The sequence below is a fragment of the Pseudooctadecabacter sp. genome (assembly GCF_020627745.1).
Taxonomy (GTDB): Bacteria; Pseudomonadota; Alphaproteobacteria; order Rhodobacterales; family Rhodobacteraceae; genus Octadecabacter.
This window is the reverse complement of the sequence record NZ_JAHDGE010000005.1, coordinates 76,658-132,046: the sequence shown is the minus strand read 5'-3', so window position 1 is coordinate 132,046 and position 55,389 is coordinate 76,658. Positions and strand designations below refer to the sequence as shown.

The 55,389-nt window shown below is 59.3% G+C and carries 59 protein-coding genes and 1 pseudogene (2 of these 60 only partly in view); 39 read left to right on the top strand and 21 right to left on the bottom strand.

The window, feature by feature from the left end:
* Both QZ653_RS04095 and QZ653_RS04090 read right to left on the bottom strand, forming a co-directional pair.
* A protein-coding gene (locus tag QZ653_RS04095) for an argininosuccinate synthase (RefSeq protein WP_296417837.1) crosses the window boundary here: on the bottom strand, window positions 1-20 show its 5' end (the start). It extends 1,204 nt beyond the left edge of the window; 20 of the gene's 1,224 nt are visible here — the first part of the coding sequence; it begins with the start codon at window positions 18-20; the stop codon falls past the left edge of the window.
* A gap of 48 nt (window positions 21-68) precedes the next feature.
* A complete protein-coding gene (locus QZ653_RS04090) occupies window positions 69-503 on the bottom strand; it encodes an NUDIX hydrolase (RefSeq protein ID WP_296417835.1) in 435 nt (144 codons plus the stop codon).
* A 72-nt stretch (window positions 504-575) separates the two neighbouring features.
* Here QZ653_RS04090 and QZ653_RS04085 point away from each other — a divergent pair, with 72 nt between their 5' ends.
* The 8 genes from QZ653_RS04085 (at window position 576) to QZ653_RS04050 (ending at window position 9,403) form a co-directional block, all read left to right on the top strand.
* On the top strand, window positions 576-1,574 hold the full coding sequence (locus QZ653_RS04085) for an Hsp33 family molecular chaperone HslO (RefSeq protein WP_296417833.1): 999 nt from the start codon (window positions 576-578) through the stop codon (window positions 1,572-1,574).
* A complete protein-coding gene (locus QZ653_RS04080; RefSeq protein WP_296417830.1) occupies window positions 1,561-2,154 on the top strand; it encodes a CoA pyrophosphatase in 594 nt (197 codons plus the stop codon). The genes QZ653_RS04085 and QZ653_RS04080 overlap by 14 nt, the downstream gene beginning before the upstream one ends.
* Window positions 2,151-3,335, top strand: coding sequence for a CCA tRNA nucleotidyltransferase (locus QZ653_RS04075; RefSeq protein ID WP_296417828.1), 1,185 nt, complete (start codon window positions 2,151-2,153; stop codon window positions 3,333-3,335). The genes QZ653_RS04080 and QZ653_RS04075 overlap by 4 nt, the downstream gene beginning before the upstream one ends.
* The gene (locus tag QZ653_RS04070) at window positions 3,332-3,904 is read left to right on the top strand and encodes a LysE family translocator (protein ID WP_296417826.1); all 573 of its coding nucleotides are present in this window, start codon (window positions 3,332-3,334) and stop codon (window positions 3,902-3,904) included. The genes QZ653_RS04075 and QZ653_RS04070 overlap by 4 nt, the downstream gene beginning before the upstream one ends.
* A gap of 39 nt (window positions 3,905-3,943) precedes the next feature.
* The gene (locus QZ653_RS04065) at window positions 3,944-5,791 is read left to right on the top strand and encodes an ABC transporter ATP-binding protein (protein ID WP_296417824.1); all 1,848 of its coding nucleotides are present in this window, start codon (window positions 3,944-3,946) and stop codon (window positions 5,789-5,791) included.
* On the top strand, window positions 5,788-7,629 hold the full coding sequence (locus QZ653_RS04060) for an ABC transporter ATP-binding protein (protein ID WP_296417822.1): 1,842 nt from the start codon (window positions 5,788-5,790) through the stop codon (window positions 7,627-7,629). Before QZ653_RS04065 ends, QZ653_RS04060 begins: the two co-directional genes overlap by 4 nt.
* Window positions 7,630-8,832, top strand: a complete 1,203-nt coding sequence (locus tag QZ653_RS04055) for a class I SAM-dependent RNA methyltransferase (protein WP_296417820.1) — start codon at window positions 7,630-7,632, stop codon at window positions 8,830-8,832.
* Between the two features lie 82 nt (window positions 8,833-8,914).
* Complete coding sequence (locus QZ653_RS04050; protein WP_296417877.1) at window positions 8,915-9,403, top strand: L,D-transpeptidase family protein; 489 nt, start codon at window positions 8,915-8,917, stop codon at window positions 9,401-9,403.
* Window position 9,404: 1 nt separating this feature from the next.
* On the opposite strand, the gene QZ653_RS04045 is transcribed toward QZ653_RS04050, so the two are convergent.
* Window positions 9,405-9,962: a CAP domain-containing protein gene (locus QZ653_RS04045; RefSeq protein WP_296417819.1), complete on the bottom strand. Its 558-nt coding sequence runs from the start codon at window positions 9,960-9,962 to the stop codon at window positions 9,405-9,407.
* A 658-nt stretch (window positions 9,963-10,620) separates the two neighbouring features.
* On the opposite strand from QZ653_RS04045, the gene QZ653_RS04040 reads away from it, so the two are divergent.
* A complete protein-coding gene (locus tag QZ653_RS04040; protein ID WP_296417817.1) occupies window positions 10,621-10,812 on the top strand; it encodes a hypothetical protein in 192 nt (63 codons plus the stop codon).
* A 76-nt stretch (window positions 10,813-10,888) separates the two neighbouring features.
* Here the strand turns inward: QZ653_RS04040 and hemH are convergent, their stop codons facing one another.
* Window positions 10,889-11,968 (bottom strand): ferrochelatase, encoded by a 1,080-nt coding sequence (hemH, locus tag QZ653_RS04035; RefSeq protein WP_296417876.1) that lies wholly within the window; start codon window positions 11,966-11,968, stop codon window positions 10,889-10,891.
* 60 nt (window positions 11,969-12,028) lie between these two features.
* A complete protein-coding gene (locus tag QZ653_RS04030) occupies window positions 12,029-12,850 on the bottom strand; it encodes a methyltransferase domain-containing protein (RefSeq protein ID WP_296417816.1) in 822 nt (273 codons plus the stop codon).
* A 25-nt stretch (window positions 12,851-12,875) separates the two neighbouring features.
* Here QZ653_RS04030 and QZ653_RS14950 point away from each other — a divergent pair.
* The 6 genes and pseudogenes from QZ653_RS14950 to QZ653_RS04005 form a co-directional block, all read left to right on the top strand.
* A pseudogene (locus QZ653_RS14950) lies at window positions 12,876-13,061 on the top strand (double zinc ribbon domain-containing protein); the annotation flags it as partial.
* Between the two features lie 48 nt (window positions 13,062-13,109).
* Window positions 13,110-13,598 carry a ComF family protein gene (locus QZ653_RS04025; protein ID WP_366933046.1) on the top strand — a complete coding sequence of 163 codons (489 nt, stop codon included), beginning with the start codon at window positions 13,110-13,112 and terminating at the stop codon, window positions 13,596-13,598.
* Window positions 13,599-13,630: 32 nt separating this feature from the next.
* Window positions 13,631-13,888 (top strand): glutaredoxin 3, encoded by a 258-nt coding sequence (gene grxC / locus QZ653_RS04020; RefSeq protein WP_296417813.1) that lies wholly within the window; start codon window positions 13,631-13,633, stop codon window positions 13,886-13,888.
* A complete protein-coding gene (locus QZ653_RS04015) occupies window positions 13,885-14,733 on the top strand; it encodes a carbon-nitrogen hydrolase family protein (protein WP_296417810.1) in 849 nt (282 codons plus the stop codon). Before grxC ends, QZ653_RS04015 begins: the two co-directional genes overlap by 4 nt.
* Window positions 14,714-15,157, top strand: a complete 444-nt coding sequence (locus QZ653_RS04010; protein ID WP_296417809.1) for a MarR family winged helix-turn-helix transcriptional regulator — start codon at window positions 14,714-14,716, stop codon at window positions 15,155-15,157. The genes QZ653_RS04015 and QZ653_RS04010 overlap by 20 nt, the downstream gene beginning before the upstream one ends.
* Before the next feature lie 56 nt (window positions 15,158-15,213).
* The gene (locus QZ653_RS04005) at window positions 15,214-15,939 is read left to right on the top strand and encodes a GNAT family N-acetyltransferase (protein WP_296417807.1); all 726 of its coding nucleotides are present in this window, start codon (window positions 15,214-15,216) and stop codon (window positions 15,937-15,939) included.
* Here QZ653_RS04005 and ubiG read toward each other — a convergent pair.
* Window positions 15,933-16,685 (bottom strand): bifunctional 2-polyprenyl-6-hydroxyphenol methylase/3-demethylubiquinol 3-O-methyltransferase UbiG, encoded by a 753-nt coding sequence (gene ubiG / locus QZ653_RS04000; protein WP_296417804.1) that lies wholly within the window; start codon window positions 16,683-16,685, stop codon window positions 15,933-15,935. The genes QZ653_RS04005 and ubiG overlap by 7 nt on opposite strands.
* 73 nt (window positions 16,686-16,758) lie before the next feature.
* Here ubiG and pip point away from each other — a divergent pair, with 73 nt between their 5' ends.
* Genes pip through QZ653_RS03975 form a run of 5 tightly spaced genes read left to right on the top strand, consistent with a single transcriptional unit; the run spans window position 16,759 to window position 23,228 of the window.
* On the top strand, window positions 16,759-17,745 hold the full coding sequence (gene pip / locus QZ653_RS03995) for a prolyl aminopeptidase (RefSeq protein WP_296417802.1): 987 nt from the start codon (window positions 16,759-16,761) through the stop codon (window positions 17,743-17,745).
* A gap of 60 nt (window positions 17,746-17,805) precedes the next feature.
* Entirely contained in the window at window positions 17,806-18,792 is a 987-nt protein-coding gene (locus QZ653_RS03990; protein ID WP_296417801.1) for an ABC transporter permease, read from the top strand.
* The gene (locus QZ653_RS03985; protein ID WP_296417800.1) at window positions 18,789-19,991 is read left to right on the top strand and encodes an ABC transporter permease; all 1,203 of its coding nucleotides are present in this window, start codon (window positions 18,789-18,791) and stop codon (window positions 19,989-19,991) included. Before QZ653_RS03990 ends, QZ653_RS03985 begins: the two co-directional genes overlap by 4 nt.
* A complete protein-coding gene (locus tag QZ653_RS03980; protein WP_296417798.1) occupies window positions 19,988-21,631 on the top strand; it encodes an ABC transporter ATP-binding protein in 1,644 nt (547 codons plus the stop codon). The genes QZ653_RS03985 and QZ653_RS03980 overlap by 4 nt, the downstream gene beginning before the upstream one ends.
* 46 nt (window positions 21,632-21,677) lie before the next feature.
* A complete protein-coding gene (locus tag QZ653_RS03975; protein ID WP_296417797.1) occupies window positions 21,678-23,228 on the top strand; it encodes an ABC transporter substrate-binding protein in 1,551 nt (516 codons plus the stop codon).
* A 171-nt stretch (window positions 23,229-23,399) separates the two neighbouring features.
* On the opposite strand, the gene QZ653_RS03970 is transcribed toward QZ653_RS03975, so the two are convergent.
* Complete coding sequence (locus tag QZ653_RS03970; protein WP_296417795.1) at window positions 23,400-24,959, bottom strand: alpha-amylase family glycosyl hydrolase; 1,560 nt, start codon at window positions 24,957-24,959, stop codon at window positions 23,400-23,402.
* Window positions 24,949-25,989, bottom strand: coding sequence for an SDR family oxidoreductase (locus tag QZ653_RS03965; protein WP_296417793.1), 1,041 nt, complete (start codon window positions 25,987-25,989; stop codon window positions 24,949-24,951). The genes QZ653_RS03970 and QZ653_RS03965 overlap by 11 nt, the downstream gene beginning before the upstream one ends.
* On the opposite strand from QZ653_RS03965, the gene otsB reads away from it, so the two are divergent.
* Window positions 25,981-26,757: a trehalose-phosphatase gene (gene otsB / locus QZ653_RS03960; protein WP_296417790.1), complete on the top strand. Its 777-nt coding sequence runs from the start codon at window positions 25,981-25,983 to the stop codon at window positions 26,755-26,757. The two genes, QZ653_RS03965 and otsB, sit on opposite strands and share 9 nt — an antisense overlap.
* On the top strand, window positions 26,754-28,133 hold the full coding sequence (locus tag QZ653_RS03955) for an alpha,alpha-trehalose-phosphate synthase (UDP-forming) (RefSeq protein ID WP_296417788.1): 1,380 nt from the start codon (window positions 26,754-26,756) through the stop codon (window positions 28,131-28,133). Before otsB ends, QZ653_RS03955 begins: the two co-directional genes overlap by 4 nt.
* A 41-nt stretch (window positions 28,134-28,174) precedes the next feature.
* On the opposite strand, the gene QZ653_RS03950 is transcribed toward QZ653_RS03955, so the two are convergent.
* Complete coding sequence (locus QZ653_RS03950) at window positions 28,175-28,576, bottom strand: STAS/SEC14 domain-containing protein (RefSeq protein ID WP_296417786.1); 402 nt, start codon at window positions 28,574-28,576, stop codon at window positions 28,175-28,177.
* Between the two features lie 159 nt (window positions 28,577-28,735).
* Here QZ653_RS03950 and QZ653_RS03945 point away from each other — a divergent pair, with 159 nt between their 5' ends.
* Window positions 28,736-29,491, top strand: a complete 756-nt coding sequence (locus QZ653_RS03945) for a DUF533 domain-containing protein (protein WP_296417784.1) — start codon at window positions 28,736-28,738, stop codon at window positions 29,489-29,491.
* Window positions 29,492-29,525: 34 nt separating this feature from the next.
* Here the strand turns inward: QZ653_RS03945 and QZ653_RS03940 are convergent, their stop codons facing one another.
* The 3 genes from QZ653_RS03940 to QZ653_RS03930 are packed head-to-tail and all read right to left on the bottom strand — an operon-like array spanning window position 29,526 to window position 32,470.
* Window positions 29,526-30,347: an alpha/beta hydrolase gene (locus QZ653_RS03940; RefSeq protein ID WP_296417781.1), complete on the bottom strand. Its 822-nt coding sequence runs from the start codon at window positions 30,345-30,347 to the stop codon at window positions 29,526-29,528.
* Entirely contained in the window at window positions 30,347-31,129 is a 783-nt protein-coding gene (locus QZ653_RS03935) for an SDR family NAD(P)-dependent oxidoreductase (RefSeq protein WP_296417779.1), read from the bottom strand. Before QZ653_RS03935 ends, QZ653_RS03940 begins: the two co-directional genes overlap by 1 nt.
* Before the next feature lie 27 nt (window positions 31,130-31,156).
* Window positions 31,157-32,470 (bottom strand): dihydrolipoyl dehydrogenase family protein, encoded by a 1,314-nt coding sequence (locus QZ653_RS03930; RefSeq protein ID WP_296417776.1) that lies wholly within the window; start codon window positions 32,468-32,470, stop codon window positions 31,157-31,159.
* A gap of 139 nt (window positions 32,471-32,609) precedes the next feature.
* Here QZ653_RS03930 and QZ653_RS03925 point away from each other — a divergent pair, with 139 nt between their 5' ends.
* Complete coding sequence (locus QZ653_RS03925; RefSeq protein WP_296417774.1) at window positions 32,610-33,845, top strand: putative DNA modification/repair radical SAM protein; 1,236 nt, start codon at window positions 32,610-32,612, stop codon at window positions 33,843-33,845.
* Window positions 33,842-35,281 (top strand): UdgX family uracil-DNA binding protein, encoded by a 1,440-nt coding sequence (locus QZ653_RS03920; RefSeq protein WP_296417773.1) that lies wholly within the window; start codon window positions 33,842-33,844, stop codon window positions 35,279-35,281. The genes QZ653_RS03925 and QZ653_RS03920 overlap by 4 nt, the downstream gene beginning before the upstream one ends.
* Before the next feature lie 79 nt (window positions 35,282-35,360).
* Here the strand turns inward: QZ653_RS03920 and QZ653_RS03915 are convergent, their stop codons facing one another.
* From QZ653_RS03915 to QZ653_RS03905, 3 genes are all read right to left on the bottom strand, one after another.
* Window positions 35,361-35,855 (bottom strand): ferritin-like domain-containing protein, encoded by a 495-nt coding sequence (locus QZ653_RS03915; RefSeq protein ID WP_296417771.1) that lies wholly within the window; start codon window positions 35,853-35,855, stop codon window positions 35,361-35,363.
* Between the two features lie 24 nt (window positions 35,856-35,879).
* On the bottom strand, window positions 35,880-36,068 hold the full coding sequence (locus QZ653_RS03910; RefSeq protein WP_296417769.1) for a PLDc N-terminal domain-containing protein: 189 nt from the start codon (window positions 36,066-36,068) through the stop codon (window positions 35,880-35,882).
* A gap of 125 nt (window positions 36,069-36,193) precedes the next feature.
* Window positions 36,194-38,758: an HWE histidine kinase domain-containing protein gene (locus tag QZ653_RS03905; protein WP_296417767.1), complete on the bottom strand. Its 2,565-nt coding sequence runs from the start codon at window positions 38,756-38,758 to the stop codon at window positions 36,194-36,196.
* Between the two features lie 249 nt (window positions 38,759-39,007).
* Between QZ653_RS03905 and QZ653_RS03900 the strand changes: the two genes are divergently transcribed.
* The 7 genes from QZ653_RS03900 to QZ653_RS03870 all read left to right on the top strand — a co-directional run bounded on the left by QZ653_RS03900 (window position 39,008) and on the right by QZ653_RS03870 (window position 44,204).
* Window positions 39,008-40,078 (top strand): sensor histidine kinase, encoded by a 1,071-nt coding sequence (locus tag QZ653_RS03900; RefSeq protein WP_296417766.1) that lies wholly within the window; start codon window positions 39,008-39,010, stop codon window positions 40,076-40,078.
* Window positions 40,079-40,131: 53 nt separating this feature from the next.
* The gene (locus tag QZ653_RS03895; protein ID WP_296417764.1) at window positions 40,132-40,494 is read left to right on the top strand and encodes a response regulator; all 363 of its coding nucleotides are present in this window, start codon (window positions 40,132-40,134) and stop codon (window positions 40,492-40,494) included.
* Window positions 40,495-40,646: 152 nt separating this feature from the next.
* Entirely contained in the window at window positions 40,647-41,063 is a 417-nt protein-coding gene (locus QZ653_RS03890; protein WP_296417872.1) for a CopG family transcriptional regulator, read from the top strand.
* Window positions 41,064-41,084: 21 nt separating this feature from the next.
* On the top strand, window positions 41,085-42,167 hold the full coding sequence (locus QZ653_RS03885; protein WP_296417763.1) for an alpha/beta hydrolase family esterase: 1,083 nt from the start codon (window positions 41,085-41,087) through the stop codon (window positions 42,165-42,167).
* Between the two features lie 122 nt (window positions 42,168-42,289).
* Window positions 42,290-42,445: a hypothetical protein gene (locus QZ653_RS03880; RefSeq protein ID WP_296417761.1), complete on the top strand. Its 156-nt coding sequence runs from the start codon at window positions 42,290-42,292 to the stop codon at window positions 42,443-42,445.
* A 238-nt stretch (window positions 42,446-42,683) separates the two neighbouring features.
* A complete protein-coding gene (locus QZ653_RS03875; RefSeq protein ID WP_296417759.1) occupies window positions 42,684-43,661 on the top strand; it encodes a sensor histidine kinase in 978 nt (325 codons plus the stop codon).
* Between the two features lie 18 nt (window positions 43,662-43,679).
* Complete coding sequence (locus QZ653_RS03870) at window positions 43,680-44,204, top strand: DUF421 domain-containing protein (protein ID WP_366933044.1); 525 nt, start codon at window positions 43,680-43,682, stop codon at window positions 44,202-44,204.
* A gap of 62 nt (window positions 44,205-44,266) precedes the next feature.
* On the opposite strand, the gene QZ653_RS03865 is transcribed toward QZ653_RS03870, so the two are convergent.
* Window positions 44,267-44,704: a ferritin-like domain-containing protein gene (locus QZ653_RS03865; protein WP_296417758.1), complete on the bottom strand. Its 438-nt coding sequence runs from the start codon at window positions 44,702-44,704 to the stop codon at window positions 44,267-44,269.
* 273 nt (window positions 44,705-44,977) lie between these two features.
* Between QZ653_RS03865 and QZ653_RS03860 the strand changes: the two genes are divergently transcribed.
* Complete coding sequence (locus tag QZ653_RS03860; protein WP_296417756.1) at window positions 44,978-45,724, top strand: Crp/Fnr family transcriptional regulator; 747 nt, start codon at window positions 44,978-44,980, stop codon at window positions 45,722-45,724.
* A gap of 4 nt (window positions 45,725-45,728) precedes the next feature.
* Here QZ653_RS03860 and QZ653_RS03855 read toward each other — a convergent pair whose 3' ends face one another.
* From QZ653_RS03855 to QZ653_RS03835, 5 genes are read right to left on the bottom strand one after another with little or no spacing between them, the layout of a single operon-like run.
* Window positions 45,729-46,634, bottom strand: coding sequence for a UTP--glucose-1-phosphate uridylyltransferase (locus QZ653_RS03855; RefSeq protein ID WP_296417754.1), 906 nt, complete (start codon window positions 46,632-46,634; stop codon window positions 45,729-45,731).
* Complete coding sequence (locus tag QZ653_RS03850; RefSeq protein ID WP_296417751.1) at window positions 46,634-47,872, bottom strand: glycosyltransferase; 1,239 nt, start codon at window positions 47,870-47,872, stop codon at window positions 46,634-46,636. The genes QZ653_RS03855 and QZ653_RS03850 overlap by 1 nt, the downstream gene beginning before the upstream one ends.
* Entirely contained in the window at window positions 47,869-48,858 is a 990-nt protein-coding gene (locus tag QZ653_RS03845; RefSeq protein WP_296417749.1) for a glycosyltransferase family 2 protein, read from the bottom strand. The genes QZ653_RS03850 and QZ653_RS03845 overlap by 4 nt, the downstream gene beginning before the upstream one ends.
* Complete coding sequence (locus tag QZ653_RS03840) at window positions 48,743-50,008, bottom strand: glycosyltransferase (RefSeq protein WP_296417747.1); 1,266 nt, start codon at window positions 50,006-50,008, stop codon at window positions 48,743-48,745. The genes QZ653_RS03845 and QZ653_RS03840 overlap by 116 nt, the downstream gene beginning before the upstream one ends.
* Window positions 50,005-52,071: an HAD-IIB family hydrolase gene (locus QZ653_RS03835; protein WP_296417745.1), complete on the bottom strand. Its 2,067-nt coding sequence runs from the start codon at window positions 52,069-52,071 to the stop codon at window positions 50,005-50,007. The genes QZ653_RS03840 and QZ653_RS03835 overlap by 4 nt, the downstream gene beginning before the upstream one ends.
* 186 nt (window positions 52,072-52,257) lie before the next feature.
* On the opposite strand from QZ653_RS03835, the gene QZ653_RS03830 reads away from it, so the two are divergent.
* The 6 genes from QZ653_RS03830 to QZ653_RS03805 all read left to right on the top strand — a co-directional run.
* Window positions 52,258-53,037 (top strand): sulfotransferase family protein, encoded by a 780-nt coding sequence (locus tag QZ653_RS03830; RefSeq protein ID WP_296417743.1) that lies wholly within the window; start codon window positions 52,258-52,260, stop codon window positions 53,035-53,037.
* Between the two features lie 64 nt (window positions 53,038-53,101).
* Window positions 53,102-54,046, top strand: a complete 945-nt coding sequence (locus QZ653_RS03825) for a YihY/virulence factor BrkB family protein (protein WP_296417740.1) — start codon at window positions 53,102-53,104, stop codon at window positions 54,044-54,046.
* 69 nt (window positions 54,047-54,115) lie between these two features.
* Window positions 54,116-54,484 carry a hypothetical protein gene (locus QZ653_RS03820; RefSeq protein WP_296417738.1) on the top strand — a complete coding sequence of 123 codons (369 nt, stop codon included), beginning with the start codon at window positions 54,116-54,118 and terminating at the stop codon, window positions 54,482-54,484.
* A 21-nt stretch (window positions 54,485-54,505) separates the two neighbouring features.
* Complete coding sequence (locus tag QZ653_RS03815; RefSeq protein ID WP_296417736.1) at window positions 54,506-54,973, top strand: hypothetical protein; 468 nt, start codon at window positions 54,506-54,508, stop codon at window positions 54,971-54,973.
* Window positions 54,960-55,355 carry a phage holin family protein gene (locus tag QZ653_RS03810; RefSeq protein WP_296417735.1) on the top strand — a complete coding sequence of 132 codons (396 nt, stop codon included), beginning with the start codon at window positions 54,960-54,962 and terminating at the stop codon, window positions 55,353-55,355. Before QZ653_RS03815 ends, QZ653_RS03810 begins: the two co-directional genes overlap by 14 nt.
* Window positions 55,348-55,389, top strand: partial view of a hypothetical protein gene (locus QZ653_RS03805; RefSeq protein WP_296417733.1) — the beginning only. Its footprint extends 744 nt past the window's final position; 42 of the gene's 786 nt are visible here — the first part of the coding sequence; the start codon lies at window positions 55,348-55,350; the stop codon falls past the right edge of the window. The genes QZ653_RS03810 and QZ653_RS03805 overlap by 8 nt, the downstream gene beginning before the upstream one ends.

Sequence of the window (55,389 nt, the reverse complement as noted above, 5' to 3'; positions counted from 1 at the left end):
ACTTTTTTGGGCGCGGACATGGGGAGACTCCTCAGGGCTGTTTGCCGCGAATTACGCCTATTTGCGGGTTAGAGCAAGCTGGCGACAAACGCGGCGTCGCCTTCGTTGGACAACAGGGCGGGGGCCTCAACCATGGGGACCCAGATGGCATGGTGTCCGTCCTCCAGCGGGGGGCCCATACGAAGGGTCGGTCGGGACCAATAGACCGTGCAGATCTTTTCGGCCCACAGGTCGTATTCCGGCATAAAAACAAAGCGTTTGAACGCACCGAGGCGGCGGGGCCTGTCCATCCGCCAGCCGGTTTCCTCCATCACCTCACGGTGGAGCGCGGGCAGCGTGTGTTCGCCGGCATCAATCCCGCCACCTGGCAGTTGCAGTTCGGGTGCCACGCCATCCTGTATCGTCAGCAGCAAGTCATGACCACGTTGCAGGATCACATAGGCCCCCGGACGCGGCGTATATTGCATAGCTGGGTCAACCCGTTCGCCGTACCGCCGTATCATGCCCCTTTTACCCCACCTTGTGACACCTATATGGACGCGGTATGCCAATCCCTGACGTGTTAGGAAAGCCAAATGACCACTGCTTCGACGATTGCGTGGGACGATACCGTTCTGCCGTTTCAACTGGACAACTCCGATATCCGGGGGCGCGTGGCGCGACTGGATGGTGTGTTGGATCAGGTTCTGTCGCAGCATGACTATCCCCCCGCGGTTGAGGCTTTGGTGGCCGAGATGGCGTTGCTGACGGCGTTGATTGGCCAAACCATCAAACTGCGGTGGAAGTTGTCGTTGCAAGTGCGCGGCGACGGCCCGGCCCGTTTGATCGCCACCGATTACTATGGCCCCACCAAAGAGGGGGAGCCTGCCCGCATCCGCGCCTATGCCAGCTATGACAAGGACCGCATTGATCCGACCGGCCATCCCTTCAGTCAAATCGGCAAGGGCTATTTTGCGATCCTGATTGATCAAGGCAAAGGCACGACGCCCTATCAAGGCATCACGCCCATCGCCGGTGGGTCCCTGTCCGCCTGTGCCGAGGCGTATTTCGCCCAGTCTGAACAGCTTCCCACATCATTCCAGCTGACCTTTGGTAAATCCTCCGTGCCGGGCGGTCAGGAAGGCTGGCGCGCGGGTGGGATCATGCTGCAGGCGATGCCCAAAGCATCCCCACTGGCCAATCCCGGTGAGGCACCGGAGGATGGTTTGACCACCGCCGATGATCTGCTGAACGATGATGAAAGCGAAAACTGGAACCGCGCGAACCATCTTTTGCGCACCGTCGAGGAGTTGGAGCTGATCGGCCCCAGTGTTGCCCCGACCGATCTGCTGGTTCGTCTGTTTCACGAAGAGGCGCCGCGCGTGTTTGACGCCCAGCCGGTGCATTTCGGCTGTTCATGTTCTGATGAAAAGGTCCGGCAGTCCCTGTCGATCTATTCGGCCAAGGACATCAAGACGATGACCACCGATGCAGGTATCGTCACGGCCGATTGTCAGTTCTGCGGGGCGCATTACGAATTCCAGCCTGAAACGCTGGGGTTTGAGGCCACGGACGGGCCGGATGCAAAGCCCTGAAGATTTGAAAGCAACGCTCTGCCGCGCCATTGACCGGACGCGGCAGGCGTCTTCGGATTTCGATCTGAATCCAGGCGTGGCCCTTCGAGAAAAACGTATTTTGAAACCGGCGGCGGTTCTTGTCGCAGTCACGCAAGATGCGCAGCTAATCCTGACCAAACGGGCGGCCCACCTAAAGAACCACCCTGGCCAGATCGCCTTTCCGGGGGGTCGTCAGGATGACACGGACCGTGATCTAACCCATACCGCCCTGCGCGAGGCGCAAGAAGAAATCGGGCTTGATCCTTCGTTTGCGGATATCCTCGGCCCGTTGCCAAGTCACGAGACTGTCACAAGCTATAGCGCAACACCGATCGTCGCGATGGTGCCCTCGGGGCTTACATTTACGTCGGAACCGGGGGAAGTGGCAGAGGTGTTTACCGTCCCGCTGTCGCACGTCACCGACCCAAACAATTATTTTATCGAAGGTCGCCGTTGGCGCGGACAGATACGTCACTATTACACCGTTCCATTTGGCCCCTATTACATTTGGGGGGCCACAGCGCGGATGCTACGTGGGTTGGCTGAGGCGTGGACATGACCGGACCGCTGACAACCATAGGACAGCCTGACTGGCTGGTTCATCCGTCGTTACAATCTTTGATGGCGGCATTTGAAAACAATGGGCACCGGATTTATGCCGTGGGCGGCTGCGTGCGCGACACGGCCATGGGGCGTCCGGTCAAAGACGTGGACCTGTCCACCGATGCACGGCCAGAGGTGTCGACCGCGATTATCGCAGACATGGGCTGGAAAGCTGTCCCCACCGGCATTGACCACGGGACCGTCACCGCGGTGCCGCCAGATGGCACGCCCACCTACGAAATCACCACCTTCCGCACGGATGTGGACACCGATGGGCGTCACGCGACGGTGGCCTTTTCCCGAAACATCGAAGACGACGCCATGCGGCGCGACTTTACGATCAATGCCTTTTACGCCGACCGGACGGGTGCCGTGTTGGATGTCGTGGGCGGGTCCGAGGATCTCGCGCGCCGCCATATCCGTTTCATTGGCGATCCTATGGACCGTATCCGTGAGGATTATTTGCGGATTTTGCGGTTCTTCCGGTTCACCGGATCACACGGCGCGTCAGATGAAGGTGTCGATGCGGATGGCCTGTCCGCATGCGCAATGTTAGCCGAGGGGTTGACTGGCGTGTCCCGCGAACGGATCGGCATGGAATTCACGCGGATCATATCAGGGGACACTGCGGCGCCGACGGCGGGAATGATGGACCACTCTGGCGTCTTGGCCCGTATTCTGCCCGGCGCGGGCGTGACCACGCTGGCCCGCCTGATCGACCTTGAGGAGGCCGTTCCCGAAACCGGCATCCGCGATATGCCGACGCGCCTTGCGGCCTTGGGCTGCGACGACGTGGCCGACCGCCTTCGTTTGTCAAAGGCCGAGGCCGCAAAAATCGCCTTGGTCCGGCATGAGGCAGGGACAACGACCCCTGCCCATGAACTTGGGTATCGTCATGGATATTGGCCTGCACTTCACTGTCTGCTTTTGCGCTGGGCGGGTTTGCTTGAACCTTTTGACCCGAAGGCCCAACAGGATGCGGCTATGGGGGCCGAGGCGACGTTCCCGGTGACAGCACAGGACCTGATGCCCGCGTATGAAGGCAAAGCGCTAGGTGATCGCCTGAAAACACTTGAGGCCGACTGGATCGCGTCACGCTTCGCGATGTCCCGATCCGACCTTCTGCAACTGCCATGACCACGCTGATCGGTTTTGTCTTCTTCGGGCTGTTTTCCCCCGGACCAAATGTCATCTTGCTGACAGCATCGGGTGCGCGGTTCGGGTTTCGGCGTACGGTGCCGCATCTTCTGGGCGTGGCGCTGGGCGTTGGGGTAATTGCCTTTGTGACCGGCCTTGGCCTTGGTACTTTGATCACGACCTATCCGGCGTTAAGGCTTGTTCTGATGATCATTGCCGCGCTCTGGATTTTGTGGATGGCGTGGAAGCTGTGGCATGCCGAACCGGCCCAAACCACCGATACGGACCGCCCGTTCACCTTTGTCGAAGCGGTCCTTTTCCAGTGGGTCAACCCGAAAATCTGGGCTGTTGCGACCTCTGCCTCTGCTTTGGTGGCAGACTTGTCCCCGTTGTATCAGGCGGGGACATTGGCTGTTATCTTTTCCCTGACCAATCTGGGCGTCTGCCTGTTCTGGACCTATGCCGGCAGTCTGTTGAAAACCCTGCTGTCGGACCCGGCAAGGTGGCGCGTCTTCATGCGTATAATGGCCGTCGCGCTGGCGGGATTTTCGGCCTTGGTTTTCCTGTAGCGCGAAGCGGTCTATATCTGCACGGGAAAGGACCCTTCCGTGTTCCGCTTTTTCGAAAATCTCGTCGATCCGTATGAACCCTATATGGAGGACGACACCCCCCCGACGCGCCTCTGGCCGTTCCTGATGACCTATGCGCGCCCGTTCAAGCGGGTGTTCTGGGCGGCGGGGATCATGTCCGTCATTGTCGCGGTCATCGAGATCTGGCTGATCGCCTATATGGGTCGTCTTGTGGATCTGATCGCACCGGGATCAGAGGGGACGGTCTGGTCCGACCACGGGTGGGAATTTTTCGCCATGGGGGTGTTCCTGCTGACTTTGCGTCCTTTGCTGCAGGTTATTGATGTAGCGTTGCTGAACCAGTCCATTGTTCCCAATTTTGGCACGATCGTGCGGTGGCGGGCCCATCGCCATGTTTTGCGCCAATCGGTTGGCTGGTTCGAAAATGACTTTGCGGGGCGCATCGCCAACCGCATCATGCAGACCCCGCCCGCCGCCGGTGAAGTCGCGTTTCAGGTCTTCGATGCGGTCACGTTTGCCCTGGCCTATATTATCGGCGCTGCCGTCTTGTTGATGGGGGCGGACCCGCGTTTGTTGCTGCCTTTGCTGGTGTGGCTGGTTCTTTACGCCGCCCTTGTGCGGTGGACCGTCAAACGGGTCGGCCCTGCGGCCAAAGCATCGTCCGATGCCCGGTCTGAGGTCACGGGCCGTGTTGTCGACAGCTACACCAATATTCATTCGGTCAAGATGTTCGCGCACCACGACCGCGAAATCACATACGCTGGTGAAGCCATCGAAGCGACACGCACGGCCCTCCAGCGCGAGATGCGTCTTTATACGATTATGGACGTTTCACTGGTGATCCTGAACGGGTTCCTGATTGTGACGGTGGTGGGTTGGGCGCTTTGGCTGTGGTCCAACAGCTTGGCATCTGCCGGTATCGTGGCGGCTGCGGCGGCGCTGACTTTGCGGCTGAATGCCATGACGGCATGGATCATGTGGGCAGTGACAAACCTGTTCCAGAACCTTGGTGTGGTTGCCGAAGGGATGGAAACGATTGCCCAGCCGATCACGCTGAAAGATGCTCCCGACGTGCCTCGATTGAACGTAACAGGCGGCGCGATTGAGATTGAGGCGCTGACACATCACTACGGACGCGATTCCGGCGGGATTGACAGGCTGTCCCTGACCATTCGACCGGGCGAAAAGATCGGACTTGTGGGGCGGTCCGGTGCAGGCAAATCGACCCTCGTAAAGCTGCTGTTGCGGTTCTATGACGCCGAGGGCGGGCGCATTCTGATCGACGGGCAGGACATTGTAAGCGTCCGTCAGGACAGTTTGCGCGAAGCAATCGGGATGGTGCAGCAGGAAAGCTCCCTTCTTCACCGGTCTGTCCGTGACAACATCCTGTATGGCGATCCGACCGCAACCGAAGACCAGATGATCGCGGCTGCCAAACGCGCCGAGGCCCATGATTTCATTCTTGATCTGGAAGATGGGGAAGGCCGCAAAGGCTATGACGCGCAGGTTGGTGAACGCGGCGTGAAACTGTCGGGCGGACAACGTCAGCGGATTTCTCTTGCGCGTGTGATCCTGAAAGACGCGCCGGTTTTGTTACTGGACGAAGCGACTTCTGCGCTGGATTCCGAAGTGGAGGCAACGATTCAGGCAACCCTGTCGGACCTGATGCAGGGCAAAACTGTCATTGCCATTGCCCACCGTTTGTCGACGATTTCACAGATGGACCGGATCGTGGTTCTGGATGGCGGTCGTATCGTAGAAGATGGCACGCACGACGACCTTCTTGCGCTGGGCGGGCAGTACGCGGGCTTCTGGAAAAGGCAATCTGGCGGGTTTATCGGCACCGCCGCGGAGGCCGCAGAATGATTTTTGGTATATGGCACCGTGCTGTGCGGTGGGGCGTGCGCGCCTTGCGCAGCGAAGACAGGGCTGTCACACCACCGCCCCGTACTTTGCTGAAGTTTGTTCGATGGTCTGTCCGTGGTGCAGGCTGGGCGATCGGGGCGACCATCGGGCTGTCATTGCTGCATGGCGCAACGGAAGTCGCAACCGCTTGGGCGCTGGGGCGCATCGTCGATGCCGTGGCAGAGGGGTCTTTGGCAGATGCGGGTTTGATCCTTGCCCTCGCTCTGGCGTTGTTGTTGGTTGCACGGCCCGCGTTGTTCAGTGCTGTGGCCTATGTGCAGTCCATTATCCTTGGGCCGGGAATATTCACCCAGACATTGCAGCGGCTCTACCGTCATAGTGTCGGACAGGCCGTCAGCTTTTTTGACGACGATTTTGCGGGCCGCATCGCGCAAAAGCACATGCAAACCGCAGGTGCCATGGCGCAGGCGATCACGGAAAGCAGCGGACCCATTCTGTTCGGGCTGGCCAGCGTTCTGGGGGCCGTCGTGCTTGTCGCCACCATTGCGCCGGTTCTGGTGCTGGTCATGCTGGTCTGGTTCCTCGGTTATCTTGCATTCCTGCGCGTCACGATCCCCAAGGTGCGATCCCGCGCCGGCGCGCGTGCCGAAGCGCGCAGTCAGGTGGCGGGGCAGGTTGTTGATACCGTGACCAACATCAAAACCGTCAAACTGTTCGCCCGCGCCGAACATGAGGATGAACAGGCGATCCGTGCCATGCGGGAATTGCATGAACGTCAGGGTGATTTCGGCGAGATCAGCGTCCTGTTCCGTCTTGGGCTGACCTTTATTGCGGGGCTTTTGCCCATCGCGCTGGTGGGTGTCGGCCTGATGCAACCCGAGGCGAGCGCAGGTGACATCGCAGCGATGGGGGCGGTCGCGATCCGGTTGAGCCAGATGACAGGCTTTATCAGCTTTACCCTCATGTCGATCTACGCGGACGTGGGAGAGATTGAGGACGGGATGAAACTGTTGGCGCGGGGTCACACCTTGACCGATATAGAGGGCGCGGCAGATTTGGATGTAACCGGTGGCGCGATCACGTTTACGGATGTGACCTTCGATTACGATGGCACGGGTGGCGGCGTGCGCGGCATCAACCTGACGGTGCAACCGGGCGAAAAGCTGGGTATTGTCGGCGGGTCGGGTGCGGGGAAATCAACCCTCGTGAACCTTTTACTGCGGCTCTATGATGCCAGGGACGGTCGGATCACGATTGACGGGCAGGACATCGCCCGCGTGACGCAAGACAGCCTGCGGCAGGCGATCGGCGTCGTGACGCAAGAGACAGCGATGTTCAACCGATCCGTTCGGGCAAACGTCCTGTATGGCCGTCCTGATGCCTCCGAAGCCCAGATGCGGGATGCCGCGGACCGGGCCGAAGCAACGCAGTTCATCACTGACCTACGGGATACCAAGGGCCGGACAGGGTTTGCAGCCCATCTGGGCGAACGCGGCGTGAAACTGTCAGGTGGACAGCGCCAGCGCATCGCACTGGCCCGCGCCATGCTGAAAGACGCGCCCATTCTTGTGCTGGATGAAGCCACAAGCGCCCTGGACAGCGAGGTTGAGGCCGCCATCCAGATCGCCCTTGATCGCGCGATGGAGGGCAAGACCGTCGTGGCCATCGCGCACCGTTTATCGACCATCGCCCACATGGATCGCATCATTGTGCTTGAACAGGGCCGCATTGTGGAACAAGGCACCCACGATGACCTGCTGGCGCAGGACGGCACCTATGCCCGCTATTGGAACCGCCAATCCGGCGGTTTTGATACGGCAGACAACGCGGCTGAGTGAATGACGAAGATTGTTGAAAAGATGACGCAGGCCGGTCTGGGCCAGCTGGCGGATGGGACTTTGGTCGAACGGGTCCTGCCGGGGGAGGAGATTGAGGTTCTGGCCGATGGATCGGCGCGGGTCATCACCCCGGTGGTGGACCGCGTCAAAGCGCCGTGTCGGCATTTTAAAAGTTGCGGCGGTTGCGCGGTGCAACATGCGTCGGACAGGTTTGTCGAGGGCTGGAAAACCCAGATCGTCGAACGCGCGGTGACGGCACGGGACTTGCCGTTTCCTTTGCGCCATGTTCATACCTCGCCCCCAAAAAGCCGCAGACGCGCACGCCTGTCGGGGCGTCGGACCAAGAAGGGGGCGATGGTCGGCTTTCACGCAAAAGCCTCTGACGCATTGATTGACGTGCCCGACTGCCAACTGTTGTTGCCTGGCATCCGCGCCGGTTTCCCGGCCTTGGAAGCGCTGACCGTCATCGCGGCCTCCCGCAAGTCCGAGGTCAATCTGACCGTTACCGACACGCTGAATGGATTGGACGTGCATGTGGCAACCGAAAAGACGCTGGACGGTCCGCTGCGGATTGAATTGGCAGGTTTGGCAGAGGCGCATGATCTGGCGCGACTTGCATGGAATGACGATGTTGTCGTCACACGCAAATCCCCCGATCAGCAATTCGGTCCTGCCCGTGTGGCCCCGCCTGCGGCATCGTTCCTGCAGGCCACCCGTGAGGGTGAACAGGCTTTGGTCAATGCGGTTCTGGGATCATTGGGCAAAGCCAGAAAGGTTGTCGACCTGTTTTCCGGTGCGGGGACATTCAGCCTGCCGATTGCGGCCAAATGCGAAGTTCACGCCATTGAGGGCGACGCTGAGATGTTGTCAGCGCTCGACCGCGGCTGGCGTCATGCGACGGGCCTCAAGACTGTCACGACCGAAGTCCGTGACCTGTTCCGCCGACCGCTGGAGCCTGACGAACTGAACCGCTTTGATCTTGCTGTTCTTGACCCGCCCCGCGCTGGCGCGCAGGCACAGGTTGCCACGGTGGCCGCGTCTGATCTGAAATCGGTCATCATGGTGTCGTGCAACCCCGTCACTTTCGCCCGTGACGCATCTGCGCTGGTCTCTGCCGGTTTTGCCATGGTCTGGATCGACGTTGTTGACCAATTCCGCTGGTCCCCTCATGTGGAAGTTGTGGCTTCGTTCACACGGACGTGACGCAATTCGCGTCAGGTATTCTAGGCAGATTGGCTGCTTTGCGATAAGCGTAATGAAAACCCAAACGGGCAGTGGTCTTATGATGAATCGGCGCACATTTACAAGCGTTGCTGCGCTCTTTGCGTTGACAGCGTGTTCAAGCAAATTCCGCGTTTATACCGGCCCTCCGGTGACCAGCATCGTGGTCCAGAAGGGGCGTCGCAAGATGTATCTTCTGAACGAGCGGACGGCCTTGAAGGAATATGATTTCGAATTGGGGTTCGCACCAACCGGTCACAAGGAAATCGAAGGCGACGGACGCACCCCGGAAGGCGCCTACTTTATTGACCGCAAGAACCCGAACAGCCAGTTTCACCTGTCCATCGGCATCTCGTACCCCAACGCGCAAGACCGCGCCAAGGCTGCGGCGATGGGCCATTCACCGGGTGGCGACATCTTTATCCACGGAACGCCGAAACGATTCCGCCGCGATACAGATTGGACTTGGGGATGTCTGGCTGTGAAAGACCGTGAGATGGAAGACATCTACGCCATGGTGAACGTCGGCACCCCGATCTACCTTTACCCTTAGGTTATTGTAGGGCGAGGGGATTGATTTGAGCAATCGCTGCGGACCGCGTCCTGTCAGCCAGAACCAGCGTCCACCAGATTTTGCCGTTTCCTTCCTGAAACCATGAAAAGCCCATTTCGTTGGCTGTCCGGTCCAGCAAGACGGAACGCGTGTTGGGTTGTTGCATCCAAGCTGCCAACGTTTCCAGTTCGGTCTCATAGGTTTCGGAAATTGTCTCGCCGGTCAGGCGGCCCTGATACCCGACACGCTGCAACCGGTCGATCGGGGACGATCCGTCCGATCCGAAATGCCAGGGACGATTTTGAACCGACATATCGCGCGAATGGGTTGCAGCGGCTGCATTCAGCTGCGCATTCAGTTGAACGGGTGCAGCACCCGCAGCCTGCCGCAGGGCGTTGAGACCATCCAGCATCCGGAACTGGATGTCGCCGGTATCCTGCGACGAAATCCGGTATATCTGCTGTCCGGGAAGGCCATCCGGCCCGACACCAACCGGTGGACCACCACAGGCAGCCAGACCAAGTGTGAAAAACCCTGCAACAAAAGAACGACGTAGCATGTGTGCACCTTCAAAGATTCTTCCCGCCATACTCCGTTGCGCCGTTTGATTCAAACCCGCAGAGACGACAAACCCTTGGGCGACCCATCACTTTGCCTTGTATGTGAGGCAAATTCGCACCGATAGCCGGCAAGAACCGGCCGATCAGGCATCGTGATGCATTTCACCGGTGATGCGATTCTATGGATGTGGTGGTCGGTTCGGAGGTTTGAGATCTGGGGTTGGCGAACGTCTCAAAACCTTGATGGTGACAGGAAGAATTCGCGACCTTCTTTGTCGTATGCAGATCAGGCAACCTGTCCCTTGTTCCGACCTCAACGATGCCCAGCGCCGGTCGCCTTTATACCGGGATAAGCTAAAACCCTGAAATAGATGGTTATTTATTGAAGATTCCCGTCAAAAGCACGCAGGTTTTGGTACAGTCCACAGTTCTGCGCGCCTATTCTGAAGGCTATTTGTGGACGAACGAAACCCATGCCCTAATTGAGACGTTTGAGTGTTGCGGATATGACGACAACGGGACCGGTCGAATGACCTAAGTATGCATAACCTTTGCATTCTTCTCGCAATCGTGATTTTGCATAATTCGAGGGAAGTCTTGGGTGCCCATGGCGCGACCTCACTTACTTTGCCGTGGGCAAATAACTGGAGAACTAAAATGAAAAAATTCGCACTTGCTGCTGCTTTCGCTGGCGCTGCTTCCACAGCTTTCGCTGGTAACATTGCTGAGCCCGTCATGGAGATGGAACCAGTCATGATCGTTGAAGAAACCGCTGGTTCTTCTTCTTCTGCTGGCCTGATCATCCCACTGATCCTGGTTGCTCTTATCGCAGTTGCGATGAACGACTAATCTGCATCTGCAGTTTTATTGGAAAGGCCGCCTCAATCGGGCGGCCTTTTCTTTTGCGAAATGACCGTGGTGCAGGTCAGTCAAGCCAGCCTTTCAGGTTGCGTTGAACAATTCCCGTCAGGGCGTCCATGTGGGCAGGATCATCGTTCAGGCATGGAATATAGAGGAAATGTTCGCCACCGGCCTCTTCGAAGCTTTCTTTGATTTCTTCGTTGATCTCTTCCAGCGTTTCGATGCAATCGGCTGAAAACGCAGGGGCACAGACAGCGATGTTGGTTTTGCCATTCTCGGCCAGCCGCGCGACCTCTTCGACTGTGTAGGGCTGCAGCCATTCTTCCGGACCAAACCGGCTTTGGAAGGTGGTGATGATTTGTGTGTCATCCCAACCAAGGCGTTCCTTCAACAGCCGCGTGGTTTTCTGGCACTGACAATGATAGGGATCGCCTTCGCGCAAATAGCGTTGCGGGACGCCATGGTAGGAACAGACCAGAACTTCGGGTCGCGTTTCGGCCTTGGCATAGGCGGTTTCGATCGACTGGGCCAGCGCCTCGATATAGGCGGTGTCTTCATAATAGGGTTCGACGATACGTGCGATCGGTTGCCATTTCTCTTCCATCAGTGCGCGGAAGAACTGGTCGTTGGCCGTGGCGGACGTGGCCCCGGCGTAGTGCGGATACAGTGGGAAAAAGAGGATTTTCTGGCACCCGGCCTCAATCATTTCCTGCACTTTTGATTTGGTGGACGGGTTACCGTAGCGCATACAGAAATCCACCACGACATCGTCGCCGTAGATGCCCTTCAAGCGGTCGGTCATCGCTTTCGTCTGTGCCTTCGTGATCGTCAGAAGGGGGCTTTCATCGGCCTCCTCATTCCAGATGCTTTTGTAGGCCGCACCGCTGGAAAACGGGCGTTTCGTCAGGATGATGAGTTGCAACAGAGGCTGCCAGACCCATGCGGAATAATCGACAACGCGCTTGTCGCTGAGAAATTCGTTCAGGTAGCGACGCATGGACCAGTAATCGGTCGCATCCGGTGTCCCTAGATTGGCAAGCAGAACCCCGACCTTGGCAGGTTTGATCTTGGGGTGATCTGCCGGGGCGTGCATCGGGCATACGGCAACATCGCCCAGCGTGTCTTTCGACTTGGCATCAAACATCGGGGCCTCGCGTGGATCATCGTGTTTCATTGGGGTCAGATAACCGTATTACGACCGCCGTCAATCTTTGGACTGATTTAAGGGCGTTTCAGATGTGCCCAGCGCATCCGCCAATCGGTGGGTGGCTGACCCCGGACGCAACGGTTTGGGCTGGCTTTCGGCGGGCGCCCAGCCGGTCAACGTCGCTATCTCAAAAGTGGCGGTGACACGTCCATCCGGCGTGCCGAAAGCGTCGTGATACAGGGCCGATGCTGTGCCGATAACAGTACGTGGCGTCATGGTTCGGCGTCTGGCATCCATCGCGTTGCCCTCCCCCATGGCGCGCAGGTCGCGCATCAGATGCAGCGGGGTTTCGTAGCTGACAGTCAGCGGCATCATGTCCGCCACCGGCAAGGCAAAGCCCGCACGTTGAAGAAGGCCGCCCAAATCACGGACTTCGCCCATGGGCAAGATGCGCGGCGACAGCCCGCCGGTGACGTCAACCTCGGCCTGCGCCAGCGCAGAGCGCAGTTCGTGGAGGGTTTGACCGGCAAAGAGTGTCGCTAGCAAAAGCCCGTCAGGTTTTAGCGCGCGTCGACATTGCACCAGTTGCCCGATCGGGTCGTCCGCCCAATGAAGTGACAGGGCATGGACAATCAGATCATGGGCGTTTTCCTCAAGATCCAGAGTGTCGCCATCCGCCACAAGCCGCGCCGTCGGCATCCGTTCCTGCCAGAATTTTGGAAAACCGGTCACAACTGCTGGCGACGTAAACGTTCTGTTAACCTCCATCAGTCTTTCCTGAACGTCATCGGCAGCGGCCTGCTGTAAAAACATCTCGGTTGCACGCGCACGGTTGCGGGCAAGGGCAGGGCGGTCGGTCAGGCGGGGTGGTGTGTCCATGCCTGTCAGATAGGAGGTTTGCCCTGTGTTGCAAAGTCTGATCCGTACGATCTATCCGCCGCAGTGTGTTATGTGTGAGGCGCGGACCGAAGGCGATTTTGCGCTGTGCGGTCCTTGCTGGGCCGAGACCCCCTTTATCGACGGTTTGTGCTGTGACTGTTGCGGACAACCCTTGCCTGGCAGTGGCACGCCGGACCCGACACTTCTTTGCGACGATTGCATGACAATCGCGCGCCCGTGGTCAAAGGGACGTGCTGCGATGGTCTACAAAGACAAAGCGCGACGGTTTGTTCTGTCGCTGAAACACGGGGACCGAACCGATCTGGCCCGTGCGGCGGGGCCATGGCTGGCGCGTGCCGGACGAGATCTGCTAGCGGATGCACCGCTGATCGTGCCAGTTCCCCTGCATCGGTTTCGATTGATCCGTCGGACCTACAATCAGGCGGCCCTTCTTGCGACGCAACTGGCGGGGGTGACAGGGACGGACATAATGGTGGATGCCCTGCACAGAACGAAGGCGACCGCTCCCCTTGAGGGGCATTCAAAAGACCAGAGGTTTGCGGCCCTTGATGCGGCCATAAGTGTCAATCCTGCGTTGCGGGCGCAGATCAAAGGGCGGCGCATTGTGCTGGTTGATGATGTCATGACGTCAGGTGCAACCTTTGCCGCCGCGACAGAGGCCTGTTTTGCAGCCGGCGCAGATGACGTTTGCGTGCTGGCACTGGCCCGCGTGGTCAAGGACGCCTAGATAAGGGCAAACACGATACAAGGAATGCCCCCATGGCCACCGTCGAACTTTACACAACCCCCATCTGCGGCTTTTGTCACCGCGCCAAACAGCTTCTGACGTCCAAAGGCGTCAGCTTTTCCGAAATCGATGTGATGGCAGACCCGTCCCGCCGCGCTGAAATGATGCAGCGCGCCAATGGGGGCCGCACCGTGCCGCAAATTTTTATTGACGGAAAACATATCGGTGGCAGCGACGATCTGGCAGCGCTGGACCGTGATGGAAAACTGGATGCACTGTTGAACGCGTGAAGGCGGCCCTTCTTCAACTGACGTCCTCGGACGATCCGGCCGAAAACCTTGCAACCGTCGAAGGCATGATCGCCAAAGCCGCCGACCAAGGTGCAGGGTTCATCTGCACGCCCGAGGTCACGAATTGCGTCAGCATGGACCGCGCGCATCAGCAACGCGTTCTACGACACCAGGCGGACGACCAGACCCTTTGCGGTTTGCAGGAGGCTGCGAAACGGCACGGAACATGGCTTTCGATAGGCTCTCTCGCCCTGAAAGGGGGCGCAGATGGCCGGTTTGTCAACCGGTCCTTTCTGATTGCGCCCGATGGGGGCATTGCCGCCTGCTACGACAAAATCCACATGTTTGATGTGTCAGTCAGCGCGGAGGAGGTTTACGCGGAATCGTCCGGTTATGCCCCCGGTGGTCGTGCCATTGTCGCGGATGCCGGGTTCGCCAAGGTCGGCCTGACAGTTTGCTATGACGTACGATTTCCCCACCTTTACCGCACATTGGCGAAATCCGGTGCCGACATTATTCTTGTGCCATCGGCCTTTTCGCCGGTCACCGGAGCCGCCCATTGGGAGCCGCTGTTGCGCGCGCGCGCCATCGAAACCGGCTGTTATGTTCTGGCCGCTGCCCAGACAGGCACGCACATTGCAACGTCCGGCAAGGCGCGGCAAACCTACGGCAACAGTCTTGCGATCTCTCCGTGGGGGGAGGTTCTGGCCAGCGGCGGCACCGCCTGCGGCATCACATTCGTTGATCTTGACGTCAGGGAAGTGTCTAAAGCACGCACGCGTATTCCCGCGCTGACCCATGACAGAGATTTCACCGGCCCAGAAAATGAGCAACCAGACCGATAGCCTTGCCGTCGCGCTATTCAGCGAAATCCTGACAGTTGATCAACTGGCGCGTAACAACGTGGCAAAGGCATTGCCCCGTGGCATGGTGCTGTCGCATTTTTCGGTCCTCAACCATCTGGCCCGCACGCAATCCGAACGGACGCCTGCACAACTGGCCCGTACCTTTCATCTGACCCGCGGTGCCATGACCAACACCCTGCGCAAACTTGAGGCGTCGGGATATGTTCACATTCGCCCCGATTGGGACGATGCCCGCCGGAAGATGGTTACGATCAGTCCATCCGGACGAAGTGCACGCGATGCGGCGCTGGCAGCCATTGCGCCCATTATCGCAGAGGCTGTGGAGAAGGTCGGGGCTGAAAAGGTGCGGGCCATCCTGCCGGTGATGCGCGATTTACGGATCAATCTGAGTGAGGGCGAATGACCCTGAGGTCACTTGAAATGCGCAGTGAGTTGTTGACGCTGACAGGCATTTCGCGAGTGGAATGGTTTGACGATTACGCGGTCCAGACCACACCGACCGAACCTGATTTCTGGCGTGGCAACCAACTGATCCTGCAAACCAACACACGTTCGGCAAATGATGTATTTGCTTTGTTTGAACGTCATTTTCCACATGCGCAGCATCGGACGGTTGTTTGGGACATGCCTGAGGTCGATGCAAAGGACCTGCCGGATTTTGCGGCGCTGGGCGGAGTGGTCGACAGTACCGACACGTTGACGTTGCAACGTCCGCTTGGTGATGCGCCAACGCCCGATGGCATGGTGATACGCCAGATTGCAGACGATGCGGATTGGATGCAGGTTCTTGATGTGATGGATGAAGTCGGGATCGAAGAAGGTTATCCCGCCGGGACACACCGGCCATTTTTGGTGAAACGTAATCGCAACCGGCGGGTCCTCATATCACAAGGTCTTGGGGCTTGGTTTGGTGCTTTTGACGGTAACAGACTGGTCGCGCACATGGGTATGTTTCATGACCAGTCTATCGCGCGATATCAATGTGTCGAAACCCGGATGACACATCGCCGACGCGGACTGTGCGCGGCGATGCTACGCCATGTGGCCTTATGGGTGTTGGGTCGCGCTCCGGAGGCGACGGTGACTATTGTTGCTGAAGCCGACAGCGCGGCGGGACGCCTTTACCGGCGGATGGGCTTTGATCATGCCGAGACCATTCACTGCGTCGCCAAGCCCGGTTACTGACCCTCAGGTTTAAGTGCGGCAGTGACGTAGTTGACGGACAGATCCTTGTCCGAAATCGACCAGCTCCACCCCAGAAAATCGAATTTGAACCCCTTACGATCCACAGGGTTCAGACCCGCCTGTCTCATCAATTCAAACAGTTCATCCGGGGTTATGAACTTGTTCCATTCGTGGGTGCCTTTGGGCAACCAGCGCATCACATATTCCGCACCCACGATGGCCATAGCGAAACTTTTGGGATTGCGATTGATCGTCGAACAAATGTGCAGACCGCCCGGTTTCAACAGCTGGCGGCACGCCGTCAGATAGGACAACGGATCGGCCACATGTTCGACAACCTCCATATTCAGGACGATGTCGAATTGCTCACCCTCTGCGGCCATGTCTTCGGCGGTTGTGTGGCGATAATCAATGTCGAGGCCCGATTGTTCGGCATGAACCATGGCGACCGGAATGTTGCGCGCCGCGGCATCGGCACCGACAACATCGGCGCCTAAACGGGCCATAGGCTCACACAGCAAACCGCCGCCACAGCCGATATCAAGGATGCGCAATCCCGCAAACGGCGTGTCCCCCGTCAGGTCACGGTCAAATTCTGCCGAAATCTGGCGTGTGATGTAATCCAGCCGTGTCGGGTTCAACATGTGTAGCGGTTTGAACTTACCCTCCAGATCCCACCATTCTGCGGCCATAGCCTCGAACTTGGCAATTTCGCCGGGATCAACGGTTGTCTGCGCGCTTTGCATGAGGTTCTCCGAAACTGACTTTGTGGGCCCGGCTTGGCTGGGCAATGTATCTTACGGGCTATATAGGTCGGTTATGGACAAGGTCTCAGGTCAAAAACGCGCAGGCGCACATCTTTTTCCGCCCATTGATCCCTTTGACCAGCGGATGCTGGACGTGGGTGACGGGCACCGTGTCTATGTCGAACAATGCGGCAACCCAGATGGGATGCCGGTTGTGGTCTTGCACGGCGGGCCGGGGGGCGGGTGCAGCCCGATGATGCGCCGCTACTTCGACCCGAACGTCTACCGGATCATTCTGTTCGACCAGCGCGGCTGTGGTCGGTCACGGCCCCATGCCAGCGTTGTCGACAACACGACATGGCATCTGGTGGCGGATATTGAACTTATCCGGGAGACTTTGGACATTGATCGGTGGGTCGTTTTTGGCGGAAGCTGGGGCGCGACGCTGGCGTTGATCTATGCCCAAGCCCATCCGACCCGTGCCACTCATTTGATCCTGCGCGGCGTCTTTTTAAGCACCAAGCGTGAATTGGAATGGTTTTATGGCGGCGGCGCGGGAAATTTCTGGCCCGATCTGTGGCAGCAATTTGAAGGGCTGATCCCGGTTGATGAACGCGGCGATATGATTGCCGCCTATAACCGGCGGCTATTTTCGGGCGACACAATGCTTGAGACCCGATACGCCCGCGCGTGGGCTGCATGGGAGAACGCGCTGGCGTCGATTGAAAGCGAAGGCAGCGGGGGGTCAGGCCCTGCAGAATATGCTCGTGCCTTTGCCCGTCTGGAAAATCATTATTTTACACACGGTTGTTTCCTATCCGACGACCAGCAAATTCTGGCCAATATGGGCAAAATCGCCCACATACCCGGCGTCATTGTTCAGGGCCGATACGACATGATCTGTCCGCCGGTGTCCGCCTACAACCTCTCGCGCCTTTGGCCTGCAAGCCGCCTTGTGATGGTCGGGAAAGCAGGTCACGCGCTGTCCGAACCGGGCATCTCGGCTGAGCTTGTGAAGACGATGAAAGCCATCGGAGTCTCAAAAATCAGCAAAATATAGGGGGTTGATTGCTGGTCCCTAGCCGTTACCCTGATTCTTAGGGAAATCAGGGGACAAGGTTTGTCATCTCTCTTACGAATAATTCTTCAGCGTTTGGGGCTGGGCCTCGTGACGCTTTTCGTGGTCTCAATAGTGATCTTTGTCGCCGTCAATCTGCTTCCTGGCGATTTTGCTGAAGCAATCCTGGGACAGGGCGCTACACCGGAATCTGTCGCCAAAATCAGAGAAGACCTTGGATTGGATCAGCCTTTGATCGTGCGCTATTTTGAATGGCTCATGGGGATGCTGACGTTTGATTTGGGCACCAGTTTCGCGCAGTTGAACTTTGCGAATTTCGGCGGCGCGGGGTCTGTGACCGTGGCTGAACAAATTGCACCACGTTTGTCGAACACGATGTTTCTTGCAACGGTGACGGCCTGTATTGCGGTGCCCTTGGCGGTGACCTTGGGCATTCTGGCGGCGCTCTATCGCAATACAGCGTTCGACAAAGCCGCGAACATGTTCACTCTCAGCTCAATCTCGAGCCCTGAATTTTTCATGGCCTATATCCTGATCCTGTTCCTCGCCGTGCTGAACCCGATCTTCCCGAGCCTGTCGAACATTTTTGACGGAATGCCGTTTTCCGAGCGGCTGGAAAAATCCATGCTGCCCGCCCTGACGCTGACCTTGGTTGTGACCGCGCATATGATGCGGATGACGCGTGCCGCGATCATCAACTTGCTGGCATCGCCCTATATTGAAATGGCGCGCCTGAAGGGGCTGAGCCCGATGCGCGTGATCGTAAAGCACGCGCTGCCCAATGCGCTGGCGCCGATCATCAACGTGATCGCGCTGAACCTCGCCTATCTGATCACTGGTGTGGTCGTGGTCGAGGTGGTCTTTGTCTATCCCGGTATCGGCCAGCTTTTCGTCGACAGCGTAAAAATACGCGACATCCCTGTTGTGCAGGCGTGCTGCCTGATCTTTGCCGCTGCCTATATCCTGTTGAACCTGACCGCTGACATCTTGTCGATCGTGTCCAACCCACGTCTGAGGCACCCGAAATGAGCGGCTTGATGATTTTTGCAGCACTCCTCGTTGCGCTTTTTGTTGGCGCCTACGTGTTCCGCTTTGCAGGTCAGACGGCGACGGGCAATGCGCCACGCTTCCGCGATATGACCTTTGGTGTAGCCTTCGGATATGTCCTTGCCGCCGCGTTGTTCATTTGGGCGATCTATTACTATTTCCAACCCAAGGTGCTGGACACCGGCGTGCCAAACGCAGGCGTGGTGTTCTTCCGTTGGGCTGTTCAGGGGTTCATCATCGCGGCGATTGCTGCGTTCCTGTTCCGTCTGTTGGGCCGCATGGTCGGGACCGAAGGTACGAAAAAGCTGTTCCGGTCGATGCCTTTGACGGCGGCGTTTGGTATCTTGGTTATCATCATCTATGCGGTCGTGGCGGTTTTTGCCGGTGCCATCGCGCCCTATGGTCAGGCCGAAATTCTGGGGGCTGCCAATGTGATGGCCGGCGGTGATCCTGCCATTGGGGGCAACCCCGATTATCCGCTAGGGACCGACCAGATTGGCCGCGATATTTTGAGCCGTCTGATTTACGGCGCGCAGAACACGGTTGGCATCGCATTTATCACCACCTGTCTGGCGTTCTTTATCGGGGGGTCCTTGGGTTTTCTGGCGGCGACGTTGCAGGGCTGGCTGGATCAGTTGTTGTCGCGCGGTGTTGACGTTCTGATGGCGATCCCATCGCTGATCTTTGCGCTATTGTTGATGACCATTGCATCCGTATGGGCCAACGAACTGGGCGTGCCACTGACGATCTTTATGGTTTTGATCATCGCGGTGATCGACAGCACCCGGGTCTACCGACTGGCGCGCGCTGTGGGTCTGAACATCGTTGTCATGGACTATATCGAGGCCGCCAAACTGCGGGGTGAGGGTCTGGGTTATCTGGTGTTCAAGGAAATCCTGCCCAATGCCATGGCGCCGCTGCTGGCCGAATTTGGCCTGCGGTTCTGCTTTGTCTTCCTGACGATTGCCGCCTTGTCGTTCTTGGGTGTGGGTATTCAGCCACCCTTGGCCGACTGGGGCACGATGGTCCGTGACCTTGCGCCCTTCATCAATTTTGCGGCGTTTGCGCCCACCGCCGCTGTCGCGCCGCTGCTGGCTGCAGGTGCCATTGCCTTGCTTACCGTTGCTGTGAACTTCGTGGTTGACTGGATGCTGCACAAATCATCGGGGCTAAAAGAATGAGCCGTTTGCTGACCATCAAGGGCCTCAAGATCGAAGGCCGTTCGGATGAGACATGGAATCCGATCATCAACGGTGTCGACCTTGAATTGAACAAGGGCGAAGTCCTCGGGTTGATCGGGGAATCCGGTGCCGGCAAATCGACCATCGGTTTGGCGGCGATGGGATACACCCGTGACGGTGTCCGCATTTCGGACGGCACTGTGGAGTTCGACGGCATCGATCTGGTCAATGCCTCTGCCGCGACCAAACGCAGCCTTTTCGGCAAGCGCATTGCCTATGTAGCACAGTCGGCTGCGGCATCCTTCAACCCTGCGCACAAGCTGATCGACCAGCACACGGAAGCCCCCGTTCAGCATGGTGTCAGCAATCGCAGTGCCAGTGTTGAAGACGGCATTGAACTATATCGCAAGCTGCGTTTGCCCAACCCGGACGAGATCGGATTTCGCTATCCGCATCAGGTATCCGGCGGTCAGTTGCAGCGCGCCATGACTGCTATGGCCATGTCATGTCGCCCCGACCTGATCATCTTTGACGAGCCAACAACGGCGCTGGATGTGACAACGCAGATCGAAGTCCTCGCCGCGATCCGCGAGATCGTAGAGGAGTTTGATACCGCCGCGATCTATATTACCCATGACCTCGCCGTGGTGGCGCAGATGGCTGACAAGATCAAAGTGCTCTTGCGGGGTGATGAGGTCGAGGAGGCGGACACGCGCACGATGCTATCCGCACCCAAGGAAGACTACACCAAATCTCTGTGGGCGGTTCGCGAATTCCAACGCCCACAGCAACCCCCTCCGCCCGATGATGCGGTGCCCGTTGTATCCGTCCGCAATATTACGGCGGCCTATGGCACCACGGACGTGTTGCACGATGTCAGCTTTGACATTCACGCCGGTCGCACGGTTGCCGTGGTGGGTGAATCCGGGTCGGGCAAGTCAACGACGGCGCGGTGCATCACTGGCCTGCTGCCGCCACGCATGGGCGAAATTGCATTCGACGGAGAGGTCCTGCCCGCCGATTATCGCAAACGCACCAAGGATCAGTTGCGTCAGGCGCAGATGATTTATCAGATGGCCGACACGGCCCTGAACCCGCGCAAAACCATTGGTGAGATCATCGGACGGCCCGTGCAATTCTACGGCGGCCTGCGTGGGGCGAAGAAACGCGAACGTGTGAATGAACTCCTCGACCAGATCGAGTTGGAGCCGTCACAGTACTACAACCGCTTGCCGTCTGAATTGTCGGGTGGGCAGAAACAACGGATCGGGATTGCCCGTGCGCTGGCTGCAGAGCCGAAGTTCATCATCTGTGATGAGGTCACGTCAGCCCTCGATCAGTTGGTTGCCGAAGGCATCCTGCGTCTTTTGGCCGATTTGCAGGACACCCTCGGGCTGTCGTATATGTTTATCACCCACGATCTCGCGACTGTGAAATCCATCGCGGACGAGGTTGTGGTAATGAAGGATGGCAAAGTCGTGGAGCAAGGTCCGAAGACCGAAATGTTTACGCCTCCGCACCATGCCTACACAGATCTGCTTCTCAGTTCGGTTCCTGAAATGGACCCCGATTGGCTGACGGATTTGTTGAAAGAACGGGGCGTTGAAAACATCGGCGATGCCGCTGTTGATAAAATGTGACCGAATCGGCGTAAAATAAGCGTCATAAAACTAGGGAGACTAAAATATGTATGGAATTAGCAGACGTGGATTGTTGCAATCCGGTGTCGCAGCCGGCGTTCTGGCGGCGACAGGCCTGCCCCTGCGCGCGCAAACGCGCGGCGGTAAACTGACAGCGGGTCTGGGTGGAGCAAACACATCCGACAGCTGGGATGCGCGGACACATTCCGACATCTTCATGATCGCATCCTGTCACGGCGCTGTCTTTGACTGCCTGACAGAAGTTGCGGCAGACGGATCGTTGGTTGGCGAACTCGCCGAAAGCTGGGAAGCCTCGGCTGATGCGAAAACATGGACGTTCAACCTGCGCTCCGGCGTGACGTTCCACAACGGCAAGTCCTTTGGCGCGGATGACGTGATCGAATCGCTTCAGATGCACGTGGGTGAGGACTCCAAGTCCGCGGCCAAGCCAATCGTCGAAGCCATCACCGAGATGAACAAGCTGTCCGACACGCAGGTTGAATTCGTGCTTGCCGCTGGCAACGCTGACTTCCCCTATCTGATGTCTGACTATCACATCGTGATGTATCCAGCAGGCCAGATCGAAGAGGCCATCGCACAAGGGATCGGTACGGGCCTGTACAAGGTCGAAACATTCGACCCAGGTGTGCGGATGACCGCAAGCCGTTACGCAGATCACTACAAAGGCGACAGCGCCGGCTTCTTTGATGAGATTGAATACATCGCCATCAACGACAACACAGCCCGTATGAACGCGCTGATGACCGGTCAGGTCGATACGATCAACCGGATCGACTTCAAAACCGAAAGCCTGTTGCGCGCCAACCCTGCGCTGCGCATTCAGGAAGTCACCGGCAACCAGCACTACTCCATGCCAATGCTGACCGACGTTTCCCCTTACAACGATGTTAACGTGCGTAAGGCGCTGAAGTACGGCATCAACCGTCAGGAACTGGTCGATAAGATCCTGCTGGGTCATGGCGCGGTCGGCAACGACACGCCAATCGGCCCCGCAAACCAGTACTACCATGCCGAGATGGAGCAGCTGGAATACGATCCCGATCAGGCGAAGTTCTATCTGCAGCAGGCAGGCCTCGACAGCCTCGACATCGAATTCTCTGCGTCCAACGCAGCATTCGAAGGCGCGGTTGACGCGGGTCAGTTGTTCCAGTCGTCCGCAGCGGCAGCTGGCATCAACATCAACGTAATCCAGGAACCATCCGACGGTTACTGGTCCAACGTTTGGCTGAACAAGCCGTTCTGCGCCTGCTACTGGTCCGGTCGTGCGACCGAAGACTGGATGTTCGCAACCGCCTATGAAGAAGGTGTGCCATGGAACGACAGCCAGTGGGGAAGCGACGACAGCGCGCGGTTCCAGGAACTTTTGCTGAGCGCGCGTGCCGAACTCGACACCGACAAGCGTCAGGAACAGTACTTCGAAATGCAGCAGATCCTGCGTGACGAGGGCGGTGTTCTGATCCCGATGTTCGCGAACTATGTTCAGGCCGTGAACAACCGGATCATGTCCCCTGACACGGTCGGTAACCTCTGGCAGATGGACAACGCCCGCATGGCGGAACGTTGGTCAGTGGCGTAAATCGCCTGACAGAAAACTTGGAAAGCCCCGCCTGAAACGGCGGGGCTTTTTGCTTTCACTGGGTCAATCTTTCCGCCAAGCACCACACTCTGGTTTGGACTGCGACATAACCTCAGCCCTTTCGTGGGTGTACCGGCCTTGTGCGCACCGTTGGCCGCGCGGACCATCCCATTATAGACGCCACAGCGCGGCAGTCCGGGGGGGTAAGGTGCCGTCCCACGTTTCTGTCGCGGGCGGAGCCGATGTCACGCTGGGCGCATCATCCCGCCCGCTGTCCGCATCCGTATCCCCGAAATTGAAAACGGTCATGAAGCGGTCGGCAGTGAGGGTAAGGATTTGCCCCTCACGAGACCAATTTACAGCGGGCAGGGATCCAAGATCCAGATCACGTCTCAGGGCAAAGACCTGCCGCGCGAAGGACAGAACACTGGTGTCGTCTTCCGTTTGGGCCTGCACGTCGTGTCCTTTTGACCAACGCATGGGCAGCCATGGCGCACCGGTCGTAAAGCCCCAGCCGTCGGCCTGCGTCCACGGCAAAGGTACACGCGCCCCTTCGCGACCGGGGCCATCAGGCCAGAAGGCGAGGTCATAGGGATCAGTGGTATCGTCCCGGGTCAGCTTTGGCTGGGGCAGGCCCAGTTCCTGTCCCTGATAAACCAGCGCCGGGCCGGGCATGAGGGCAAGAAACATCAGTTGCAACCGCGCTTCGGGATCATCGGGGCCTTTGGGCTGGCGCGCGCGGTCGTGGCTGCCTGTCCACCACGCGAGCCCTGTTGGGGTGGTACGGCGGGTCATCATGTCGGCGGCGACATCTGCGCTAAAACCGAACTGTGCCAGATCGACCACATAGCCCGCGTTCAGACGTCCGGTGGCGGTGAAATCGTTGCAAACTTCGATGGATTGGTTGCCGGTTCCGACCTCACCCAGCAGATAGGCGTCGTCCCCGGCCCAGGCGCGCAGGTGATCGCAATAGGCGGCCCCGTCGCCGGGCAGAAAGTCGTGAATGTGGTCCTGCCAAACGTAGGGAAGGAATGGCTCCCCATCCATTTTAGCGCGCACGTCGGGGGACGCGGGGGGATTGTCGCGGAAATCTTCGTCGCACAAATAGGTTGTGACGGCATCAAGCCGGAAACCATCCACCCCGTGATCGCGCCAGAAGGCGAAGATGCGCTGCACGTCGTCCTGCACGCGAGGGCACCGCAGGTTCAGGGCGGGCTGGGCGGACATGTAATTGTGAAGGTAGTATTGCTGACGGCGGTGGTCCCACGTCCAGGCCAGATTGCCAAACCGCCCGATCCAGTTGGTGGGCGGTGCGCCGGTGTCTTTGGCATCGCGCCAGACGTAGTGGTCAACATAACCGTCTTCGCGATTGGCTGACTTTTCGAACCACGGGTGCTGGTCCGAGGTGTGGTTCAACACCAGATCAATCATCACCCGAAGGCCGCGATCATGCAGGGCTGCTACCAGCTTGCCCCAATCGTCCATCGTGCCCAGCGTGGGGTGAATGGCGCAATAGTCCGTCACGTCATAGCCGCCATCGACCCAAGGGGAGGGCATGAAGGGGCAGACCCAGACCGCATCGACCCCCAAATCACGCAAATAATCTGCCCGGCGCAAAATGCCGGGCAGATCACCGATGCCGTCCCCGTCGCTGTCCTGAAAGGAACGCGGGTACAGCTCATATATCAGCGGGGCAGGGGGCCATGCCCCGGGCAGGGGATTATGCCCCAACGATCATGCCGCCATTGGGATGCAGACACTGACCGGTGTAGTAATTGCCGTCGGAGCTGGCGAGGAACAGGAAGGCGGTCGCGACTTCCCATGGCTGGCCCGCGCGGCCCATGGGTGTGCCGGACCCGAAATCCTCAACCTGCTCGGCGGGCATCGTGCCGGGAATGAACGGCGTCCAGATCGGGCCGGGGGCTACGGAATTCACGCGGATGCCTTTGTCGGCCAGATTGGCGGCGAGCGAGCGGGTGAAAGCCAGCGACGCCCCGCGCGTCGTGGAATAGGTGATCAGCGACCCCATGCCCGCAAAAGCGTTGACGGAAGAGGTATTGATGATCGCCGCACCTTCGGACAGGTGGGGCAGGGCGGCCTGTGTGCAGAAGAAATACGACATGACATTGCTGTCAAACATCTGCCGCAGCTTCTCTTCGTGCAATTCTGTCAGGTCTTCGTCCAGCCACTGTTGGGCCGCATTGTTGATGACGATGTCGAGTTTGCCAAAGTGTTCGACAGTCTGCTCAATGGCCGCTGTGGCGTTGTCTTTGACGCCAAGGTCGCCTTTGATCAGAAGCGCCTCGGAGCCCTCTTCCTCGACCAGTTTGCGGGTCTTTTCCGCGTCGCCCTCTTCGCTAAGGTAGGCAATCGCGACTTTGGCGCCTTCGCGCGCGAAAAGAACGGCGACGGCGCGGCCGATGCCGCTGTCACCGCCAGAGATGAAGGCGACTTTGTCTTTCAGTTTGCCGCTGCCGGGGTGGCGCGGCGTGTAATCGGGGGCGGGGTCCATCTCGTGTTCGTGGGCGGGCATACTGTCTTGTGACTGGGCGGGGATTTTGACGTGTTCGTTCATCGTGGTCTCCTGTCGTGAATGGGGCGGCGTGTCGCCGCACGGTTGCTGCATCAACACGATGGCAGCGGGCTTGGTTCCGACGATGGCCGTGTGAATTTTGGCCCGACCGGGTGCAACCGATGCGTCAGACGGGGCGTTGATTGCGTGAATGATCTGTGGCGCGGAAGGCCGATGGCGATGTTTCATGACCTGACCGGTGTAACGAAGTTGCAGCCTGAGCCTGCTGGAAACGCGGGTTCAGACAGCGTTGGGCCACTGGCCGTTTTTCTGGATTTTGACGGCACGCTGGTTGATCTCGCCCCTCAGCCCGATGCCATCGACGTCACCGGAGTTGAAGGCTTTGTCGCGGCTTTGTCCAAGGCGTTGGATGGGCGATTGGTGCTGGTGTCCGGCCGGTCCGTGGACGACCTGAGACGTCATATGCCGTCTTGCGATGTGCCGATTTACGGCAGTCATGGCGCGGAAGTCTGGACAGGGAATGCCGTGGTGCCCCGCGTCGAAGTGCCTGATGAGATGACGCAGATGCGCCGGTCCGGTCAGGCGTTTGCAAAGGATCACCCGGATGTGCTGTTCGAGGACAAGCCGCTTGGGTTCGCGCTGCATTACCGTCAAGCGCCCGAATTGGAGGCGCCTGTCCATGATATGTTGCATCAACTGACCGAGGACGAGGCAGGTATCAGCCTTCAGGACGCCAAGATGGCCTTTGAGGTAAAGCCAACCGGTGTTGATAAAGGGGCTGCCGTGCGCGACGCCATGGCCCGTTTTGGCTGGGAGGATGCGGTGCCGGTGATGATCGGTGATGACGTAACCGACGAGGCCGGGATGACAGCAGCCGCGCAGATGGGCGGTTTCGGCATCAAGGTTGGCGAGGGACCGACGGTCGCACGCTGGCGTATCGACAGCCCGTCGGCGCTGCGCCGGACCCTCAGCACATATTTTGGAATAGTCTCATGAGTGAACGTCTGGTCGTCGTATCGAACCGTGTTGCCGGTGATCGTCCTCCGGCAGGTGGGCTTGTCTTTGCGCTGCATGATTGTCTGACGGCCAATGGCGGCGTGTGGATCGGCAGTGCGGCGGAAACGGTCGCATCGCCCGCCGATAAACTACACCACGCACCGGCGCAGGGGTATGACCGCTATTTGTTCGACCTGAGCCAGATCGACCACGACAGGTTCTATCTGGGCTATTCGAACTCCGTCCTTTGGCCCTTGTGCCATGGCCGGACCGATCTCATGGATTTGCGCGAAGATCATTTCAACGGCTATCTCGACGTGAATGCGCGTTTGGCTGATCAGATGAAAGATGTTCTACAACAGGATGATCTGATCTGGATTCATGACTATCATTTCTTCCCGCTGGCCCGCGAATTGCGCAAGCGCGGCATCACCAACCGCATCGGGTTTTTCCTGCATATTCCGTTTCCGGCGGGGCATGATCTTTTGGCGTTGTCGCACGCGTCCGACCTGATCGACTGGATTGGTGCATATGACCTGGTAGGGCTGCAATCGGAACGGGACGTGGCCCAGTTGCTACAGGCGGTGCGCGACCACCCCGAAACCGAGATTTTGCGCACCGGACAACTGCGGGTCGGGGACCGCGTGGTCAATTTGCGGGCCTTTCCGATCGGTATTGATGTAAACAGTTTTCGCGATGATATCGACATGTCGACCGACGCCCCCGTGCACTTGGGGCAGGATGAAAAGCTGGTTTTCGGGGTTGACCGCCTCGACTATTCAAAAGGGCTGCCGCAGCGGTTCGATGGGTTTGAACATTATCTTGAACACCGCGATGCGGATACGCCATCCGCCACCTTTTTGCAGGTCGCCCCGATCAGCCGTGGCGAAGTTGCAGCCTATCAGGACATTCGTGCCACGCTGGAACAAAAAGCAGGTGCCATAAACGGCGCCCATGGCACGCCGGACTGGATGCCGATCCGGTATATTTCGCAACCCATGGTGCGCGCCAGCGTAGCCCGCACGATGCGACTGGCGTCCGTCGGTCTGGTGACACCGCTGATTGACGGGATGAACCTAGTCGCGAAGGAGTTTGTGGCCGCACAGGATCCCGAGGATCCCGGCGTTCTGGTGCTGTCCAAGCTGGCCGGTGCCGCCGAGCAGATGGATGCAGCCCTGCTGGTCAATCCTTATGATCCCAGCCAGATCGGTGGCGCAATTCGTACGGCGCTGACCCTGCCACTGGAAGAGCGTCGGGCCCGCCACGCAACTCTCCTTGCAGGGATCGAATCGCAGGACATCCATTGGTGGACCCGCACCTATCTGGAAAACCTGCGTCGGTCGCAGATGGTGCCCGATGTGCGCATGACCGCTTAAGGTGCGCACTGTCCGGCCGACGCCGTTGCGGCGGTGCTGATCTAGGTCGAAGGGCGCTTTTCCCCCAGCCAAGCCCATGCGGCCTCCATTTCAGTCTTGTCGAAGGCGCGGGCCTTCACGGGGATAATTTTGTCCATCAGTGCGATCATACGGGCGGCGCTATCCGGCGCGCCGACGACCGCGTATTTGTCCACATTGGTCAGCGCGCGCAGGCGCGACGCGATCACGTCAACGTCAAGAATACTATCCCAGTCGCTGCCCGAAAAGCCGGACAGATCAAGCAGCATGTCAACTTTCTCGCTGTGTTCGTCGAAGACACCGTTCATGTATTTTGCCAGCGCTTCGGACGCATCATCGTCAATGTGGCCCGAGACGACAAAGGCATAAAGGCGCGGTGAAGTGGTTTGCAGCTGGCTGATGGGTCCGTGGCTAAAGGATGTCATGGGGTGTCCTTTCATAATGACTGACTGCGAAACCCATCTAGGGGTGGCGAAGTTCCGCGCGCACCGAAGCGGGGCACAGTTTGGCTTCGGACGGTGGAACATCCGTCACAGCGTCCGCGTTTGTCAGCCAGATAGACACAACCCTGAAGGAGACCTGACATGCCGTTGAAACGAATGATTACAAAGCTCGCCCTGGCCTTTGCTGCTAAAAAGGGAATGGAGGCTTTCCATTCTGTTGGGGGACTTGACGGCGTCAAACAGATGCTGTCCGGCAAATCCTCCGCCGGGGCGGGCGCGGCCTTGCGTGGCGTGGGCACAACCAACGGTCACGGGCGCGTTGGTGGCACCATGACGTCGGACACAGGCGGTTTGGGCAACCTTCTGGATTCTCTTGGATACAGTGGTGCGACAAATGCCACCGAGGCCGGCACGACCGGTCAGATGGCCCCGCGCAACCAGTCGTTGGGCGGTCTGTTCGGGGCGCTTGCCGGCGCGATCAATGGCCAGTTGCAACCGTCGCAGGATCGTCATGCGATGGAAGACCATCTTGCCGACGAGAACGTGCGCAACGACGAAGATGCGAAATCCGTTTTGCGGGCCATGGTCCATATGGCGCGTGCAGATGGCGGTATCGAGGACGACGAGTACGACGCCCTGCTGGAAATTCTTGAGGATGCGACCGACGAGGAGCGTGAGGTGCTGCGCCAGTCGATGCGCGAACCTGTCGATGCCCGTCAGGTGGCTGCGGACACACCCGCACATGCGCGGAAGGAAGTCTATTCCGCAGCTCTGCTGGTAGGTGAGCCTGACAAACCCGCAGAGAAAACATTTTTGAGCAAACTGGCCGAACATCTTGGGCTGGATCAGGCGGAGGTTTCGCGCCTGCATGCCGCTATGGGCAAGCCCGCGGTCTGATCCGACCGCCAGTTTCACGTAAAGCGCACCGCCCCTATTTGGGGCGGTGTTTTTTGATGTGCTCAGCGATCCGGGACAGGGTGTGGCGGGCCTCCGGCAGGGCAGCGGGCCACAATGTCCACATATGAAACAGGCCAGTCACCCATGCGAGGGTGATATCGGCCCCTTGTGCGCGGGCCGCGTCGTGCAACAATGTGCTGTCACCGGCAAGCACCTCGGCATCCGACGCGGTCAGATAGGTCGGGGGCAGACGGGACAGATCGCCGAACAGAGGCGACACCTGCGGATCCTTGAGGGGCCGGGTGCCAAAGGCGATTTTCGCCAGAATCCGGTCGGTCTTGTCGTCGTTCATAAGGTCTGTGGCGCTGTTGGGACCTCGTGTTGTGCTGAGCCCGGTGCGGTCCGTGTTTGGCGAAATGAGCGCCACCGAACGCGGTGTTGCCCGTGTCTGGGTCGCCAGAACAAGTGCCAGATGGCCGCCTGCACTGTCGCCCACCAACGGGGTGTCCATCCCGACCTCTTCCAGCACGGCAAGGGCGTCATCACGGGGGGCGGGCCAGACATGTTCGGGTGCGCAGCGGTAGTCCGGCACGATTACGCGGTGGCCGGACATATGGGCCAGATCGGCTGCACAGGCTGCATGACTGGTACTGTCCCCGAACATATACCCACCCCCGTGCAACCACAAAACCGGCGGCCCTGCGCCGAAGGCGCGCGCAGGGACACCGCCCAGTACCAATGCGTCGCCGTGCGGACCGTAGCCTGCCAAAGCCCTGAAGGCCGCACGCCGTTCCGCAGGCGATCCCTTGATCGGGGTGGCCCTGATATGGGCCTCGACGTCGGCACGGGTGCGCATCAGATGTTGATCGACCCGACAGCGCCCCCGTCCACGCGCCAGTTGGCGCCGGTGACAAAGGATGCGCGTTCGGAGCACAACATGGCGATCACCGGTGCGACCTCCTCGACCTTGCCGCGACGGCCGAGGACAAGATAGGGCCGTTCCTCCTTCAGGAAGCTTTCGATCGCTTCATCGAAAGAACAGCCCATTTCCTCGGCGCGTTTTTCCATCATGCCATCGGTCATCGGGCTTTCGATAAAGGCGGGGGCGATGGCATTGACCAACAAGCCCTTGTCGGAATGCTGCATGGCGACAGACTTTGCAAAACTCAGAAGGGCGGATTTGGCAGCATTGTAGACAGTTTCATCCGGGTAGGGCTGGGCCACGTTCTCGGATGCTACAAAAACCACACGCCCCCATCCACGGTCTATCATCGCGGGACACAGATGCCGCGCCATGCGCACACCGGATAGAAAGTCGATGTTGAGGGCATGATCCCAGTCGTCTTCCGACATTTCCAAGGGATCCCCCTTAGCCCCCGTGACACCGGCGGCATGGACCCAGATATCAAAATCCGTCCCAACGGCGTCAATCAGTTTGTCGACGCCGTCCTTGGTGGACAAATCCCCCACGTGCGATGCAACGCCGAGATCTTTGGCCGCCTTGGCCAGATCGTCCTCATCCACGTCCGTCAGGGTGATCTTGACGCCTTCTTCCAGCAGGACCTTGGCGGTTTCAATGCCAAAGCCGCCGGAGCCGCCGGTGATAAGAGCGGATTTGCCGCTGATCTTGAGGTCCATAGGGTGTCCTTTCAGGTCGGGTTTTCGTCAGCTGCCGGTGAATTCTTCGGCAAAGGAAGGATGGACGGGAATGATCCTGTCCAGATCGGTCGCGGTGCCACCAGCGCGGCGCAAGGCCGCCAGAAGCGCGATGAGGTCTTCGGCATGGGCAGCCACAATCTGCGCGCCGGTCAGTGTGCCGTCCTTGTCCAGACCAATACGGAACATCTGCGGATCGCGACCGTCGGCGCGCGTCAGAATATCATCGGACAGGGGCCGGAATGTGCCGGACCGCGCGGCTTCCTCATCCACCTGCCCCACAAAGGCCGCAGGCGGGTAGACAAAGGTTGTCGTTGCCATGTGATCAAGATCAGTCAGCGTGGCCCCGTCGCCGTGCAGCATATGCGCCAAAGCGGTCCCGTCCGCCGTCGCAACGGGTGTCAACGGCATCCGGTCAGCGGCGTCGCCCAAGGCGTAGACGCCCGGCACATTGGTCGCGAGCATGTCATTCACCGCAATCGCGCCGCTGGACGCAAGAACGAGCGCTTCGGAAATTTCGCCAAGGTTATCGACGTTCGGGGTCCGACCGACGGCCGCGACGATCGCTTCGGCCGTGCCTGTCTGACCACCCGCCGTTGTATAGTCCAGGCCCCCCTCAGCCTTGTGAACGGCGGACAGGCTGTCATCAAGGCACAGGTGGATGCCTGCGTTCTGAAGACCGGTTTGAACGTGATCGGCCAAAGCTGCGGGGAACGTCTCCAGTATCGTCTTTTCGTCGTGGATCAACGTGACATGGACCCCCAAAGCGCGAAAAATCGCGGCAAATTCACAGCCGATATAGCCCCCGCCCGAAATCGCGATGGACGCAGGCAGGGTGGTCCATGACAAGACATCGCGACTATCAGATAAAAGGGACGCGCCTTCGATATCCATGATGGCCGGGCGCGCGCCCGTGGCGATGACAATATTGGTCGCAGTATATGTCGATCCGTCGACCGTGACCGATCTGCCGCTGATCTGGGCTGTCCCCCGCACAAGGGTCACACCTGCATCGTCGAGGCTATTCTCGAATCCGGTGCGCAGGCCTGCGATATGGTCATCGCGTCTTTGCGCCAGAACGGCCATGTCAAAGGCGGGGGCGCCAAAAACCCCGACTGTCTCCGCCGCGACCATTGCGCGATGAAGCTGCCCCGCAGACCACAAAATCTTTTTGGGGACGCAGCCACGGTTGACGCAGGTGCCGCCCAGATCCTCGTGTTCGATCAACAAGACATTGGCGCCAAGCTCAGCCGCTTTTTGTGCAAACGCCAACCCGCCGGAGCCGCCGCCGATCACGATGCTGTCGAAGGATGTCGTTTGCATGAAGCCGCCCCGTGCTGGAGGATACGCCGCTCAACCCCACGGGGGGCATCAGGTTCCCACCTGCCGGAACAACAAATATCAAGGGTTGCGGTCCGGAATGTCGATTGCGCCCGAAGGGTGTGGAACATATAGTGAACATATGGTTACACGTACAGTTCAGGAAAAGCTCGCCATCCTCAGCGATGCGGCGAAGTATGATGCGTCTTGTGCGTCGTCAGGCACATCGAAGCGCAATTCGCTGGATGGTAAGGGGCTTGGCTCAACCGAAGGATCGGGCATTTGTCATGCCTATGCACCGGACGGGCGTTGTATCAGCCTTTTGAAAATCCTGATGACGAATTTTTGCATCTACGACTGCAGCTATTGTGTGAACCGCGTGTCGTCCAACGTGGATCGCGCACGCTTTTCGGTGGATGAAGTCGTGTCGCTGACCATCGAATTTTACCGGCGCAACTATATCGAAGGGTTATTTTTGTCCTCCGGCATCATTCGCAGCCCCGATGACACGATGTTGGACATGGTCCGCATCGTGCGCAAATTGCGCCATGAGGAGGGGTTCAAAGGGTATATCCATCTTAAGACAATTCCCGATGCCGCACCCGAACTGATTGAGGAGGCGGGGCGGTTGTCCGACCGGCTGTCCATCAATGTGGAGCTGCCCACAGACCACGCGGTCGCAGCCTATGCGCCCGAAAAGAAACCCGGTCAGATCAGGGAGGTCATGGGCCGTATCCGTGCGCGCAAGCAGGCAGGCAAGGACAAGACGCACACGGGAAAACGTCCACCGAAATTTGCCCCTGCGGGTCAGTCGACGCAGATGATCATCGGCGCGGACGGGTCGAATGATGCAACGGTTCTGGGGCAGTCAACGCGGCTTTATTCCAGCTACAAACTGAAGCGGGTCTACTATTCGGCCTTTTCACCCATTCCGGATGCGTCAGCGAAACTGCCGCTCATCCGTCCCCCGTTGCAACGCGAACACCGGTTGTATCAGGCGGACTGGTTGCTGCGGTTCTACGGGTTTGAACTGGGCGAAATCACAGGTGTTACCGCAGACGGGAACCTTGATCTTGAGATTGATCCCAAACTGGCGTGGGCGCTGGAACATCGCGGGCTGTTCCCGCTGGATGTGAATACCGCCAGCCGCGAAATGCTGTTGCGTGTGCCGGGGTTCGGGGTGAAGACCGTGCAGCGGATCATCGGCACGCGCCGCACCCGAACGCTGCGGTACGAGGATCTGACGCGGATGGGGGCGTCATTGAAAAAGGCGCGGGCGTTCATCACGGCAGTCGGCTGGACGCCGGGCGGGCTGACCGACAGCGCGAATTTGCGCGCGCGGTTTGCGCCTCCACCGGAACAACTGTCGCTGCTATGAGGCGCGCGGCTGAGATGCCGCGCATTGGGACTGCTCAGGCCTGGCGCGATGCGGCACGTGCGCTTTTGTCCGAAGGGGTGCCACCGGGGCAGGTGGAGTGGACCATTGAGGGGGCCGATCAGGCGCCGCTCTTTGGCGGGGCAGGGGTGCCGGTGCGGACCGCACCGGTGACAGTTCCGCGCAGTTTTCTTGGGTTGGCGGAAACCGTGGTCTGGCATGATGACCCTCAACGGTTTGCCCATCTTTATGCGTTTCTCTGGCGGCTGCGGGATGCACCGCGCCTGATGCAGGATCGCGCTGATCTGGGACTGGCGCGATTGCGCCGAATGGAAAAAGCCGTGCACCGCTGCCAGCACAAGATGAAAGCGTTTGTGCGGTTCCGTGAGGTGCCCCCCCACAGGACCGGTCGCCGCGCCTTTATGGCGTGGTTCGAACCGACCCATCACACGGTCGAACCAACATCACGATTTTTCCAGCGGCGCTTCGCGGATATGGACTGGTCTATCGTCACCCCGGATGTGACGGCCCATTGCATCGACGGCGCGGTATCGTTCCAACTGGATGCGCCGCGTCCCGATCTGCCCGAAGATGCCCATGAGGACCTCTGGACGACCTATTACAGCAACATCTTCAATCCGGCGCGGTTGAAGGTATCGGCGATGACATCCGAGATGCCGAAGAAATACTGGAAGAACCTGCCCGAGGCGGCACTGATCCCCGATCTGATTGCAGGTGCAGGAAAACGCGCGGCTGAAATGGCCCGCGCCGCGCCAACTCTTCCGCCTTTGCGGGTCGAGGCGGCGCAACGTCAGCAGCAGGGGTTCGCGTCCGACTGGGGGGCGAAGGGGGAGACGCTGGAGGCGGAGTTGCACCAGTGCACGCGGTGCCCGCTGCACGGCGCAGCGACGCAGGCTGTACCGGGTGAGGGGCCACTGGATGCGCGGGTGATGATCGTCGGCGAACAGCCCGGAGATTGTGAGGACCTTGAAGGGCGGCCTTTCGTGGGACCGGCAGGCCGCGTGTTTGATGCTGCAGCTGCGACCGCGGGACTGGACCGCAGTACCTGTTATGTGACCAACGCGGTCAAGCATTTCAAATATGTCGTCCAGCGCAAACGGCGCATCCATGACCGGCCGGATCGGTCTGAAATCAGCGCCTGTCGCTGGTGGCTGGACGGCGAGATCGCCCGCACCAAACCGGCGTTGATCGTCGCAATGGGGGCCGTCGCGGCCGAGGCTCTGACCGGATCGGGCAAGGACCTGTTGCGAAGGTCTGGCAAGTTGGAGGCAACCGGCGACGGTATTCCGGTTCTGATCACGGTACACCCGTCTTATGTATTGCGCGCGATGGGACAGGCGGCTCAAGAGCAGGCGCGCGACATGCTGGAACGCGACCTGCGTCTGGCCGCATCCATCCAGTCCGAGGTATGTGGTTGATGCCGCCGGACGCGTCGCACGCAAAAGGCGGGGCCGTTTCCAGCCCCGCCTGTCATAGACATTGTGAAGGTTAGGCCGTTCAGGCCGCTTTGGCGTTCACGCCGCCGGTCGCAATATCGGTCATGCGACGGTCACCGTCATATGTCTGATCCAGACATTCGTTGAGCACAGCTGCATCACCATCCAGATCGAGACGGTTGGCGAAAGCGACAAGGCAGCCGTAGCCGGCAAGTGCGTAATGCACCATGCGCTGGTATTGCGTGATGATCATGGCGTCGCGCACATCGTCACTGCCAAAATCTTCGTCAAGCGCGTGTTTCTTGGCCTCGGTCACGAGGCCTTCCATGCCTTTACAATGTTCGCCATTGGGCTTGATGTCATGGGCGTTGCACAATTCTTCAAGCTTGGCCATGCCGTCGGAAATACCGTTGGCACCTGCAATCAGCGCCTCGGACAGGGTTTTGTCTTTGGCGGCCTCGCCCAGTTTCGTGACCACATCGAGCGATTGTTTGTTCGCGCTCCAGATGTCTTGCAACTGGTCTTTGTACACGTCTTCCAGTGTGTTCAGTGTCATGATGTCTCTCCTTCAGATGTGGGGTTATACGCTGGCAGTGCCGCTGCTGCGGGGGCCTGCGAAATACCAGATGATGAAGCCGAGGACCGGCAGAACAAGAACGAGCAGTGTCCACAGGATTTTTGCACCTGTCGTGGCAGAGCTGCTGATGATCTGCATGATGGCGTAGACATCAGCGATCAGAACGATAAGGCCGACTATTCCATATTCCATTTTGGGTCTCCGTTGATTTTCTGTTGCGTCTCAACGGATGGAACGGCGGTTATGTTCCACCTTCCTTAAGGGAGTTTCGTAAGCCCAGTGCGCATGATGCAATACGGCGCGACCGCGCCTGCGTGCTATTTCAGTAATTTTTCGATGCTGCGCGACAGCGTTCCTTCATCCACCGGTTTGGTCAGAATGATCACGTCGCGCAACTCTTCCGGCAGTTCGATTTTGGACCCGTAGCCTGTGACGAATAGAAACGGAATACCGCGTTCGACCAGCTTTGTTGCGATGGCGAAGGATACGGTGCCGCGCAGGTTCATATCCAATACGGCAAAATCGAATGTGCCGTTCTCCGCCATTTTCAATCCGGCTTCGATGGTCGAGGCTGACTCCACGCCGGTGGTGCCAAGACGGGTCAGGCTTTCGACCATATCCATGGCCAGAACCACATTGTCTTCGACCAATAGCGCGGTTTTACCGTTGGCGGCCTTTTCGATCACCCCCACGCTGCCAACCAATTTGACCGGAACGTCGCCATCCAGATCAACCAGATTTGCGGCTGGCAGCATGAACGAAAATTTCACCCCGCCCGGCGCAAAATCAATTTCCGCGTCACCGTCAAATTCATACGGGATTGCCTTCTCGATTAACGACCGGCCAAAGCCGTGGCGGCTGGGGGGCTGCACCGTCGGGCCGCCGATCTCTGTCCACGAAAAGGTCAGCGCATCCTCCTTGATGGACCATTTGATGCGCACAATGCCGTCTTCGTTCGACAAGGCCCCGTATTTGACCGCGTTGGACACGATTTCATGAAGGACCAGTGCGATAATAGGGGCGACGTCGGCACGCAGACCAACCACCGGACCGGCCATCAGGATTTGCGCAGTGTCCTGACCCAGATAGGGCCCCAGTTCCGTATCCAGAATACCCTTGAGCGAGACGCCCTTCATCGTATTGGACACCGCCAGATCGTGCGCTGCAGCCAAGGCGGAAATGCGTTGTTCCAACGCCAGTGCATAACTTTCGAGAGATGCCGCCGAAGATTTGGCCTGCCGTGACAGCGACCGGATCAACGCAAGAATATTCTTAACGCGGTGGTTCAGCTCTGCGATCATTAGATCCTGTTGCCGCTGGTGGGTCACCAGATCCTGATGGCGCATCAGCTGCACCCGTTCGCTTTTGGCTGACACTTGTGTGAGAAGAATTTGCACCTCACGGGCGGCGGCCAGATCGGCGGGATTCCACGATTGAGAAAACCCTTTCTGGCTTTCCACATAGGCATCGAACGATCCGCGCGGGGTGATACGCGGGCCAAGGGGCCCGGGTTCCAGCGTCTTTTCCGGACGACCGGCCCAGTTCAGGCTGCGCAGTTTTTCGTCACGAAACAGCATGACCTGCATCGGATGCGCCGCCGTAGCGCGGATCAACAGCGCGCCCGCCGTGTGATGAAGCGCGTGGTCGTCAATCAGATGATGGGCCGCCAGATTGTCAATCGGCAGCAGGAGGTCTTCGCGGTCCATGTCGTAGTTTCCGATGGCCAAAATAGCATCAGGGCCGGGGACGCTACCATAGGTCAGCGTCTTACCCTCATAAGTGACCGCGACGCCGTCGCAGGGGATCACTTCGGACAGGATCGGAGCGAGGGTCTGGAACGAATGGAGGAAATCTGTCGTTGCCTCGGTTTCGGCCAGAATACGCACCCGTGCCTCTGCGGCCTTGTTGCGCTGCAGGGTATCGGCAATGTCGATCCGCTGCTTGATCAGAAGGGAGATCATCTGCCCGAACAGTTCCACAGCGATCCGCACGTCCGATGTAATCGCGCGGGGTGTCTTGTGATGGCATGAAAACATGCCCCACAGCTTGCCATCCACCACCAACCCAAGGGTCAAGGTCGCGCCAACACCCATATTGGCCAGATATTCCACATGGATAGGAGAGATGCCACGCAGGTGCGACAGGGCCATATTCAATGGCGGAAGCTGTTGGTCATATGCAAGGATCGGGACAGGAACCTGATGGACATCCACCAACATGCGCAGCGGATTTTTCACTTGCAGGGCGCGCGCCTGTTCCGGCACATCCCATGCCGGAAACCGCAGCCCGAAATAGCTGTCCACATCGCCGTTTCGCACCTCGGCGACGACTTCACCATCGCCGTTGGGCATGTACTGATAGGCCATTACCCGGTCGTATCCGGTCAGCGAACTGAGGCCCGCGACACAGGCTTTCAGCATGTCGACAAGTTTGGGACGCGCGCTGGCCGCAGCAAGAAATTTGCGCATCTCGTCGATGGGGGATTTATTCTTTGCTTGCGGATCGGCGTCGAACGATTCCAGTTCAACCACGGCCTGATTGTCCGGATTGACATGCATGTAAACTTCGAACGGACGATCCGCGATCTTGTACTGCCCTACACGTTCGCGTTGCGACCGCGCCGTAGATATGCTGGCCATATTCCGCAGATCGTGCGTCAATGTGCTGCCCAGAAGATCGGTAAATGGCGTACCCAGAACGGCATTGGGCGCGACGTCCAGCAGCTCTTGCAAATTGGCGCTGCAATATTCGATTTTCGACAGGTCGGTCGGCCCCGCCAGCATCACCCCGAAAGGTTGAATACTGCCTGGCGTCTGTATCGGCTCAAGGTCGCATGTATCAAGGACAGAGGTGTCCACGTCCATTGTCGGAAAATCGTCCACCCTCGTCCTCCAAAAACTGTGGCTCATCTGATAACAGACCCGTCACCGTGATACAACGTCGTGCCATTCGGCTACATTTGATCTTCAATCGACCGGTTTGGAAAAATCGAGCGTTTAAGGCAGCAATCTTTAATGCTTCCAGATCATGCCGGAGAATATTTTTGATCCGGCACAAATTTACGGAACCTCTTTGCCGAACAGATGATTTAACATATGTTAAACGCTGTTTTTGATGAAGGCTCGCCACCTATGTCCAATCCGTCCCCTGTCGCGCAACAGCAGGCATTTTTCCAGCGCATCGCGGGGTCTGTCGCAGGCATCGCGTTCTGGCAACACAATCCCGTTGAACGGACGATTATCCGCACCAAGGAATTGGACGCGATCTGCGGGTTGCCCGACATCACCGAAGACGAGGCGGCAAAGCCCATTCCCGATGATTTCTACGTGGCCCTTGTGCCCCTCGAGGATCAGGAGCTTTTGGCCCGTACCGGACAGGACATGATGGCCGAAGGCGTCGGCGCGCTGAGAGAGGTCGAACATAGAATTATCCGCCCCGATGGCGAGGAACGGGTGGTCATGGTCCGTGAGGAACTGACAACAGATGACGTCGGAGTGCCGGTCTTTCGTGGCAGCACCCTTGATGTGACTGATATCCGCGCAAAAGAACTGCATCTGGACCGGCTGATCGAGCAGAAGAACATTCTGTTGGGGGAGGTCAACCACAGGGTCAAGAATTCCCTGCAGCTGGTGTCTTCAATATTGTCTTTGCAGGCGCGCTCGGCCGATGAGGCTTTGAAAGACTGCTTGCTGTCGGCGGCCGGTCGCGTGCATGCAATTTCTGCGGTTCACGCTTCGTTTTATCAAGGGCCGGAGTCCCAGCTTGTGGACATATCCGCCCATTTGCGCAGCTTTTGTCGCCAGCTGTGTGACAGCTTTTGCCGATCCAATCACGTGGTGCGCGTTGATGTGATTGCAGAAAAGGTATTCGTCCATGCCGATGTGGCCGTGCCATTGTCCGTGATTGTAAACGAATTGATGTCCAACGCCATGCGTCACGGACAGGCAGACAACACCGGCGGAGGATCGAAAATTGAGGTCCGGCTCAGCCGTTCAGGTCAGGGGAAGGTGTGCCTGTCGGTCAGCAACAGCACGCACGCGGGTGAAACCCCGTTGCATGCGACCGGTCAGGATGAAGCAAACACGCTGTCTACAAACGGGCTTGGCCTGCAACTTGTCAAAATCGTCGCGCAACAGATCGGGGCGGATGTTGATGTTAACACTGACGCAGGCTGGCGCACGGATGTCGTCTTCGACAGCTAGACTTTCGCAGAGGCCCGCTTGCCTCAGACGGTGCTTAACGAGGGAGAAGGGATATGGGCCGCGCCCTTATAATCGAAGACGAGCTGTTAATTGCGCTGCACGTGCAAACGCTTCTTGAGGACGAGGGACACTGCGTTGTCGGTACTGCCCGCACAGCGGACGACGCGGTTGATCTGGCAAAGGCCCACGATCTTGATGTGATCATTGCTGATATCCGCTTGGCAGACGGCAGTCAGGGCCACGACGCTGTAGCGCGGATAAGGGCCGGACAGGAGGTTGCCGTGATCTTTGTCAGCGGCAATGTCATGGGCGAGGATGACGAGGACCTTGAACGCTTCGCACCCCTTGCTGTCCTGACCAAGCCATTTAATCCAAACAGCCTCATCGACGCATTGAAAAGTATTTCCAGAGGGTAGCGTTACAGGGATAGCTCCGTCGCGTCCCTGACCGCTCACGACCACACTCGCATTGCTTGAAATAACATGACTTAACTTTTGTTGGGTTCTGTACGAATGAGTTGCTTAGCCGCATGACCATCCCTATACCATCCACATGGATGGAGAACGTGATGGCGAAAGTGATCCCCCTGAAGGGGCGGCAACCGGACAGCGAAAAGGTGACGATTAACCTCGGATTCGTCGATCTGGGCCGGATTGATCTGCTGGTCCGCGAGGGATTTTATTCAAACCGGACAGACTTTATTCGCACGGCGATCCGCAAACAGATCGACGGCCACGACGCTGCAGTAACCGCATCACTGGACCGTCAGACACTGGAACTTGGATTGCGGGATTTCACGGTGGCCGATCTTGAAGCCGTGAAAGCCGCAGGCGAACGGTTGCACATCAAGGTTGTGGGCCTGACGCGGATCGCGGCGGATGTCACACCGGATCTGGCACTGGACACGATCGCATCCATTACGGTTCTCGGGGCGCTGCACGCCAGTCCCGAGGTCAAAGCCGCCCTTGGCGACAGGATCACCTGATCCGCTAGAAAAGGAACTGCTATGAAATTGCTGACACCGGGTGCCGCACGCCCTGATACGGGTGCGGCGCGCCTGTCCTATGCCAATGATCTGGTCCGGCGCACGTTGGCGCAACACGGGTTGGACAAGGTGGCGATGCCCTCTACAGCCTCGGGCACGGGGGTGCTCTCAGGGCTTTACGGTGGGCTGGGACTGTCGGGCGGCCCACGTGATACCGCGCCGTCGACGCCGTCAACTCCGCCAACGTCGCAGGGGCTTCCTCATGGCGCGACCTTTGACAGCCATGCCTGGGTGTCCGATCACGGCACGCGACGCTATCGGCTGTATGTGCCACAAGCTGCGTCCTCAAAGCCGCGCGGGGTAATCCTGATGTTGCATGGCTGCACCCAAACCCCCGAGGATTTCGCAACCGGTACGCGCATGAACGCTCTGGCGGACCGCGACGGGTTCGTCGTGATCTACCCCGCACAGGCGCGGGGCGACAACGCGCAATCATGCTGGAACTGGTTCAGCCGCGGCGACCAGCGCCGTGGACGGGGAGAGCCTGCGTTGCTTGCCGGCCTGACGGCGCACATCTGCGGCCTTTACGGGGTGCCGCAGTCTGCGACCTTTGTGGCGGGCTTGTCCGCAGGGGCGGCGATGGCCGTGATCCTTGGCGATACCTACCCCGATGTCTTTGCCGCAGTGGGCGCCCATTCCGGCCTTGCCACGGGGTCCGCGCGGGATGTGTCTTCGGCCTTTGCCGCGATGAACGGCAACCCTCTGACGCCTGATCGCGCCCAGTCCGATGCTGCACCGGTGCGTACCATCATCTTTCATGGCAGCGCCGACCGCACGGTCCATCCGTCCAACGCGGACGGCATCGCCCGCGCCATTCAGGCCCATGCACCCCGACAGACACTCGAAACGATGCAGACCGGCACCCATGGCGGCCGGACGGCATCAACGCGGGTTCTGTCGGATGAAAGAGGGCGCACCATTCTGGAACACTGGACCATCGACGGCCAGGGCCATGCGTGGTCCGGCGGCAATCCCGCAGGGTCCTACTGCGATGCGAAAGGTCCCGATGCCAGCGCCGAGATGGTGCGGTTCTTCTTCGAATAACCAGACTGGTCCCAGTCATTCCGAGGCTTTTGGCCCTCCCCGTCCCGCAGTAGTGCGGCGCGCCGGAACCAACTGCCATGCCCTTTGGTTGAGATGACAAGCAACCGGTAAAGGAACATCCCATGAGTGATCAAAAAGACAAACGCCCTGATATCGCCAAAGACGACACCAAAGGTCCGCGTGAAAACATGAAGGAAAAGTGGCATAATCCGGAAGAAACCATGGGCGATGCCCCTGCCGGAAGCCCTGGTGCTGAAAAGCAAAGCCGCACATCCTGATACCACTTCCGGCCTGTCATCCCCTTGGCGGGCCGGTCCTATGCCAGAATGTCGGTCAGGAAACCACCTGTTCACAATTCTCTGCGCCTTAAATCTTCCCGTCCGTCCCTTCAACAGTCTGCGAATACCGGTATCGTCTTTAAGTCCTCGACCACGATCTTGATAATTGTTGAACAAATTGACGCAGCATCCGACTGGCCTACCTGCTTACATGGTCATGAACGGGACGGAACAGGGCATGAATCTCGGCGATCTGGACGACGACAACTGGCACAATATCGCACCCATTGCTGGCGATATTGCGCGATTCATCTGGTATCTGGATAACGACGAATGCGAGATTGACGACCACGCGCGTAACCTGACCGGTCTACAGGACCTCAAGGGGCGTAAGCCGGCCTCTGATTTCACGGGCCGGATCCATACTGCAGACCAGCCCTATGTCACGATGGCGATGCGCGATGCCGTCGCCAACAACGCGCCCTATGCCTGTGAATACCGGTTCCACAAACCCGATGGGACGCAACTGTGGCTGCTGGCACACGGGCGGTTCGTGACCACCAGATCGGGGGAACGCGCGATCCTCGGCATAAATCAGGACATCACGGATCTGCGCCGTCGGCAGGAACGCGCGGATATTGTCGCCCACGAAATGAACCACCGCGTCAAAAACCTGCTGGCTGTCGTAACCAGCGTCTTTCGTGCCAGTGCCCGCAATACGACCGACAAGGCCGAACTTGTCACTGTGTTTGAACAGCGTCTCGGCGCGCTGGCGTCTCTCAATTCGGTGATGATGCAGGCCGACCAGATGACCACGCGGCTGACCGATCTGGTGAACGTCATCCTGCGTCCCGTCGAGTCTGGAAAGATCAACAAAACCCTGGATGAGGTTGTTCTGAACGGCACCGCTGCCCAGACCATTGCGTTGCTGCTAAACGAACTTATGACCAATGCGCTGAAATACGGGGGCCTTGCGGCCGATGGCAAAGGCGTCGATCTGAGCATCACCACACGCGATGGCGCATTCAGGTTCAGCTGGCAGGAACATGCAGGCCGCGAGGTCCGCGAACCCCGTGGGTCGACAGGCTTTGGTATGTCCGTCCTGCACGGGATGACTGCCGCGACATTCGGTGGCAATCCCAGATTGAACTGGGACCCGACCGGTCTGCATTTTACGTGCGAATGGCCGGATGCAGAAATGGCGGCGACGCCGTGATGACCCCCGACAGATTGGATGCGCTTTATGTTTGTTGACCACGACATCCTCGACAGCGTTCTGCGCGGATGCATCCTTTCCGCGTTGGGGGTGGTCTGGGTCATCGTTATGGTGCGCCTGATCGGTCTGCGTACCTTTTCCAAAATGACCGCGTTTGATTTTGTGGTGACGGTCGCGACGGGGTCGCTTTTGGCGGGGGCCAGTCAGGCAAGCGACTGGACAGGTTTCATTCAGGCCAGCACCGCAATCAGCGCCCTTCTGATCTTTCAGTCACTGATCGCACGGGCCCGCATCCGGTCGCAGACCATACGACAATCCCTGCACAACGATCCGATGCTGTTGATGGAAAATGGCACGTTTCACGAAGGTGCAATGCGCGCCACCCGTGTGACACAAGACGACCTTCTGGCCAAACTGCGAGAGGCAAACGTGACATCCATGCGTGATGTTCGTGCGGTCGTTCTTGAGACAACAGGCGACATTTCCGTGCTGCACGGGGATGATCTTGATGACGATCTTCTGACCGGTGTGTCACGGGACTGATGCGCCAAAAAGAAAGGGCGCCCCTATGTGAGGGACGCCCGTGTTAATCGCTCGCGACAGGCTTACGCAGCCTTTCGTTTTTCGCCTTTCAGATCATCCAGACGATCGGCCAGCGACATATAATGCGCCTTGGCAAACCGGTAAGCCGCGCTTTCGCCAGTCATCGGCTGGATCGCCTCGTCATAGGTGTCCAGCAGGTGCTGTTCGCCACGGATCACTTCGGCGATAATGGCTTCGTCATCACCGGACAGGCTGTCTTTAAGTTCCAGAAACTGGCGATGTGCACTGCCCAGAATGGACCCGTCATCATCCAGATCCACATCTGCACCTTTCAGGAAATCGCGGACCTCGCGGGCGTCCTGTGCACGGCGGGCTGACAGGTCTTCGAACAAGGATTGCAAATGGGGACTGTCCACCGCCTCTGCGGCTTCTTCATAGCCTTCACGGCTGTCGATGAGGGTGGTGTACAGGTCGGCCAGTGCTTCGGTTTCGGTCTTCATAATGCGTCCTTTCCATCTTTATGGTCTGCCTGTTCAACCCGCTCGACCGGTAGAAAGTTCACCGCAATATCGGAAATTACGGAACGCTTAACATTTGATAAGATTGTCTTTTTGTCGCACTTCGCGGAAGTTCACCATGTCAGACGACATCGGTCGAGGGAGTGGTCAAATGGGTGATTTTACTGAATTCGTGGAACGTTTGGCCCAGATCGCCTGTTTTGACTATGTCACCGAACATAAATCTGTCCGGTCGCACAGAACAAAAGGAAGTCCATGTCCGACACCGGTCACCCCCACCGCATTCAGCTGATCCGCCAAGGCATGGTCAAACACGTCGCACCACATCACTGGGAGGAGCTTACCCCCCTCCTTCAGGAGCAACGCACCTATCCGTCCAACACGGTGATCAGCACGCGCGGTTCAACGTTGGATCATTCGCTGCTGCTTCTGGATGGGATCGTGGCGCGCAGCATTCCGCGCCCCGACAATGAACGCAGCACTTTTGTAGCGCTACAATTCAGAGGGGACTTCGTTGACCTTCATGCTTTCCCCCTTAAGCAACTGGATCATGATGTGGTCGCGGTGACCCCGTCCACCGTTGCGGTCGTGCAGCATGATGCGTTGAAAAAGGTGCTGGATGGCAACATTGAAATGTCCCGTACCCTTTGGTCGCTGACTTTGGTCGATGCGTCTATTCACCGGCACTGGGCGATGCGCAACAGCGCCATGCGCGGCTTTGCCCGTGTGGCCAATTTCTTTTCCGAAATTGATGCCCGTCTGTGCGCCGCCACAGAAACCTATCAGGACAGCTATACCATCGGGATCACCCAGACCGATATTGCAGACGCGACGGGTATGACGCCGGTGCACGTCAATCGCGTTCTCAAGGATCTGCGCGAAGATGGCTGCTGTTCGATCTCCAACGGCCATCTGCAGATTATCGACCGTGACCGGTTGCACATGCGGGGCGATTTCGACCCGGCCTATTTGTACCTGCCCGGATCGGAAGCCCCCCTTTGAGCCTTCAGGCAGGTTTCAGACCGACCGCCATGCTATTAAGCAGACCAGCGACAGCCCCGTCGGACACCGTTGCCTCTCGCGTGGGCTGGACATCTTGCAACAACGCCTGACGTGCCTGCGCCGCTGCAAGCAGCCCGTCCTGCGTGCCACAATCAAACCGTTGCCCGCTGAACCGGAACGCATGTAGCGGCTGATCGGCCATATCGCGCCCGATCGCATCCGTCAGCTGGATTTCACCGCCCGCACCCTTGTTCTGGGATCGAAGCCGGTCAAAGACCGTCCGCGACAAGATATACCGCCCCACGGCGGCAAGCCGCGACGGAGCATCTTCAACGGCCGGTTTCTCTACAAAGCCGCTGGACCTGACCACCTGACCCGTTGCCGCGCCCTCCGGTTGGAAGATGCCGTATTTGCTCACATCGCTCTCGGCGACCTCCATCGCTGCAATCATATGCCCGCCACGATACGCCTGCGCCATTTCCGTCAGGCAGCCTTCCCCCAGGATACAATCATCGGGAAGAATGACCCCGAAGGATGCTTCGTCCACATATTCCCGTGCCAACCCCACTGCGTGACCCAAGCCCAAAGGCTCCGGTTGGTCGATAAAAATGACCTCACACCAGCGTTCCGCACTTGTGGCCTTGACCGTTTCTGCAAGGGCCGTCTTGCCCTTTGCCTGCAGGTCCTGCACCAGATCGGGGCTGTCGGTCAGAAATTCGCGGATCGCAGGTTTGCTGTCATGGGTGATGACCACCAAACGGCGGGCGCCTGCGTCGATCGCCTCGTCCACCGCCAGTTGCAGAACCGGACGGTCAAAAACCGGCATCAACTCTTTCGGGGTGGCCTTGGTCAACGGCAGCAACCGTGTTCCCTGACCTGCCACCGGCAAAACGACTGTCGAAATATCCATCATATGATCCTTTCCTGAACACCGGACTGGGGGGTCGTCGCGCCGGGCGGCGACATTGGCAAACCCGTCAAAACGTCTGCGGGTTCCCTGGTTGGTCCCGCGTCTGGCGCGGCAATCTGAAGCTGGTTTTGCGAAAATTGAACAGATCGTGCGGGAAGGCCGGTGGACGCCTGTGCCTCGTGATAGAGCCCTTCAAAATGGGCGATCATCCGGTCCATGCCAAAACAGTCGACGGCGCGGTTGCGGGCAGTCTGGGGATCAATCTGAAGGGCGCGTACCAGCGCCACCGCAAGGGCGGACGCCGTGTCGGATGTGGCGACGGCACCCGCCGGCCCCAAGACCTCGCGCACTGCGCCGTAATCTGTCGCGGCCACCGGCAGGCCGGTGGCCATTGCCTCCACCGCCGCAAGTCCGAAGGGTTCCTCCCATTGCGGTGTGAACAGCATGCATGACGCGTCTGCATAAATCGTTGCCAGTTCGGTGCCGGACAGATGACCCAGATAGGTGATCCGGTCCGACAGATAGGGGCGCACAGCAGAATTGAAATAATCCTCATGTTCAATCACGCCGCATATGCGCAAAGGAACGTTGGCCAGTCGGGCCGCCTGCACGGCCAGATGGGTGCCCTTGTTGGGGGTGATCCGACCCGACCAGACAGCTGATCCATCACCGCCTGCATGATACGGCCAGTCATCAAGGTCGATCCCGTTGTGAACAACCTGAGCCTTGGCAGGGCGGATCATGCCCCACCAGATGCGCGCCTGTCGTGCTGACGTCACAGTCTGGATGTGCCACGGACACTGCCCATCGGCCATGGCGTCAGCCAGAACCCGGAACGGCGGTATGTGCAGCGACGACACCATCGGCAGTTTATGCGTCCGCGCCAGTCGCGGAATGTACCGGTGCAGGCTGTTGTTGTGCACCACGTCGAAGCCACCCTCGATCAACATGCGACCGGCCCTGGCAAAGGCCTGGTCCAGATGGTCGTTCAAGGCATCGGTGCCGTGAAACCTGTGCCATGGAAAGTCGCGGTCATAATGGGTGTCGATCACAGGATGAACTGTAACGCCGTCCGGCGCGTCCGCCTCACTGTCACCGCTGGCCAGTAGATGCACGTCGTGACCCCTGTGCGCCAGCGACCGCGCCAGCCGCCAGGTGAATGCCTCCATCCCGCCCATAAAGGGCCGTGCCACGGGATGCCGGATGTGGCCGACAATGGCGATGCGCAACCGGGTCATTGGGCCGCCACAACAGAGGCGTCCTGATCGGCCCGTGCCCGCAAGGTCCGCAGCACTCTCGCGGTATTGGCATAGGGCATGTGTTCTTGCTGGCGGCACAATTCGAAATCCGCCTCATCGGGGTCCCGCACCTGCACAAGCGCGCCGTCCACTTCATCAATCAGCCCCATCATCCGGAAACCGGACAGCCAGTGTTCCATGGTGCGATGGCCCCATTTGGCGGCGAAAACCTCGGTATTGCGCAAAATGGCGGGGATATGATGGATCGGTGGCATGCAATGGGGATGATACTGGTGATACACCCGCGCGCCCCGCACCCAGTTTATCCGGATACCGGCCGCGTTCAGGGTGCGCCCGAAATCCGTGTCCTCGCCGCCATAGCCGGTAAAGTCCTCGTCAAATCCGCCAGATCGGTCCCAGTCAAGCCGGTGCATGGCGAAGTTCAGCGACCAGAAACACCGGTAATCCTTGCACGGTGCCAAAGCGTCCTTGGGGGGACCGGGCCTGTCGGAATGACGCTCGGCGATCTGGTCAAACCCGTCATATGACCAATCGTCTGTGGTGGCACCCGACGGCAGATACATCACCTCCCCCATCAAAAGGCCCTGACCCGGCTGGGCCAGAATACCATACACCTGCGTCATGTCCGGGCCGGGGATACAATCCACATCAACGAAGGCCAGCACTTCGGCACGGGCTGCACGCGCTACGGTGTTGCGTGCCTTGGACAGGGGCAACTCCTCCCCCTTGATATGGATTTGCCGGATCGGAAAATCTGTTGCGGGCAGATCCTCATAAGGTGCGTCCTGCATCACCCCGATAATCAGTTCAACCGGCGGGTGGTTCTGACGGGTCAGCCCCAAGATCACGTTATGCAGATGCGCCGCCCGCCCCCGTGCGAGGGTTAGAACGCTGACCGGACGCGGTTGCGTGCGCGGGCTGAGGGACGGTGTGGAGGGGTCGGGAAACGTCACGACGTTCGGCATGGTCAGATCCTTTCTGGGGGGAGGAGATCGGTATGGCAATCGGGTTGGAAGGGCGCAGCCGCGCCGCCAGCGCCACCAGCCAGTCGGCGGTTGTCTGCGCCGCATCGCTCCGCACGAGGGCGCGTTGGCGGGCAGGGTCGTGGGTTTGCAGGGTGCGCGACAGGGCAACAGCCCAGTGTTCAACGCTTGACGGGAAGGCCGCCTGATGTGTTGCAGCGCCCGCCCTGTCCAGCGCGCGTGCCTTTTCCACCTGTTCATCGAAGTAGCGCCATTCCGGGATCGCCAGCCACGGACGTTCGGCGGCCAAAATCTGGTGACACGTTGTGTTGCCTGTCGACGCGATCACCACGTCTGCCGCTGCCAGATAGGACGCGACATCATCGACCCATCCATCGTGACGCAGGTTCGCGGGTTCTGTCGCGTGCCAGTCCCGTGCGATCTGGCCAATGGTGATCCACTGGGCATCAGGCACCGCCCGCGCACCGACACCAAGCGGGGCCGAGGCAAATCCGCTGCCCCCGCCGCCCGACATCACCAAAATCATCCGCGCCCCGGACGGCACGCCCAACCTACGCCGCGCGCGATTGCGGGCACCTGCGTCCGGACGCGTCACGGACACACCCAGACCGCCGGCAAAATGCGTCTTGCGCCGCATGCTGTCCGGCCAGTCCGTCTGCGCCAGCGCCTCATCTGCGGCACACAGAATTCCCGCCGCGCCGTCATAGGCGGCCGTGTGACCCGCATCGCCACGCGCGCCATGTTGCAGCACCATCACATGGGGCACCGAACAAATACGCGACAGTTGCGCCACTTCAGCAGACACGTCGGAAATCATCAAAACCGGATTGTCACTTGCGAACCACCCCGCCAGGGTCGCCATGGCGCGGCGGATGCCGGGCCACCCCAAGGGGGCGCAGTGCACGGTGTCGGGCGGGCGGGTCGTATCCTCTATGTCCTCGTCACCCGTGGCTTCAAACAGGGACGGAAGCTTCACCATTTCGACTGGCCGATTGAAGTCGGGGAAAATGTCTGTACGTGCGCAAAAAACGGTCACCGGCTGATCCAGTGGCAGGGCGTTGACCACGGCAGCACAGCGTTCTGCGTGACCGCGCCCCTGATGGTGCACGAAATATCCGATCGGCCCTCTCATTCTGCAGCCTCCAGGGCAGCCGTCTGCCCTTTAACCGGCTGGGCATGACCCAATCGTGCCAAACCATCTAACACGCCGTCCGCATGGGCCAGCGGCGACCGGTAGACGTGATGCGGCAAACCAGTGAGAACCTCGGGCAGGGCGTTGGCGACGACGATCCCGTGGCCGATGCCGGACAATCCGTCCGGGCGCGCAGCCTCCAGCATGTCGGCATCGTTGCCGCTGTCACCCGCCACGATGACATTGCGCCCCGCAACGCCCAGCCTGCGGGCAAGCGCGGCCACAGCCCGCGCCTTGCCCCCTGCACGCGGCAGCACGTCGATCAACCGCCCGTGAGAGGCCACCACCCGCACCGGCAGGCTGCGCCGCGCCAGATAGGCCTCGATCCGGGCAGCCTCCTGCGCCGTGCCGAACCCGCTGAGTTTCCAGCGTCGCTGTTCTACCTGCGCCTGAAACACGAACCCTGCACGTTTCAGCGCGGCCATCACTCCGGCACGGTCCCAACCCGCCTCCAGCCGCTTGGCAAAATCGCGGTCCAGCACGAACCGCCCGTTGTGGTTGCGCAGATAGATTTCTGTCCCGACAGACGTGACAAGGGCATAAGGTTCCGGCAACGCCCACTTGGCCAGAACACGCCGCGCTTCGCAGACAGACCGGCCGGTGGCCACCGCAAAGGTTGCTTGCGCCGTTGCTGTCCAGTTGGCGAACCGTCCACAGGCTGCGCGGTCCCCCGTCAGCGTATTGTCGATATCGCTGACCAGCAAAGGTCGCGTGTTGTGATACGCACCCCCCCGCATTGGGCGCTGCACCGCTGCATAAATGTCATTCACCTTGTCGGCCCACGTCGCCCAGTCATAACGGGCAACACCCGTCCGTCCGTGATCGGATGCGGCTGACCAACGGGTCCGGTCCGTCAGCAGGGACATCATCGCCGCCTCGGATGCAGCATGATCTGCGGGGTCCACACACAACCCGCAGGACAGATCGCTGACGATATCGCACGGCCCCCCGTCGCGGGTGGCCACCACTGGCAAACCGTGGGCAGCGGCCTCGAGCAAAGTCAGGCCGAACGGTTCGTGGACTGCCAGATTTGCAAAAATCCCGCCGCCCCTCGCCGCTGCATCATAAAGCGCCAGCACATCTTGCGGACGATGCGACGGCGGCAATGCCATGCGACCTGCCGTCTGGGGCATCCGTGCAATGGTCTTGAGACTCGCCAGCTGTCCTTGCAGTTCGGCGTTGCCTCGTGCTGCGGTCTGGTGCTGGCCCGCCAAGATGACCAGATTGGCCCGCGCTTGCAGCGCCTTTGACGCCGCATAGATACGGGCCAAACCGACAAGGTTCTTGCGCGCCACAGGCCGTGCTACGGCCAATATCATCGGACGGTCCGGGTCGTTCAGGCCCCGAAGCATCGCACCCGCAGCCGCCCTGTCCGGCCTGCGGGTCACGGTCACCCCGGGGGCGACCCGATGCACCCGTGCCTGCAACCCCGCGCCATAGGCATCAACCTGCACATCGCTTTCATCGCGGGACGACACAATCGTCGCATCGCTGCGCTTCAACGCTTCGGTCTCACGTGTGATCCGTATCGTGCAGGCCTCGGCCCCTGTTTTGCTCAGCGCCAGTGAATGCGGCGTGTACACAACAGGAATGCCAAACGTCTTGCGTGCCGCGAGAGCAAGTTCGGCGGCATCCGCGAAATGCGCATGGATGATGTCCGGGCGGTCGGCGCGGCTGCGAAGATCCGCGAGAAAGGCTGTGACAAGGGCCGGAATTTCAGCGCTCAATGCCTCTTTGGTCAGATATCCGCGATTGGGGCTCCAGATGCGGCGGATGGTCAGCTTGGGCCCGACATCCTGCACTTCTTGGGCGTGGACAGCGCCCAGATGGGGGGCGTCAAAGGCGCGGGTGACAATCTCGACTGATGTGGTCTCGGGCCGCGCCGCCTGCGCCCGCGCAGCCCCCAGAACATATGCGATATGACCGCCTGTGTCTTCCGTCACACCGTAGTTGACATGTGGTGCGGTCAGGCAGCCGCCCAGTGCGATGTGACAGATTTTCATACGCTCGCCTCCGTTCAATGGCGGCTCAACAGCGCGAAAATCCAAACCGTTCCCTTAACAAAAATTATCCTCGAATAAAGTCGACTTTGCGCTGGCGACCCCTAACTGGCCGCTAACGTTCATACGGTCGCGCAAGTGAGTGAGATTTAAGGCGTTGAAAAAAATGAAAACTTTTTGGTCTGTCAAATGACGCCCGCGAAGGCGCCGCGCTATGTCTTCATTGGCGGGCTGCATCGGTCCGGCACATCCCTCGTCAACCGTCTGGTCAATATGTTGCCCGGTGCAGGCGGCATCACGGGCGCGCCGGTTCCGGAAAATGAAGGTGTCTATCTACAAGGGGCGATCCCCCATACCGCACAAAGCGGACGGCCCATGCATTTCGCGACCAATCCGGACGAACACCTTACCGAACATCATCACCTGAACACTTTGGCCACGCGCCAGCGGCTGGATCACGACTGGGACCCGTGGTTCGCGCCGGGGCTGGTCTGGCGGGTTGAAAAGTCCCCTGTCAACCTGACGCGGATGCGTTTGTTGCAACAGCTCTTTCCGACCTCGCAGTTCATTGTCCTGTTGCGCCACCCAGAGGCCGTCGCGGCCTCAACCGCGGCTTGGGTCGATACCCCCCTGCCGCAATTGCACGACCATTGGACCGCAGCCTATGCGCAAATGGAACAGGACCTTCCCTTCCTCCACGCAGTCATGTGCCTGAGGTATGAAGACATTGTCGCCGACCCCCGGCAGGCCATGCGGCAGATCGCGGCTTATCTATCCCTGCCGTGCGGTCCCGCGTCTGAAGACATCACCGACGGCAACGCTGCCTATCGCGATACGGTGCGAATGGATGACATGCCCGCCGCCTACGCCCGCCGTTGGGGGTATCAGCCGGGGCTTGTGACTGTGCCCTTGCCCTTGCAAGTGTCCCATCCCTTGCGGGCGGTGCGTGACGCGACCGTGGCCGCCTAGCCGAGGAACCATCATCCCCTGCCGCACGTTCCCCCCAAGACCCACCCGATAACGGAGACCCCCGATGCCCAGAGGCCGCGCCGCAGACAAGCCGACCGAAATTCCCGCAAAAGGGTGGAAAGACATCCTCTGGCGCGTCAAGGACGAGATCGCGGATGATCGCGTCAGCCTCATTGCCGCCGGCGTCGCCTTCTACGGCTTTCTTGCTATCTTCCCTGCGATCGCTGCGCTGATGGCACTGTCGGGCCTGTTTCTTGAACCCTCCGACATCACGGATCAGATCAGCGCCCTGGCTGGTCTGGTGCCACAGGATATTGTCGATATCATCCTCGAACAGGCCACCGCTGTCACCGGATCGTCAGAGGGCGGTCTTGGGCTTGCGGCACTTTTGTCCCTCCTGCTTGCGATTTACTCAGCGTCCAAGGGCGTGGGCAGTTTGATGGACGGGCTCAACGTGGCGTACGACGAAAAGGAAGAACGCGGCTTCATCAAACTCAAGGCTGTCACGCTGGGACTGACAGCGCTGATCATCGCGGGACTGTTGCTCGCCCTTGTGGTTGTTGCGGTTCTGCCGGCGGTGGTGGATTTCTTCCGGCTTGGCCCTGTGGGCGAACCGCTGGTGCTGGTGCTGTCATTCGTGGTGCTGGCCGCGCTGACCATGGCGGGCCTTGCGGTGCTTTACCGCTACGGCCCCAGCCGTGATGCAGCCGAATGGTCGTGGGTGTCATTGGGCGGCCTCGTCGGATGTGCCCTCTGGATCGTCGCCTCTGCGGGCTTTGCTTTCTACGTCAGCTCCTTTGGCAGCTATAACGAAAGCTTCGGCGCGCTGGCTGGTGTGGTCATCCTGCTGACATGGCTCTGGATGTCGGTGTTCATCGTTCTGATCGGTGCCGAACTCAACGCTGAAATGGAGGCCCAGACCCGCCGCGACACCACCCAAGGCCAAGATGTGCCCATGGGCCACCGCGATGCGGAAAAGGCTGACACTTTGGGCGAAGCGCAGACCTGACACCATATCATAGGGAACAAATGGGGTTTGATAACCGTTCACTCAGCAGGACAACTTAAGGAGAAGCAGATGGCTACTCAATCCCGCTCTAAGACCGCAGACACCCCTGCGAAACGCAAGGCCAACGGATCTACCAAGCTGGCGCAGGATCCGAACGCACGCATCATCAAATCCGACGAAGACACCTCTTTGACTGCAAAGGTGAGCGATATGGCCGCCTCGGCCAAGGATCAGGCGGCACAGATCGCCGATCAGGTCACCGACAGCGTTCGCAGCCACGCCGAAACCGGCGTCGCACAAGTCCGCAAGGCGGCTGAAACCGGCCAGCAAGGCGTGCGCAGCTTTGAAGCACAGGTGCGCGACAATCCCCTGATCGCCATGGGCGCCGCCTTTGGTCTGGGTGTCGCAATCACCTTGCTTATCAAATCCAGAGATTAAAGTCATAAGGAGGACCCTACCATGGCCCGCAATGATACCCCCCTCGACGACGTAAAGGCAAAAGTGCAGGACCTCGGCCAGGATGCCGCAGCCGCCGCACGCGCGAAGGTTGACGAAGCGGCGCACGCAGCCCAGTCCCGCGCGACCGCCGAAGTGTCTGCCGTTGCCAACGCTGCCGACGCTGCAAGTGACGAACTGCCTTCCGGCAGCATTCAGGCGCAGATGGCCGATCAGGTTGCCGCTGGCGCCGAATATCTGGCCCAATCGGTGGCCGACATGGACGTCAACGCAGTGACACAGCAGATCACCGATTTCGCGCGGCGCAACCCGCTGGTGTTCATCGGTGGCGCGGCCCTTGCCGGTGTGGCGCTGTCACGCTTCCTCAAGGCACGTGATCCGTCCCCCATCGCGCAAACCTATAGCGATGACGACCCGTGGCACAGCCGCGATATTGACGCAGCTTTGGGGGGCTTCGATGTCCCATCCTGATCCCCGCACCGCACCTCATCTGATTGCAGACACCCTGCGGCACTTCTCCGGCCTTATGCAGAAAGAGGTCCATCTTGCCCGCGCCGAGATGTCCAACAACATCTCCCGTGCGGCCATGGGCGTGGCCTTTTTCGGCATTGCCGCTTTGATGGTCCTCACCGCGTTGAACGTGCTGGCCGGTGCCGTGGTAGGCTATCTGACCGAAGGCGGCATGAACGCCGGGACCGCAGCATTGATCGTCGCAGCCGTCTTTTTTGCGGGGGCTCTGGTTCTGGTGCTGATGGGCAAATCCCGTTTGTCCGCTGACGCCCTCGCTCCGACGAAAACAATGCACAACGTGCAGCGCGACGTGGAAACCGTGAAAGGGGCCACTCATGGCTGATCTAAAGGAAATCGAACGCGAGGCGGCCGCCGAA

Excerpts from the sequence above, each read along its gene's own strand:
- QZ653_RS04090 (WP_296417835.1), bottom strand. The coding sequence starts at position 503 with ATGATACGGCGGTACGGCGAACGGGTTGACCCAGCTATGCAATATACG.
- QZ653_RS04085 (WP_296417833.1), top strand. The coding sequence starts at position 576 with ATGACCACTGCTTCGACGATTGCGTGGGACGATACCGTTCTGCCGTTT.
- QZ653_RS04080 (WP_296417830.1), top strand. The coding sequence starts at position 1,561 with ATGCAAAGCCCTGAAGATTTGAAAGCAACGCTCTGCCGCGCCATTGAC.
- QZ653_RS04075 (WP_296417828.1), top strand. The coding sequence starts at position 2,151 with ATGACCGGACCGCTGACAACCATAGGACAGCCTGACTGGCTGGTTCAT.
- QZ653_RS04070 (WP_296417826.1), top strand. The coding sequence starts at position 3,332 with ATGACCACGCTGATCGGTTTTGTCTTCTTCGGGCTGTTTTCCCCCGGA.
- QZ653_RS04060 (WP_296417822.1), top strand. The coding sequence starts at position 5,788 with ATGATTTTTGGTATATGGCACCGTGCTGTGCGGTGGGGCGTGCGCGCC.
- QZ653_RS04055 (WP_296417820.1), top strand. The coding sequence starts at position 7,630 with ATGACGAAGATTGTTGAAAAGATGACGCAGGCCGGTCTGGGCCAGCTG.
- QZ653_RS04050 (WP_296417877.1), top strand. The coding sequence starts at position 8,915 with ATGAATCGGCGCACATTTACAAGCGTTGCTGCGCTCTTTGCGTTGACA.
- QZ653_RS04045 (WP_296417819.1), bottom strand. The coding sequence starts at position 9,962 with ATGCTACGTCGTTCTTTTGTTGCAGGGTTTTTCACACTTGGTCTGGCT.
- QZ653_RS04040 (WP_296417817.1), top strand. The coding sequence starts at position 10,621 with ATGAAAAAATTCGCACTTGCTGCTGCTTTCGCTGGCGCTGCTTCCACA.
- hemH (WP_296417876.1), bottom strand. The coding sequence starts at position 11,968 with ATGTTTGATGCCAAGTCGAAAGACACGCTGGGCGATGTTGCCGTATGC.
- QZ653_RS04030 (WP_296417816.1), bottom strand. The coding sequence starts at position 12,850 with ATGGACACACCACCCCGCCTGACCGACCGCCCTGCCCTTGCCCGCAAC.
- QZ653_RS04025 (WP_366933046.1), top strand. The coding sequence starts at position 13,110 with ATGGTCTACAAAGACAAAGCGCGACGGTTTGTTCTGTCGCTGAAACAC.
- grxC (WP_296417813.1), top strand. The coding sequence starts at position 13,631 with ATGGCCACCGTCGAACTTTACACAACCCCCATCTGCGGCTTTTGTCAC.
- QZ653_RS04010 (WP_296417809.1), top strand. The coding sequence starts at position 14,714 with ATGAGCAACCAGACCGATAGCCTTGCCGTCGCGCTATTCAGCGAAATC.
- ubiG (WP_296417804.1), bottom strand. The coding sequence starts at position 16,685 with ATGCAAAGCGCGCAGACAACCGTTGATCCCGGCGAAATTGCCAAGTTC.
- pip (WP_296417802.1), top strand. The coding sequence starts at position 16,759 with ATGGACAAGGTCTCAGGTCAAAAACGCGCAGGCGCACATCTTTTTCCG.
- QZ653_RS03985 (WP_296417800.1), top strand. The coding sequence starts at position 18,789 with ATGAGCGGCTTGATGATTTTTGCAGCACTCCTCGTTGCGCTTTTTGTT.
- QZ653_RS03980 (WP_296417798.1), top strand. The coding sequence starts at position 19,988 with ATGAGCCGTTTGCTGACCATCAAGGGCCTCAAGATCGAAGGCCGTTCG.
- QZ653_RS03975 (WP_296417797.1), top strand. The coding sequence starts at position 21,678 with ATGTATGGAATTAGCAGACGTGGATTGTTGCAATCCGGTGTCGCAGCC.
- otsB (WP_296417790.1), top strand. The coding sequence starts at position 25,981 with ATGTTTCATGACCTGACCGGTGTAACGAAGTTGCAGCCTGAGCCTGCT.
- QZ653_RS03965 (WP_296417793.1), bottom strand. The coding sequence starts at position 25,989 with ATGAAACATCGCCATCGGCCTTCCGCGCCACAGATCATTCACGCAATC.
- QZ653_RS03955 (WP_296417788.1), top strand. The coding sequence starts at position 26,754 with ATGAGTGAACGTCTGGTCGTCGTATCGAACCGTGTTGCCGGTGATCGT.
- QZ653_RS03950 (WP_296417786.1), bottom strand. The coding sequence starts at position 28,576 with ATGACATCCTTTAGCCACGGACCCATCAGCCAGCTGCAAACCACTTCA.
- QZ653_RS03945 (WP_296417784.1), top strand. The coding sequence starts at position 28,736 with ATGCCGTTGAAACGAATGATTACAAAGCTCGCCCTGGCCTTTGCTGCT.
- QZ653_RS03940 (WP_296417781.1), bottom strand. The coding sequence starts at position 30,347 with ATGCGCACCCGTGCCGACGTCGAGGCCCATATCAGGGCCACCCCGATC.
- QZ653_RS03935 (WP_296417779.1), bottom strand. The coding sequence starts at position 31,129 with ATGGACCTCAAGATCAGCGGCAAATCCGCTCTTATCACCGGCGGCTCC.
- QZ653_RS03930 (WP_296417776.1), bottom strand. The coding sequence starts at position 32,470 with ATGCAAACGACATCCTTCGACAGCATCGTGATCGGCGGCGGCTCCGGC.
- QZ653_RS03925 (WP_296417774.1), top strand. The coding sequence starts at position 32,610 with ATGGTTACACGTACAGTTCAGGAAAAGCTCGCCATCCTCAGCGATGCG.
- QZ653_RS03920 (WP_296417773.1), top strand. The coding sequence starts at position 33,842 with ATGAGGCGCGCGGCTGAGATGCCGCGCATTGGGACTGCTCAGGCCTGG.
- QZ653_RS03915 (WP_296417771.1), bottom strand. The coding sequence starts at position 35,855 with ATGACACTGAACACACTGGAAGACGTGTACAAAGACCAGTTGCAAGAC.
- QZ653_RS03910 (WP_296417769.1), bottom strand. The coding sequence starts at position 36,068 with ATGGAATATGGAATAGTCGGCCTTATCGTTCTGATCGCTGATGTCTAC.
- QZ653_RS03900 (WP_296417766.1), top strand. The coding sequence starts at position 39,008 with ATGTCCAATCCGTCCCCTGTCGCGCAACAGCAGGCATTTTTCCAGCGC.
- QZ653_RS03895 (WP_296417764.1), top strand. The coding sequence starts at position 40,132 with ATGGGCCGCGCCCTTATAATCGAAGACGAGCTGTTAATTGCGCTGCAC.
- QZ653_RS03890 (WP_296417872.1), top strand. The coding sequence starts at position 40,647 with ATGGCGAAAGTGATCCCCCTGAAGGGGCGGCAACCGGACAGCGAAAAG.
- QZ653_RS03885 (WP_296417763.1), top strand. The coding sequence starts at position 41,085 with ATGAAATTGCTGACACCGGGTGCCGCACGCCCTGATACGGGTGCGGCG.
- QZ653_RS03880 (WP_296417761.1), top strand. The coding sequence starts at position 42,290 with ATGAGTGATCAAAAAGACAAACGCCCTGATATCGCCAAAGACGACACC.
- QZ653_RS03875 (WP_296417759.1), top strand. The coding sequence starts at position 42,684 with ATGAATCTCGGCGATCTGGACGACGACAACTGGCACAATATCGCACCC.
- QZ653_RS03870 (WP_366933044.1), top strand. The coding sequence starts at position 43,680 with ATGCGCTTTATGTTTGTTGACCACGACATCCTCGACAGCGTTCTGCGC.
- QZ653_RS03865 (WP_296417758.1), bottom strand. The coding sequence starts at position 44,704 with ATGAAGACCGAAACCGAAGCACTGGCCGACCTGTACACCACCCTCATC.
- QZ653_RS03860 (WP_296417756.1), top strand. The coding sequence starts at position 44,978 with ATGTCCGACACCGGTCACCCCCACCGCATTCAGCTGATCCGCCAAGGC.
- QZ653_RS03855 (WP_296417754.1), bottom strand. The coding sequence starts at position 46,634 with ATGGATATTTCGACAGTCGTTTTGCCGGTGGCAGGTCAGGGAACACGG.
- QZ653_RS03850 (WP_296417751.1), bottom strand. The coding sequence starts at position 47,872 with ATGACCCGGTTGCGCATCGCCATTGTCGGCCACATCCGGCATCCCGTG.
- QZ653_RS03845 (WP_296417749.1), bottom strand. The coding sequence starts at position 48,858 with ATGCCGAACGTCGTGACGTTTCCCGACCCCTCCACACCGTCCCTCAGC.
- QZ653_RS03840 (WP_296417747.1), bottom strand. The coding sequence starts at position 50,008 with ATGAGAGGGCCGATCGGATATTTCGTGCACCATCAGGGGCGCGGTCAC.
- QZ653_RS03835 (WP_296417745.1), bottom strand. The coding sequence starts at position 52,071 with ATGAAAATCTGTCACATCGCACTGGGCGGCTGCCTGACCGCACCACAT.
- QZ653_RS03830 (WP_296417743.1), top strand. The coding sequence starts at position 52,258 with ATGACGCCCGCGAAGGCGCCGCGCTATGTCTTCATTGGCGGGCTGCAT.
- QZ653_RS03825 (WP_296417740.1), top strand. The coding sequence starts at position 53,102 with ATGCCCAGAGGCCGCGCCGCAGACAAGCCGACCGAAATTCCCGCAAAA.
- QZ653_RS03820 (WP_296417738.1), top strand. The coding sequence starts at position 54,116 with ATGGCTACTCAATCCCGCTCTAAGACCGCAGACACCCCTGCGAAACGC.
- QZ653_RS03815 (WP_296417736.1), top strand. The coding sequence starts at position 54,506 with ATGGCCCGCAATGATACCCCCCTCGACGACGTAAAGGCAAAAGTGCAG.
- QZ653_RS03810 (WP_296417735.1), top strand. The coding sequence starts at position 54,960 with ATGTCCCATCCTGATCCCCGCACCGCACCTCATCTGATTGCAGACACC.